The organism is Fibrobacter sp. (assembly GCF_045112255.1).
In the GTDB taxonomy this organism is placed as follows: Bacteria; Fibrobacterota; Fibrobacteria; order Fibrobacterales; family Fibrobacteraceae; genus Fibrobacter.
The window spans coordinates 1-57,671 of the sequence record NZ_JBGUHR010000120.1 but is presented as its reverse complement, the minus strand read 5'-3'; the positions used below and the strand labels follow the sequence as shown (position 1 = coordinate 57,671).

Below are 57,671 nucleotides of genomic sequence, written 5' to 3'. Positions count from 1 at the left end.
CGTAAACGGAGTCTGCGTACTGTCTACGAGATATTTGGTCTTTGTATTTGCGGGGTTGTAGGCGTTTGCTCCAGTGACATAGAAGTAGTAAGTTGTGCCCGCCTTTAGGTCCTTGAGGACAATGTCGTGCTTGACGGCAGAATTTTGGCTGGATACGGTCTTGTCATAGCTTCCTTCTGCTGTACCGTAAGAGATTGTGGCTGTACCGCGCTGGGTCAGTTTGACTGTTACAATGGCGGAGTCCATGCTTACGTGACGGATTTCAACATTGATGTCTGGGGCTACGCTCTTGTCAATTTTCCTGGAGGCGAGGCTAACCGTGCTTACAAGCGTTGCCGAAGCGTCGATGCAGATTTCTGACATTTCATAGTTTTCCCAGGAGAGCTTCTCCGGCTGGTTCATCTTTTTGTTCGGAGGAACTGCGCCGTAAAGGGCTCCGACAGGGACGTAATACTTGTAGTCGGCACCGGGAACATTCTTGCCTTCGGGGTTTGCTGCGCGGTGATGCGGATGTGCGTCATTCTTGTCGCCGACGCCCATGATAAAGGATATATCCCAAGGGTTTATGCCTAGTAAGTAGTTCAACTGGTTGATGCCGAACTGCTTTGCTTCTGCGGCTTTCCAGTTGGGAGTTCCCATCGTAGGGAGGCTTATACCTTTCTTTTCGATATCCGCTGCAACATCGGCATAGGCGAGAACTTCAAAGATGTCGCCAGCGCGGTAGCGGTTGTAAATCCATTCCTGGTCGGTATGCATCGTGTACCAAATTTTATCATAGGTAACGGAACTTTGTTTCCAGATATTTGGTACGTTCGGGAAATCAAATGTTGCGCTGACACCTTCATCATAGCGCATGTCGCCGAGGTTTGCGATCATGTTGGCAACGCAGTCTTCGATGGCGTTGAGCCATTCAGATTCCGTAAGACCGTATCTTGTCAAGGCTTCGTTTTTATCAGCGAGGATGAGCTTGTACAATGCGTAAAGGGCGTATGAATAGGTTGCTGCCCAGCTTGTGTTCTTTGTGTTTTTGAGGAATGCCTGGTCCGGAGATACGAACCATCCACCTTCGAAAAAGCCTGGACCTCCATTTGCGGAAATGACTTGCTTTGAGTACATGTTCTTGTTGCGGATCATGTCGTCGGCATAAGTTTTTTCGCCGGTTGCATACAGGAGGGCGACAGAGGCTAAAGCCATTTCATCGATAAATTCATCGTTTCCGTGATAAGCTGGAGACTGTTTTGCGATCGGGTTGGGTACACCTGTTGAATCTTTGTGGTGTACAATGGTTTTCCCTCCATCGTAGGTGGATTTCCCTTGGGCCAATGCTTTAGCGAAATCGTACATTTTTTTGGCGACCATAAGGCAACTGTCGGCGAAGGCATCGTATTGACCTCCGAACTCCTTGCCTTTGAACTTTCTGCTAAGGATTGCAAGGCCTGCGGCCGTTTCGCCACCGACGTTTGCGCCAACTTCGCCTAAACGGACGGGTCTAGCTTGGGGACCGCCGCGGTCTTTGGCGGCGTTCGAGTTTCCTATAGGTAAGAGATCCTGGTTCTGTGGGAGGCCCCACCAGCCATGGTCTGAGCCGCTTGATCCGATCGAAAGCGCCATGTCGTCGATGACACCTTTGGCTCTGACAAAAGAACGGAGCACAAAGTCGGCACCGTGCTTAGCTTCGCGGAGCATGTCCGGGACACCGTCTGTATTGATCGTTTCATTCTGGTTGAATGCGTAATGGTCTGTGTCTGTGGAGTCGTTAGCGGCTGCCATTAATGCCATGACCATGAAAGCGTACATCTGAGTGTGCGATTCCTTCAGGTGGTCTCCGCAGTCGTAGTAACCACCTTCAAGGGTCCCTGCAAGGGCTGCGTTATAAGGGCCTCTTACGTCAAGGGGGCCTTCTGTCACTGGGCCGCCACCATCTTTGGTATGGCTTGCCGGACGGTTACGGAACCAGGTTTCGGAGTGGCCGCTGCGGTTAATACCGTAGAACTTGAGGGCTGCATCCTTCACCATGGAATACACGTTTTCGGAAATAATGAAGGTACTCGAAATATCGTCACCGACCTTGATACGTAAACGCGTCTCGACGGGGACATTTTGAGGAATATTGCCGATCATGATTGTGCCGGAAGGACCGTGTGTAGTAACCTTATAGCGCTGTTGGTCACCTGTCGTTGCGTTTGTACCGGCAAGAATTGTCCATTCCGAGGAGGTTTTACTACCTGATGTTCTTAGTGTTCCAGTGATGGCTGGGCTAAAAGATTTGCCGTTGATATCGACGACTTCAAATGTGGTCTTGTCGCCCACGTAATAAAATTGGCGTTCAGGATCGCTTTCCAAGTAACCGGCCTGGTTCACTCGGATTGGCGAAATGCGGACATTCATTGCGTCGAAATACGCCTGATTTAGGGAATCGGGAACGATTGCATTCGGTTCGTATTCTGGCGGGGTCAGCTTTTTGGGTAATATCTGGTGTATTATGGCAACTGTTGTGTCAAAGTCCTTGAATACAGTGGAGTCCCAAGTTAAAGGGAATACAGGGCGAATCAGTTCGTAAGGAGTGGTTTGTGCCTGTTGCGCTGCTGCCATGGAGGTCGCTGCGCACAATGCTAGCAGATACTTCTTAATACTCACTTTGTCTCCTTTTCATAAGCAAAAAAGCGGGCAAAACAAGTCTTGCCCTCTAGTTATAATCTCTCAAAAGATAAAATAGATTATTTATGTAAAAATGTTTTGTGATATATTCCTTTTTTGTTCTCAAATTTTACTCTGAAATTCAATAATTTTTCAATTGCGTATTATACGGACAATTTTTATGGATATTTGTAGTAAAATGATACGAACAATAAGCATTTACAGGAATTTCTGTAAATGTAAATTTACAAACGAAATAAAAAGAGCCGCCAGAATGGTTAAATCCTGGCGGCTTCATCGTTCTTATTTCTTTCTCTTAAACCCGAGGGTCTTTGTCTTGCTGTCCGTCGCTTTTCCCATCTTTTCTCCGATTGTGGAGCAAGATGCCTTGTAGTCGTTGCTACTTGAGTCAAATGTGGCGGCGCAGAACGGTTCGGCCATAAAGTCAAACTTTGCGATATAGGCTCCGGTTCCAATCTTGTTGCCTTTCTTGGCTACCGGCGCTTCGTTGTCCTTTGCTGCCCATTCCACGTTCAGCTTGAGAACGCCGTTGTTGACCAGGTTTCTAACCGTTGCAAAGTTCTCTCTCGGAATGTCAAGCTTGTAGGTGTTCACATACTGCCCCAGGTTATCGTAGAGGTCTGTGACAACCTTCAGGTGGAAATCATACATCGACTGGCCGTCGTGGGTCAAGAAGCCTACAGATGGCATCGTAACCTCGATTTCGAAATTCGGACCCGAGCTGACGTATGCGGCGGAATCCACTTGACCGAGGAGCGTTCCGTCTGCGCTGATGAAGTTGCGCTTGCCGTTGATAATTGCGGATGTAACGAACGCCTCTTTCATGGTGCTTTCTGGACGGCCTGTGTATGCTCCAGCCTTCGGTGTTGCAACAGGCTTCGTGAGTGTTACCTCAAAGCGGATGTTGTCGTCACCTGTGATACGTACATAGGGGTTTGCGACCGTCGGAGCATTGTTGTTCTTGTCGATGTAAGCTGCACCGAGAATATCTGGAACAAGGCGGACTCGATCGCTGGCGTAGAAAACATTGTCCTTTTCGTTATAGGTAAAGATCTGCGTTTTGCCCGTGCCTTGAGGCTTTTCGGACGGGATGTATTCATCACGTTCTCGCTGGATGTACTTGCCCGTTTCGGTCATGTTGAGGTTTTCGGACATGTTGATGGTGAGCATTCCATTCTTGAGCATACGTGCTGACGCAATGACGGGAGCACATTTGTCGTACAACGTGTAGTCTGATTCGAAGAATCCGTTTGCGACACCCTTCATCGGGGAAACTATTCCGTTTCCGTCTTTTTCGCCGCTTGTAGAACCGTACGGATAGGCGTGTGTTGCCGGAATGTTGATTTCGACTATGCTATACGTGTTGACGGAATCCTTCGAATGGATAGAATCGATCATGACCTTGAACGGTGCCGAGACGGAGTCGCGGATGGTCCAGTAAGATTCCTTCGGCTTGATAACGCCGCCGGTTGTATCGGCTGTGGTAATGAAGCTGTGGGTAATGCCAGGATTGCCCCAGTTTACAACAATGCTGTCGAATACATCTTTGGGTTTAAGCTTTTTCTCGAACATCATAAAGACAACATCGGGGATGCCATCGCCTTGCAAGTCAATCATATCTGCATGATAGATTGGAACAGGGCGCGAGATAAGCGTTACAGGTACGGATGGCTTACAGCTGATGCTTATCGGGTTGAAGCTCTGGTCGGTAATCGAGAATCCGCCTGTCGCTCTTGCACTTGCCGTGGCGCCTACCCAAATGAGCGAATTGTCTGTATTACCACTGATCGTAAATGTCCAGCTCTTGCCGTTATTGGTGGTAGTCCCTTTCCCGATAACGGTCGGAATTCCTGTAGCGCCAGCGATGGTAAGCGGCCATTCGCTTTCGGATGAAAGGATCACCGGCTCCGAGAAAGCAATCATGATTGTGTCGAGACCGCTATTGTCGTCGTCCGATTTCTCGAGAATTGAAACGCTTTCGAGAGTCGGGAAAATGCCGTCCGCAATTTTTGCAGTTTCAGCATTTGCTGTACCGTGATCGGTAATGTAGACTGTGATCTTTCCGGACGGGCTTGGATTTTTAGGAACAAGGCTTGTGTCAATCGGGATGATGATCTCGTTCTGGTTTGCGTATTGTGTGGCGACAAGCTTAACTTTGGCAGAATCGGCCATGCCATCGATAAAGTAGCTGATACTTTCTAGCGTATATTCTTCAGTAAATTTATTTGAGAATGTAATCTTTAGCTGGTCTGCCTTATTGTCGCAGTCGGTGTCTTCGGCAAGGACTTTTTGTGGCGACGGAATCTTGGATTCTGCAAAGAATGTCTGCTTTGAAACATCGTCTTCGTCGTCGGGGTCGGTGTAAACCACTTGGATTGTATCGCCTGCGAAGAACGAAATTTCAGAAGTCTGGTTCCTGGTTTCCTTGGAATGATTGATGGCTTTAATCGGGCCGCCGACAAAGTGACCGGGGTTATTCGGGTCTGCATTCAAGGTGACCTTGAGCTGATCGTTTTTCTTGTTGTTGATAATCAAGACATCAACAGAATTTGCCTTGCTCTTGATCTTGTCCTTATCCAACAGGTCGATGTAGAATGTCGTACCTTCCGGATTAGCGGGGCTTACGATGGCGTTTCCTTGTGCATCCTTGATGACAAGCTGGGATGCTGTGGCGTCTCCTTTGGAGAAGTTGATGTAATAGGTTCTGTTCTCAAAAGCGCATCCGCCATTTTCTGTGCAGGCGTCGCAAGTGGGGTCCGGGCCGGCAAATATCGTTACATCAACCTTGTTCGAACCGATTCCCATCTTGACGGGGATGTCGAGATCCCACATGTCGGTCGGAATGTCGTACTTTGCGATAATATTTGTACCGGATTCGTCTAAAAGCCACTTGTCAAGGCTTTGCTGGTCAACGAATGCTTTACCGCTGATCTTGACACCATTTGCCCAAATCTTGGTGATGTAGCCATTTTCCGTTATATGGGCTTTACCTTTGACATGAACGGTGCTGTTACTTTGGTCTATATCGATATGGGTTCCATTCGAAACATTGAAAGGAGGATCCAAGGATACGGTCAATTCGTATTTCGCTTTCTTTGTTTCCATTTCTTTTTTGGACGGGCTGTATCCCCACACGAATTCATCCTTGCGGTAAATGGACACGTAAGGGTTGATGGGGGCTAGGTCATCGTCGCCAAAGTTCTTGGGAAGGCAGGGGATGCCTTCAAAGTCTGCGTAATCGCCGTTTTTCTTCGAGTGCGGCATCCAGCTCCAGTCACCAGGATTTTGTGACAGCCTGTCTTTTGCTTGGGATGTCCACGAGGTTCCGTCGTTGCAGTAGAATTTCTTTTTGGGCGTGTCGTTCATCAAGTCCAGGTGCGGTTCCCATTCGCTTCGTCTGTCGAACATGACGTCTATTCTTAATCTACTTGCAGACTTGATGATCGTCGAACCGAGCGGAATGGGGAAGTACCATTGCCATGTGCCGTCAGTCGGATCGTAGGTATCTTCAATTTTTTGGGGGAATGTCTGGCGGAACAGTCCATCCAGTTCTTTTTGAGTCTCTACGGAGCACGTGTCGTTGAAGGCTGCTTCGTTGTAGGCTTGGCAGATATCGCGTCTGATGCCGACGTCGTAATAGATTTCGTCTGTGGCGCGCATGTAGAGGCGTAATGTCAGGCTGTCGAACGGGCGTTCTTCGTTGTTGATAATATTGATTTCGAGGGCTGGCATCGGGTCCCAGACATATTGGGACATTCGGACTTCAAAGTTGTATTGCATTACGGGCGTTTTAAACTTTAACGGCTCGTTCTTTTCGTTGACGTTTGTATAAACGCCATTGCTTTCTACGGCGTAGTAGTAGGTTGTCCTTTCCTTGAGTCCGCCAATTTTCACATAGTGGAACTGCGTCGGGATGCCCGAAACGTCTGCGTTTCCATCTCCAGTGTTGAATGCGTATTCATTTAAGCTCGAATGAGGAACCGTGTCCCAGTAAACCTTCGAGTCATATTCGCCATTGGGCGTGTACCACATGATTTCGGCGGAGTCGGCGGTGACATTGCAAACGGCAACATTTTGAATGTTTGCGGGTTCATTCATGTTCTTCGTTGTAAACGTGAACGGAGTCGAAGTGCTATCGACTAGCCATTTTTTCGAAGTATTTCCGCTTCGCGGATTCTTTGCCATGGCGTAGAAGTAGTAAGTTGTTCCGGGCTTGAGATCGCGCAGCACGATTTGGTGCTGGTTGGTTGCGGTTTCGGAACTTGCTGTTATCGGATTCTTTAAGGTTTCCGTAGTGTCGTAAGTGATATAGGCGTAGCTGCCCAAGTCCAGTTTTACAAAGATAATGGCGGAATCCACGTCCACATGGCGGATTTCAACGGATATTGCAGGTGCCCTGTTCAAATCCTCAGACTTTGCAAGAAGGACCGCTGCCGGCAAGAAGTTGGATACGGCGTCAATACACGTGTTTTCTGTGAGCTTGTAATCGTCAAAATGGACCGTAAGGTCATCGTCTCCGGTTGGCGCATAAGCAGGGCCAAGACCTCCAACTGGCGGACGGTATTTGTACGAGGTGGTTACTCCCGCGACGTTTTTACCTTCGGGGTTTGAACCGCGATGGTGCGGGTGGGCGTGGTTCTTGTCGCCGACGCCATAAATCAAGGATACATCCCACGGGTTCATGCCGAGGTAGTAGTTCATGTGCGAAAGGGCAAGTTCAAGGATTTTGTCCGATTTCCAGTTCTGGATAGTTCCTGTTTGTGGCATCGTGACGTTTTCCAAGTCCTTTGTCACGTCGTAATAGGCCAAAAGTTCAAAGATGTTGGCTGCTTCGTATTTGGTCCACCAGTCGGATTTGACGGCGTTTGTCAATCCCCATATCGGGTCGTATGAAATTGTAGTGCCGACCCAGCCAGCTTGACCAGCGGGAAGTTCGATTCTCTCTGTGCCGCCCGTCATGACGCCTGCGAGGTTTGCCGCCATGGTAAAGGCGACGTCCTCGATGTAAATCATTCTCTGCTCGTTCGAAAGGCCATAAGCGTTAGCCTTTTCCTGTGTTTCCAAGATCAATTTGTAAAAGGCGTAAAGGCCGCTTGTGAACACGCTTGCCCAGTCGGAGGCCGCATTGGACTTCAGGTAAGAGGCTTCCTTGTGCGCGAACCATCCGCCATTGAACATGCCTGCCCCTTTTTTGTCGCTGTTTGCGAAATCCTTCTTGGTCTGGCCGCCTGCCAGAGACTTTTCTTCGACGGCGTCGTTCAGGTACGTTTTATCGGCTGTGGCGTAGAAAAGGCATACTGCGGCAAATCCCATTTCATCGTGATAGGTGGAGCCACCGCTATAAGCGGGCGTGTTTGTGAGTTTTTTCTTGGCCTTGCCGTATTCGTAAAGGGCCTTTGCAACAGTCAAGCTTTTTTGGGCAAATGTGGTATCGAATTTATTCCAAATCTTGGAAACTATAGCCATGCCTGCGGCGAAGTTTCCGGAGGCGGTACTTCCGAGTTCTGCATCGCTTGCTGGCTTGTCATCGCTTCTCAAAATACGAGATGTCGGGCCGCCTCTATCATGGAGTGTGTTGTCCTGGTGTTCTGGAGAACTCCACCATCCATGGTCTTTTCCGAAATCTCCAACGGAAACTGGCATTGCAGAGACTACGCCCTTCGCGGCATCGTATGCTTTAATGACATATTCAGCACCGAACTTGGCTTCTCTGATAATATCTGGGATGTTGTCTGTGTTCTGGGCTTCGCCTTGGTTGAAGGCGTAGTTGTCCTGGTCGCGGTCCTCGTAGGCAGCTGCGGTCATGGCAAGTTGTGCAAGGCTGTAGGCGATTGTCTGGCCTTCTTTAAGATGGTCTCCGCAGTCGTACCAGCCGCCGGTCATATCGACGTTTGCGAGGGAGCCGTCTTTCAGGTGGCTAGGTTTGTGGAACCATGATTCGGAATTGCCGCTACGGTTGACTCCGTAGAACTTGATTACGGCATCGCGAAGCATGGAGTAAACCCTGTCGCTGATGATAAATGTAGAGGAGTAATCGTTTCCGACTTTGATACGGAGTCTTTCGTTTTCGGGGAGGCCGTCGGGGAGATAGCCTCTCTTTAAAGCTCCTGTAGGTCCCGCCTTTTTTGCCGTGTAGCGGTTATCGCCACCGTATTCTATTTGGGCGTTGTTCGACGCCTTGATTGTTAAGGATGACGAAACAGAACTCTTGAGCGTTTCTGTGAAGCTTCCTTTGCCAACGACTTCGCCTTTAGCATTGACAACATCGAAGTTTGTCGCAGAACCGACGTATAGCACAGGCTTTTTTACGTCCTGTGGACGGTAACCGGCCTGGTTTACGCGTATGGGGGATATCTGGATGACCATAGCGTCGATGTACGCTTGGTTCAATGTATCCGGAGTAATGATTTCGTTTGGGGCGTAGTATTCCGGAGTGTTTTTGCTTGGTAAAGAAACACGTTTTGGGCCTGGAGTAAAGTTAGTCTTGAATATGGTGCTGTCCCAGGTCAACGGCCAAACCGGCCTGATTAAATCGTATGGTGTGGGAAGATTCTGCTGTGCTACGGTTAAGCCTACTGTAGCGCACAAAGCCAGCAGATATTTTTTTAGACTCATTTTGTCTCCTTTGGCATAAAACAAAAAACGGGCAAAATGAATTCTGCCCCCAAACAATCCTCTTGAAAGTGAAAATAAATTATTTACAAAAGAATCGTTAGAGAAATTTAATTTTTTATTCTCTATCTGTTCTCAGGTTGTTCCTCGTTCTTATAAAAAAAGACCGTCCTTGCGGGCGGTCTCCAAATTCTTGGAAAAGCGTTGAATGGCGCTTATTAGTCCCCAGTGAAGATGATCACGAGAACAGAAGCGATGAATGCTGCGGAAACAGCGATGAATTCCCACGGATTGTCCATGACGGCAGACTTTGCAGTGCCGCTTGTTTCCTGTGCGACTTTCTGTTCTTCTTCGGCCTTTGCCTGAGCTTCTGCTTCGGCGGCCTTCTTTTCTTCTTCTGCCTTAGCGAGAGCGGCGGAGTCGACCGGAGCTTCTTCTGCCTTAGCTTCGAGAACTTCTGTAGCTTCAGCGGCCTGGGCCTTAGCGGTGTCTACGACAGCCTGTGCGGAGTCGGCGGTTGCTGCTGCGGCCTGAGTTGCATCGGCTGCTTGTGCCTGAGCGGCTGCGGCAGCGTCTGTTGCCTGAGCCTGTGCTGCGCTAGCGGCGCTTTCGGCGGTCTGGGTGGCTGCGGTTGCCTGAGCCTGAGCTGTTGCTGCAGCATTTTCGGTGGCCTGTGCTGCTGCGGCTGTAGCTTCAGTAGCCTGAGCCTGAACGGCTGTAGTTGCTTCTGCAGCCTGCGTCTGTGCAGCGGCCGTGGCTTCTGCGGCCTTTGCTTCTACTGCTGCCGGAGCTTCGGCTGCTTTTTCTACCTTAGCGGCGACAGCCTTTTTGGCTGTTGCTGCCTTGCTAACCTTCTTTGCTGTAGGAGCAGCAAATACCATGGCTGCCGAAATCATCGTGGCAAGCAAAATCTTTTTCATCATTCAATCCTCTTAGAAAATGAAGTTATTTTGTTTTTGTTATCAAAAATAATACTTATTATGTGATTTTGGTCATAAGAAAAGCAAAAAAGTACAAAAAAATTGTGAAAAAGGGGGATGAACGGTCGGTTCTGGGGGATAAGTGGAACGAAATCGGGTGGCTTTTTCGGTGGAAAGAATTATTTTTACAGCCGAAAGTAACGAAATATGGTTTTTAGTAGTTGGTCATTGGTTATTAGATATAATTGCGCCTTTGGCGCCTAAATAAAACTAATGACTATTGACCAATGACTGTGGACCTGTCCTTTAACTATCAACTGCGCCTCTGGCGCCCAAACTACTATGGCATTTAAATACGAAGCTACCGTCCAGCACGGTGAAGATACTACCGAATACGTAAATCTCGGTAAAGATGGCGTTTCTGTCGTCGAATTCGAAGGCAAGAAAATCCTCAAGGTTTCCAAGGAAGCTTTGACGAAGATCGCCCAGGCTGCTTTCGAAGAAGTTGAATTCTGCCTCCGTCCGGCCCACACGGCCAAGGTCGCCAAGATTCTCCAGGATCCGGAAGCTTCGGATAACGACAAGTTTGTCGCTCTCACCATGCTCAAGAACGCTTGCGTTGCTGCCAAGGGCATCCTCCCGTTCTGCCAGGATACCGGTACGGCTATTTGCGTTGCCCACAAGGGCCAGCAGGTCTGGACGGGTTTCGACGATGCCGAAGCGATTTCGGAAGGTGTCTACAACGCCTACACCACCAAGAACCTCCGCTACAGCCAGATTGCTCCGCTCTCCATGTACGAAGAAAAGAACACGGGTTGCAACCTCCCGGCTCAGATCGACATCCACGCCGAAGAAGGTGCCGAAATGAAGTTCTTGTTCGTTGCTAAGGGCGGTGGTTCTGCCAACAAGACTTACTACTGGCCGATGACCAAGGCGCTCCTCAACCCGAAGTCCTTGGAAAAGTTCCTCGCCGAAAAGGTGAAGACACTCGGTACAGCCGCTTGCCCCCCGTACCACCTCGCCATCGTGATTGGCGGTACCTCTGCCGAAATGAACACGCACATGGTGAAGCTCGCTAGCTGCGGCTACCTCGACGATATTCCGACCAGCGGTTCCGAAGGCGGCCGTATTTTCCGCGACCTCGAAATGGAAGAAAAGGTTTTGCACATTTGCCAGAAGACGGGCATTGGCGCCCAGTTCGGCGGCAAGTACCTGGTGCACGACGTCCGCGTGATCCGCGCTCCGCGTCATGCTGCAAGCTGCCCGGTTTCTATCGGCGTGAGCTGCTCCGCTGACCGTAACATCAAGGCAAAGATTGACGAAAACGGCCTCTGGCTCGAAAAGATGGAACATCATCCGGAAAACTACATCCCGGCTGGCAACGCCGTTAACCTCGCTCCGGCAGTGGAAATCGATCTCGACCGTCCGATGAAGGAAGTGCTTGCCGACCTCACCAAGTATCCGGTGAAGACGCGTCTCAGCCTCAAGGGCACGATGATTGTCGCCCGCGACATGGCGCACGCCAAAATCGCCGAAATCTTCGACAAGCAGGAACGCGGCGAAGAACTCACGGACGAAGAAAAGACCGTGCTCAAGGTTGTGTCTGATCACCCGATTTACTACGCCGGCCCGGCCAAGACTCCGGCTGGCATGCCGACGGGTAGCTTTGGCCCGACGACGGCTAACCGCATGGACCCGTACGTGATGCGCTTCCAGAGCAAGGGCGCTTCGATGATCATGGTCGCGAAGGGCAACCGCTCTCAGGATGTCACCGACGCCTGCAAGAAGTACGGTGGATTCTTCCTCGGCTCTATCGGCGGTCCGGCAGCCATCCTCGCTGAACAGAACATTCTGTCCAACGATATCGTGGCCTTCCCGGAACTTGGCATGGAAGCCATCCGCAAGATCACCATCAAGGACTTCCCGGCATTCATCCTCGTGGATGACAAGGGCAACAACTTCTTTGAAGGCCTGATTTAGTCGCCCAGAGTGTCATCCTGAGCGAAGCCCTTTGGGCGAAGTCGAAGGATCTAATAGAAATACCCCGCAGGTTTGTGCTTGCGGGGCGTTTTGTATGTGCAAATTTGAGGCGTTTCTAGTCCTTGAACTCTATGCTTTCAATGGCATCAAAAAGTTCTGTCCTAACATTTGTGCCAAACGTTAAACTACGCATGAAGACGAGAACGATGTTTCCTTTTGGGGTTAATCTTGATGCGAGGCAGATGTCCTCTGGCGTTCCGTCGTCATGTGTTATTTTGTAGCATCTGTGTGTATACTTTTTCTCGGAATTGTAGTCTGTATCAACAAGGTTTTCTTTTGTGCAATCTTTGAAAAATCCATCGTAGGCTGTGAAAATTCTGGTCGTCTTTAACGAATCGCTTATATCGTTCTGGAAAACTTCTGGATTATTTTGAGCAGCTTTGCTGTATGAAGCGAGTATGAAACCCATTTCTAAATCTTCATTATTTAACGTAACGGAGGCGATTCCCTTAGTAGTGTCATGAACTGCGTTTTTGTAACTGAATGGAAGGTTGACGTTGAATGGGGTATCAATTTCGAGTTTCTCGGGCATTTCTGTTGCAATGAATGCGTTTGCTGTTGATACACGGACGTAGATGAGCATTTGCCCAAGAACGATGGGACGCATCCTTGTACCCGTCAGAATGGCGCAACCAGAAAGTACAAGTACCGCGAAAATGAGTGAAATAGACAAAATCTTTTTCATTGAATCACCTTTTTAGATTGTGCAGGAATAATAATAAATTTTATACGAATAAAAAGTAGACGTCTTTCGAAACCTGCTTGAATGAGCTTGGTTGAGTGAAATGTGCTATTTGGGGTATCCAAATGACACGTTAGCCGAATTTGTATATATTAAAAGTATGTTTAGGTTTTTGCGTATCTCGATACTGTTTTTGATGTGCTGCAGTTCAGTAGCGGTAGCTCAGCTTGTATCTGATACTGCGAAATTTCAAAACAATGAAAAAATTTGGGTTCTAAATCCAGATTCCATTACAGGTTTGCCTATCCCTGATTCCGCATTTTATATGTCTGCGAAATTACCCCAATGCATGGACTTGGGAAATGGGTGCTTCGGTGAAAATTTTGATTATGATAAAATAAAAGCAGGAATAGAATGGGATAAGTGCCGAAATGGAGATGAGGATTGCTATTTGACAAAAAATGTGAAGAATGCGGAACCCTTTGTTAAAGCGCTGGCGCAACCATTTATCTATAATCACGAAAAACGAGAACGTCAATCAGGCGGAAAATCGAAAAAGTAGTAATGTAACCGTTATTGAAAAGCAGACTTCCTTCGAAGCCTGCTTCTATTTTGTATTTGAAATTTTTTTTTTTGAATAGCTATTCTAAAATTGTAAATTTTTGTTTTTGAAATGGTGCGTTTGCACCTTGTTGTTTTTTTTGGCTTTTTGTGTGAAAAAAAAATATTTTGCGTAATTTATGTGAAATTAATTGTCTTTGTTTGAATTACTTTTTTGTAAAAAATATGTATAAAATATTGATTTTATTTTGAATGTCTTATATTTAAAGTACATGTTTGTGAAGGAGTAAAATATGAAAAAAGAAATTGCTTTATTAGTTGCTGCCAGTTGCATTGGCGCTAGTGCGGCTACGGTGAATTACGACCTTTTGGGTCGTAAGGGAAGTAAAATGAATTCCCCGATGGTCTATAAGAATATAGACTACAGCAAAATGAAGAAAAAAGAACAGCAGAATGTTGGTTCTTCTCTGGAAAATAAAACGCTAAAAAGGCTTGGAACGGGGCTGAATTCGAATTATCGTTCTATTGCGGGTGTTTATAATAATAAGGGGCTGGATTATTATATGGCGAGTTCCCAGAATCCGTATCCTTATTATTTGAAGTGGTGGAAAGCGAATGGTTCATATGAGGATGGCTGGTATAATAAATTAGCCGGAAATGGTGGCTATATGGACCAGTCAAATGCTGTTTTTAAGAGTTTCTCTCTTAAGTCGAACTATCCGCCTGCGTATAAATATGCTGGAATTTCCAATGTTTATGGGCATGGTTACAATATGACGTGGTTGCCACCTGCTTCTGGAATTTCTAATCCGGTCCAGTCTTCGCCATATGCATATTATCAGCAAATTCGTTACGAACCTTTTGGAACTGTCGAAATGACTAAGTCTAAAAGGAGCGATATCTCATGGTATGATGATAGCCGTCTGTATCCAGATGCGGATTGGGGCGATGTTGGTGTTTATATGGTTGTTGATGCTGAACCGGTTAGCTTGCGCCATCAACAGTATGATCGCTATGTCCTGATCAATCCGAATGAACAGTTTTCTCCGGATCCCGTAAATGAAATGTTGTCAGCAAGGTCCTATAGAATTATTAAGGATGCTACGAATTTTTCTGTGGTTTATGCAGGCAAGAATCGGCCTTCGGATCCGTCTTCTGATGCCAGGGGGCCTCAAATTTATGTAGGACTTCATAATCGGGGCGATGTTTTCTATGATAATGAAGATGCAATGAAATATTCTACTGCGGCTAGGGACCTTGATAATTACATATATAATAATAGAACGACCGAAATCGTCGCTGCAGGGGACTATATGGTTCGTCTTAATACGGGACATCTGGCTGCTGAAGCGCATGCTGCAAATGCCATTACTGTTGGTGCAGTAGATGCTTATAGTGGAGAGATTACGAGCTATAACTCGACAAAGTCGAAATATTGCACTTTTGGTATTGGCGGGTGCGATGGACTTTCTAATACCAATGAAGGGTCCAGAAAACCGGAAATATACAACTATTCTCACTTCTATTTCTTGGATGAATGGAGAGAGTATACGGATTTGTCTTCTGGAGTGCAGTACAGCTATGATCCTTTCTATGATGGCAATGAAATGTCGGCTGCTTATACGGCAAGTATGGTTGCTGAACTTCTGTCGGTCAATCCGTTCTATCGCTGGCACCCGGAAGTCGTAAAGGCTTTGTTGCTGACTTCGGGGGATGTCTCTGTGTCTCCTCCTTATCCTGAATACAATCCGGTAACATCGGAAATTCCGTCTTACCGTAGCTTGGTTTTCGATAAAAATCACAATTCCTACTTCCATGAATCTCGTTATTGGGTTGGCGAAACGCAGCGGCTGAAAACGCATGTTGAACCTTATAGCGAAAGAAAAGAAATTCGCTTTAAAGTCAAACGCCCAGCTGGCAAGACGAATTTTAAGGCTGCAATTGCATGGCTGAGCAGTGGTAATGATATTGCAAATCTTGGCAGGGTTCCTCAGGATTTTGATTTGTATGTGTATGAAAGTAATGACGGCAATGTGGATAATATAGATGTCTATAACTCCCATGCATCATCTATTAGTGGCATTGACGCTTACGAAAAAATCTCGTTTACATCGAATGCTAATTACCTGGTGTTCCGTATTCTTCTTTATCGTGATCTCGAAGATTCTGAAAATAATGGACAGATGGTCTTGGGTTTTGATGTAGCCGCTAAATAGTGACTGCTGAATAGGAAATGCTTGAGAAAGACTCGTCGGCATATGCGGACGAGCCTTTTTGTATGCAAAAACTATGTCTGATATGTAAATTTTTGATTTTGATATGGCTTGTTTGTGCCTTGTTGGTTTTTCTTGCTTTTTGTGCGAAAAATGTTATTTTGTGTAATTTATGTGAAATAATGCGCCTTTGTTTGAATTACTTTTTTGTAAAAAATGAGTATAAAATATTGATTTTGATTTGAATATCTTATATTTAAAGTACATATTTGTGAAGGAGTGAAATATGAAAAAGGAAATTGCTTTATTAGTTGCTGCCGGTTGCATTGGCGCTGGTGCAGCTACGGTGAATTACGACCTTTTGGGGCGTAAGGGAAGTAAAATGAATTCCCCGATGGTCTATAGAAATATAGATTACAGCAAAATGAAAAAACAAGAACAACAGAACATTGGTTCTTCTCTGGATGCTAATGTTTTGGCAAAAAAGGCATCAGGTCTTGTAAATAGAGCGTATTCTGCGGAAGGCCGCTTCTTTAACCGAGGCTGGACCGGAGCGGACGACTGCTATACGAACTATAGTAATACGAACTATCGATGCTTCTATAATTTTACTTCGCATTCTTACTATTATACGACGCTTTCTTCTCATCGAGGAAGCTTGTTTTATGCTTATGGCCCGTATAATGATATTGGCTATATATATCAGTCGAATGAGTTTTTTAAATACATCCCCGTTCCTGATGATTATATAAATCCAAACTTCTATACGGAAAACAATTTTTCTCGTGCCAATAATCAAGGGTATAGTTTCTCGTATAATAATTCTTTCAATTTCAATAATCCTGTACAGACATCTCCCTATGGAGATGGAAGTCAAATTCAGTACAAGAATTTCAAAGATGTTAGAGACGGAAGTTCTTATTCTGATAGACAGTATATATCGGTTTGGTATGGTGCACAGAATTCCGCTAATTACGGTAATGCTGCTTATACTAGCCAGCCGTATACTTGGGCGGTCGAATGGAAAAATGACTGGACAAATGTTGGCATCTATGTGCCTTTAAATGCAATGCCGGTCAAGATGGCTCAAAATGATCAGGTTAAATATGTAGAAGTTTCTCCGGTCAGTTATTGGCAAGTTCCAACAAATGAAATTGAAGCTTCGAAAACAATTAAAATATTAAAGAATTCTTCAAAGAAATCCGATATTTATGTGGGTTCTGCGGAATATCCGAGTTATCCGAGCAATATTCAAAAGGATAACATTTATATGGGCCTTCGTGCCCGTAAGCCCATGGCGGGCGGATTTATGCCTTCTGGATTGTATTACTCGGATGAAGCGCGTACGCTCGATAACTACATCTATACCAATCGTACTGTAGAAATTGTTGCTGCGGGTGAAGGAAGCGGATCCAACAGAAACTTTGCAAATATCGCCCACGCTGTAAATGCTATTACCGTTGGCGCTGTTGATCCTACAAGCGGTAATGCTACTGCATATACACCTAATGTTCGACCCAGATATTGCACTAGCGGAATCGGAAACTGCAATTCGAACAGTTCTTACAATACTGGAACTACAAAGCCGGAAATCAGCAATTATACTCATTTCTATTTTAATGAAGGTGGCGATAATTCGGATAAAGGCCGAAGGTATACGGCGTCTTGGGGTGCCGTTTCGACATATGATCCTTATTACGATGGTACGTCGATTTCTGCCGCATATACGGCAGGTATGGTTTCGGACCTTCTGGCTACAAATGCTTTCTACCGCAGGCATCCTGAAGTTGTTAAGGCCACATTGCTGACGTCGGCAAGTGTGACGGGCGTTCCGACCTATGCAACTTTGTTGCCGCCTCGTTCCTATACAGATGTAAACCATGCTTATCCGTATAAACATGAATCCCGTTTCTGGGTTGGCGATATCAATAAGATGAAAACTCATGAGGATCCTTATGGCAGAAAGGAAATCAGATTTAAGGTTAAAACTTCTGATTTTGAATCGAATAATTTTGTGGCTGCTATTTCCTGGTTGAGTAGTGGTGACGATATTGCAAATCTTGCTAAGATTCCTCAGGATTTTGACCTTAGGGCTTATGCAAATAATTCAGGCGATCTTAATGATCTTGGAACCTTCCTGGATTCTTCTTTAAGTTCCATTGATGCTTTTGAAAAGGTTTCCTTCTCGACAAGTGCAAACTATATTGTGTTTGTTATTACCTTGTATTCTGATGATGTGAATAGTGAAAATCATGGACAGGTTGTCTTAGGCTTTGACATGATGTCTCGCTAATTCAAGTTCATAAAAATTCTACAGTCTGGTTTGTAATGCCTCGCTAGCTTATTGTTGGCGGGGTTTAACTTATTGTAAATAATTTTATATGTTGTTATATATGGGAACTATTTTATTATTTTATAAATACCTATAAAATAATAAAGAGAGAGGGTGTAAATGAATAAAAAAATGGCTTTCATTGTGGCTCTAGGTTGTGCCTATGCCGGTGCTGCATCTACTGTAAATTATGACCTTCTTGGTCGCAAGGGGAGCAAGATGAATTCCCCGATGGTCTATAAGAATATAGACTACTCCAAGATGAAAAAGGAAAAACAGCAGGTCGGATCTTCACTGGAAGTGAAGTCCTTGGCGAAAAACGCGGGTCCAGGTTTTCAGAATAACGCGGATGCCATAATGGGTATTTTCAATAATAGAGGGTTGGAACATCAAAATAGCACTTACCCTTACTATATGAAACGGTACTTCCAGCAAGGTGCTCCTCTTGAAGGCTGGTATAGCACTTTGGGAGGGGAGTCTGGGTACATGAAGCAATCCAATCAGGTCTTTTTCCCAGTCCCGATGGAACGCAAGAATCCGGTTAACCTGCAATACGGTGTAAGAACGAATGTTCCATCAAGTGAATATTCCCTTTCGACAACGAATTATACCTTCAATAACAATTCGCAGCCATCTCCTTACAGCTATTCTCAGTATGGCAATACCGAGATGATTAACTATATGCCGTTTTCCGCTATTGAAAACTACGCCAAGAGGTATTCGATTTGGTGGTATGACAATCCGTCGTATACGCCGAATCCAGAAGAATGGGACGATGTGGGTATTTATATGTCCATAGACGCCCTTCCGGTCAAATTGGATCCGAATAAGTCTGTTCCGTATCTTAAGCTTGGGGCTGGAGAATTGTTCGAACCTACGCCTGAAACAGAAATGCTGTCATCAAGAACGTATGATGTTATAAAGACGACGGCGAAGAATTCTGTGATTTTTGTCGGTAGCGAGTTCCCTGTAATGCCGGAAGACCATCCGTTAAATCCGAATCATCGCAGTCCGTTGATTTATATGGGAATTCATAATCGCCAATATGGAAATGTCGATAACCAGATCGCGAAGCAATATTCGTTTGAATCGATGGTTGTTGATAATGGAGTATATAATAGGCGTTATGTTGAAATTGTTCCTGCCGGAAATTTTACAGTGAGAAATAATTCAGGGCATCTTGGGCTGGAAGCTCATGCAGCCAATGCCATTACGGTGGGTGCAGTCGATGCTGAGACTCGAAAAATCACGAGTTATAACTCGACTCACTCCTATTATTGTACTCTAGGTTTAGGACAATGCAATGATGGAAATAATTTGAGGATTGGTCCCCGTAAGCCTGAAATCTACAATTTTTCTCATTACTATTTTGATCATCAATCTAATAGCAACTATCCTCAAGAACAGAAACGAGTCTATACGAACAGATCTACTGGAATTGCCTATACCTATAAACCGTATTACGACGGTTCCGAAATGGCTGCTGCATATACGGCAGGGCAGATCGCGAACCTTTTGTCGGCAAATCCGTACTATCGCTGGCACCCGGAAATGGTGAAGGCCTTGATGCTTACTTCTGGGGATGTCTCCATAAACACTCCATATCCGAATGAAACTCCGGTAACGACAAAGATGCCTTCTTATTATAGCATGCTTACGGACCAAAATCACAATGAAGTTTTCCATGAATCCCGCTATTGGGTGGGCGAAATCAGTAAGCTGTACACGCATTATACAGACGATGGAAAGAAAGAAATTCGCTTCAGTGTCAAGCGTCCTACAGATAAGAGTAATTTTACCGCAGCGATTGCTTGGTTGAGCCATGGCTTTGATCTTGTTGATGCTGGTAGAGTTCCTCAGGATATTGACCTTTATGTGTATGAAAGCAATACTTCGAATGTGAATAATCTTTCTAATTTAAAAGCCTCATCAACTGATGGATATAATTCATATGAACGTAAATCGTTTACGTCAAATGCAAACTATCTTATTTTCCGCATTCTTGTTTATGCCGATTACACTTTGGATAGTTCAGAAAATAAAGGTAAAATTGTCCTTGGCTTCGATCTCGCTGGTATCTAGTTCCTGTGAAGCCTAAATGCTAAAAATGCCCCGATGGAAAAATCCGTCGGGGTGTTTTTGTTTGTTTAAAATGGTTAAATAACTTTGTCTGTGACTATGCGCCATTCGCCGGGCTTTAAGTTCCCTAGCGGAATGTTTCCGATTTGCACGCGGACAAGGCGGAGGGTCGGGAAGCCAACGGCTGCGGTCATGTGGCGCACTTGACGGTTCTTGCCTTCGATAAGCGTGAGTTTTACCCAGCTGGTGGGAATATTGGCGCGGTAGCGCACTGGCGGGTTGCGGGGCCAGAGCCAGTTGGGTTCTTCGGCGATTTCTGCCTTGCAGGGCTTAGTGTGGTATCCTTTGATGTCCACGCCTTTAGAAAGTTTTAGGATGGCTTCCTTGGTAATTTGTCCGTCAACTTGTGCGAGGTAGGTTCGCGGATGTTCGTATTTGGGGTCTAGAAGCTTTTTGATGAGCTTTCCGTTGTCGGTTAGGAGTAACGCACCTTCACTGTCGTGATCGAGCCTGCCTGCCGCATAGATGTCTGGCGGGAACCCGAATGAATTTAGGGCTAAATGTCCTGATTCTGGGGTGAATTGGCTTAATACGCCATAGGGCTTGTTGAAAATAATAACAGTTGACATGCCTCCTAATGATAAAAAATTTTATATTCAAAGCATGATTGATATTTACACTTTGGCGAAAAATCCGCTTGTATTCCAGAAGCCGAGAACGATTACTTCGGCTTATATTGACGTGTCAGGAAAGATGGGTCTTGCGCAGACAGTGCTCATGGTCCAGGACAATATTACGGAAAATTTTGGATCCATGAAAATGGACAATTTCGTGGTCAAGGAAAAGGGTGGCTTTTGGGTTGTTTATAAGGCCAAATTCAAATTCTTGAAACGTCCGTACTGGAAAGATAAAGTTGTCACGACATCCTTCCCGGCAGATAATCAGCTTATCCGCTTGAACGAAAATACGGCGATTACGACGATTGACGGTGAACCGATTATTTTTGCAAAACAGGAAATATGCTGCTTGAGCTTTGATCGTCATCGTCCGATGCGCCTTTCTGCGGTAGATTTTCCGACAGAAGGTTTTCCGGAAGCGTTCATGACGGATGATTTCGATCGCTTTAATGTGAAGCCTGAAGAATATCAGGAAGTTTATCAGCAGAAGGTCTTGCCGCAACATATCGATATGTCGCACCACATGAACAATATCGAATATGTAAAGCTCGCGTTGAACGTCTTTAGCGCGTCTGACTTGGAACTTTGCATTCCTTCGGAACTTGAAGTCCATTATCTGGGCGAATCTAAGGAAGGCCAGGTTTTAAAGGTGTTCCGTGCGGATCATAATGGCGCAACTTACATGCGCATTCTCGATGAAACGGACCGTCCTGTTTTCGAAATGAAACTCAGAATGATGTAGCCTACTCTAGAATGTTGAAGAATTCCGGACGATGAAAGTCCGGTTTTTCTGTTTCTATGGGAAATGCGCTGAGGTAATGGGGCGTGTTTGCTTTATCGGCGCATTTGTAGAGGTTTCCACAGAGTGGAGCTTCAAATGCTTTAATTCCGAAAATCTCGGCTGGAATTTCAACAGTCATAGTCCAGTAGACGCTGTCGTCCTGGATGCTTGGCGTGGTTCCTGAACGCTTGATCTTTGCGATAGTATCGAGCGAAAGCGTTTGTCTGTTCTCACGGCCAGTACCTCGGGCGGCAAGCACAAAGCCTCGGCTTGTCGTTTCGAAATTGAAATATTCAGCCGGGTTTGCCGGGTTCTGCAAGAAAATTTCCACGCAGGAATCTTCCCAGCTTCGACCGTTGTCTTCTTGAACGGCGGCGCGGTAGCAGTCTACGGGTTCTTCGACGGTGAATTTAACTGTGATTATGCGGGGAGTCCATGAAAAATCAGCGGTAACCATCGGGTGGATAATTCCCTGATTTGCAGTCCATTTCATATTCGGTTTTAAAAGCATGAAAACAAGTTAGCAAAAACAAATGGTGATTAAACATTGTTTAAACAGTGTTTAATCACTTTTTATTCTATTGAAAACGCTGAAATTGAATTAAAAACGCCATATGTAGCTTTTGGCATGGCTTTTGCAATATTGGGTGCGATTCCGCAAAGGTATGAATGTACCGATAGCGGCGAACCTTAAAAATAGGAGGCCGATATGGCTGAAAAGACAGAAAAGAAAACATCGAATATCCCTGCTATGTCCCCGGCATTTGATTGCCTTGCTGTGACTAACGTGCAGGTTTATCCGTTTAAGGAAGGCGCAAATCTTGGGCACATGAAGGGCGTTGCTACGATTGTGCTGAATGACCAGATTCAGATTCGCGGGCTTCGCGTGATGGATGGCGAAAACGGAATGTTTGTGGGGTATCCGATTGATACTTTCTATAAAGGGGAGGATTATCGCACCGTTTGCTTGCCTATAACTCGCCAGCTGAGAGAACATATTGAAAGCTGTGTGCTTGAAAAGTATCAGGCCGCAGTAGCATAAGGTAGGTGTAAATTGTTTCGCAGAATCCGTTCTTATTGCTTGTTTGGAATAAAGGCTGTTCCTGTCAGTGTGGAAGTCGATGCCGCTCAAGGACTGCCTGGGTTTACTCTTGTCGGACTCCCGGACAATGCGGTAAGGGAATCTCGAGAACGTGTTGTTTCTGCGATACGCTCTATCGGGAAAGTGGTGACTGGTTTTCGTACAACGGTGAACTTGTCGCCTGCGGATTTGCGAAAGGAGGGGAGTGCTTTAGACCTTCCGCTTGCGATTGGCTTGCTTGTTTCGACTGGGGAGATTGAAGTCCCTCAGCTGGATCGCTATGTCTTTGTGGGCGAACTTTCATTGGATGGTTTGTTGAAGCCTGTCCGTGGTGTGTTATCCATTGCAATGAATTTGTCTACAGAACATGACTGTATTCTTGTGATCCCGCATGGGAATGTTCAAGAAGCCTCGTTAGTGGAAGGTCTTCGTTATGTTTGTGCAAGTTCTTTAGGGGAGTGCGTTGAAATCCTAGAACGTAATTCTAGTCAGGATGTAAAAATTGCAAAAGGCATCTCTTCGTGTCATGTAAGTGTTAGTAATGAAATTCCCGATTTCAAGAATGTAGTGGGAATGGATGGCGTAAAGCGTGCTCTTGAAATTGCTGCGGCGGGAGCGCATAATTTCTTGTTGGTGGGATCGCCCGGTGCTGGTAAGACACTTTGTGCGAAATGCTTGCCGGGAATCCTCCCGGAGATGACTGAACAGGAAATTTTGGAAACGACGCGTATTCATTCTTGTGCACTCCGAGCAGGCGATTCTGATGCGTTCAAACCCGTGCTTACGCGCCCGTTTCGTTCACCGCATCATTCGGCATCGATGGTGTCGCTTGTGGGCGGCGGAACCCGGCTTTTGCCAGGGGAGGCCAGCTTGGCTCATAATGGAGTTTTGTTTCTGGATGAACTGCCTGAGTTTAACCGGAGCGTTTTGGAAGCTTTGCGCGAGCCTATGGAAGAAGGTGAAATCTCGGTTAGCCGTGCGAGTGGAACTGTTATATGGCCTGCGAGATTTATGATGGGAGCTGCGATGAATCCGTGTCCGTGCGGCTATTCTATGGACCCGAAGCGCGAGTGTACTTGCCTGCCTGAGGCTCGTAAACGCTACCGTGAAAAAATATCGGGACCGCTATTGGACCGTATCGATATACAGGTGAGCGTCCCTCCTGTTGATGCTGCGATGTTTGTTTTAAAAGGACGAGGGGAGTCGTCTGCTGATATTCGCAGACGCGTGTGTAAGGCGCGGGCTGTTCAGCGTGAACGCTTCCGCAATTTACCTTTTAAATCCAATGCTGAAATGTCGTCGGAGTATGCAAGAAAATTTGCAGAGATGACTCCTGCCGTAGAACATTTTGCTGTAAATGCTGCGGCCAAGATGGACTTGAGTGCGCGCGGTTACTTTAGGTTGTTAAAAGTTGCGCGAACGATTGCCGATTTGCGTGGCACCTCTGCTGTAGACATCATGGACCTCTCCGAAGCCTTGCGATATCGAGCCTTTAGAGGATCGTAACTTCAATTCTTAATTCCGAAGTCCTAACTCCTAATTAATTTAATGCTTGCTTCGGCGCCTAGACAGCCAGGAACGGCTTTAGGCTTTGCAACGGAGACTTCGACGGCTGTGGCTTTTGAATAATGCTCTAGAACGTATTCTGCGGTTTTTACGGCTAGCGTCTCGACAAGCTTGAAACAAGAAAGGCGGATGAACCCTTTTAGTTCTTCCGCCAGCTTTGCATAGTCGATAGATTCGTTTAAATCTTCTGTTTCTGCAGCTTTTGCGAAGTCCAACCAAAGAGTGAGGTTCAAGATGATTGGTTGTTCGTTTACGCGTTCGTAGGGGAGAACACCAACGATGCAATCAAATTGAACGTCTTTGAGCCGGATTCGCCCTTGTTCCATTACCATGCGAACAAAACGATAGCTGTGGTCAAGGAGATTGCCGATACGCCGAACCAGATGTTGCGGCCCATTGCGTAAGAATCTTTTGTATCCTTGTTGACTTTCATTCTGTTCTTGAGATCTGCATAAGTCCAGTTGGCTGCGGCGAATGCTGTCGGATCAGTTGTTTTCTTATAGTAGTCTACGCAGGCTTCTTGGTTTGTAACACCCTTGATCTTGCTGCATGCTATGGAGATCTTTTCTTCGGCAACATTGGCGACCTTTTCAAGATCCTTGTATGCGTCGTTAGCTTCGCTGGACTTCATTTGCTGGAGTACGCCAAGAACGGCGCTGCCTGCTGCAACTGCGGAGAGGGCGACTGCGCTCCAGAAGCGAACTTCGTCTGCAATACCGAAACGATCCTTAACGTCCTGTGCTGCGGCAGAGGCTGAATAATCGCGGGCGTCGGCACGGGAATTTGTGTTGTTCAGGTCGCCAGAAACGTCGTAGCTGCTGCCGTTCTTTGCTGCGATGATGTCTTCATCACAGGAAACATCAAATTCGTCGCATTCTTGCTTCGGTGCGGTGCTTGTTGCGGCGGGGGCTTCGTTTTTAAGGTCGATCTGAGTTCCATTTATAAATGCGACAGCGGATGTTGCACCTGGGATATAGACGAACTTGCCGTCGAAGTATACCTTTTCGGCATCGTCACCCGGCTTCATGCCGCGACGTTCATAAAGCTTAGCTTTGACGACATCGCTGTAGGAGGTGCCCGAGGGTACGCTCAATGCTGTCATGGAAGAAATGTCACCGACTTGGCCGATGTAAAGCTGATAGGCGTTAAGGCCAGATTCCTGAGCAAACTTCTGACGGAGGACGATTTTTCCAGAAGGAACAGATGCAGCTTCGTCAACAGAAGCTGTGCTCAGTTCGCCGTAAGAGGCGAAAACCTGGTTGTCAGACGAGACGGCATCTTTAGCCGTGAAATCAGCAATATCATAAACTCCAGCGAATGCTGCTGCAGCGGAAAGGCAGAGGGCCAATAAGAAAGAACGCTTCATCGTATCTACTCCGAATAATCCAATTTTTTTGGAAAAATATATAAAAAAAACACCAATAGTGAATTATATAATTTTTTTTCACGACTAGAATCGCGATTTAGGCGAATAAATTATTTGTGTGATGAAAATGTCAAGTTATAATATGAAATACCGTCTCGCTTGTAAAAATCTGGTTACGAAGTTCCGTTTTTTTCTAATGACCAATAGCTAACGACTAATAACGGTCGTTTGGATTTACTATATTTAAGCGCGTAAAATTTTAACCCTAAAAAAGAAGGTGCTATAATGGCAAAGCTTTCTATCGAAGATCTCGAACTCGCCGGCAAGCGCGTGTTCATCCGTGTTGACTTCAACGTTCCGCAGGACAAGGTGACTGGCGAAATCACCAACACCAAGCGTATCGAAGCCGCTCTCCCGACCATCCAGTACGCTCTCGACAAGGGTGCAGCCGTCGTGCTCGCTTCCCACCTCGGCCGTCCGAATGGCGAAAAGAACATGAAGTACACGCTCGCTCCGGTTGCCAAGAAGCTCGAAGAACTCATCAAGAAGCCGGTGAAGTTCCTCGCTGACTGCGTTGGTCCGGAAGTTGAAGCTGCCTGCGCTGCTATCAAGCCGGGTGAAATCATCCTCCTCGAAAACCTCCGCTTCCACATCGAAGAAGAAGGCAAGCGCAAGATCAAGAACGCCGATGGCACCGAAACTAAGGAAAAGGCCGACAAGGAAGCCGTGAAGGCCTTCCGCGCAAGCCTCACCAAGCTCGCTGACGTCTACGTGAACGACGCTTTCGGTACCGCACACCGCGACCACTCTTCCATGACGGGTGTCGAACTTCCGCAGCGTGCCGCTGGTTTCCTCATGAACAAGGAACTCAAGGCATTCGACCAGGTCCTCAACAATCCTCCGCGTCCGTTCCTCGCCATCCTCGGCGGTGCAAAGGTTGCTGACAAGATCCAGCTCATCAACAACCTCCTCGACAAGGCCGACAAGATCATCATCGGCGGTGGCATGGCTTTCACCTTCAAGAAGGTCCTCAACAACATCGAAATCGGTTCTTCTTTGTTTGACGAAGAAGGTGCCAAGCTCGTTCCGGATCTGATGGCCAAGGCTAAGGCTGCTGGCAAGGAAATCATCCTCCCGGTCGACTACATCGCTGCAGACAAGTTCGCTGCCGACGCTGCCACGAAGGCTGTTTCTGACGCCGAAGGCATTCCGGCTGGCTGGATGGGCCTCGATGTGGGCGCTGAATCCACCAAGCTCTTCGTGAACGCTATCAAGTCCGCAAAGACCATCGTTTGGAACGGTCCTGCAGGCGTATTCGAATTCGAAGCCTTCGAAAAGGCTACCAAGGCTATGGCTGACGCTATCGTCGAAGCTACCGCTGCTGGCGCAATCACCGTGATCGGTGGTGGCGATACCGCTACGGCTGCCAAGAAGTACGGCGCTGACAAGAAGGTGACCCACACCTCTACGGGTGGTGGCGCTTCCCTCGAACTCCTCGAAGGCAAGGTGCTTCCGGGCGTCGCTGTCTTGACTGATAAGTAACTGATTATGAGGCGAGTGAAGCGCGAACGCATGCGTTCGCATTTCCGAGCCTAGAATTTTGCGCTTGCGCAAAAAATTGGATTTTAAAGACTCTGCAACATAGTTTGCGGAGTTTTTTATATTAACTCGCATGAAAATTATTTTGTTGTGTATTGCGTTGTTGATTATGCCGAGTTTGGCGGATGAACTGGCTACTGTTACGCCTGTTGATTCAGCGGCGTATTATGACAGTTTAGCCAATTATAATTACCAAAGGTTTCGTGCTAACGAGTCTATGTCCGATGTGTTTTATTGGACGAGTGTTGGATTGTCTATTGCCACCCCGATTTTGGTGTTTGCCGCTAGAGGAGCTGCAGATTGTTATGGACCTGAAGGATGCCGAGGGGGGTATGTTGTTTTGGATGCTGCTGCGATTACCGCTGTGATTTTATTCTTGCCTTCTTGGATTACTTATGGCGGTTTCAGCATCGCGAAAATCAGGCGTCAGCGGGATTTCTATAATTACAATCGAAAAAAAGAGGAATTTTTAGAGCAACGAAAACTGAATGACGCTGAATTCGTCAGTTTGCAAGTAGGATTCGCTCCCTTGCTGAATCCTCTGGATGGGCGCTACGGCGCTGTTTTGGCGTTTTCGTTCTAGCTTTGATCGCCTTGCTTTGGCTCGGCGGTTTCGTCGTGTTCCTCGATTTTTGAGACTTTGGTGAACCAGTAGTCTTCGCTGTTGATGGAACTCATGTTGCCGATGAGCTGGTCTAGGTCGAGATTCTTGATGTCGTTGTTTTCGTTTGGCATAGTACGAATATATATTTTTATAGGAAAAGGTGATGCCGCCCTAGAACAAGTCCGGGGTGACAATCGTCCGGATAACTATGTGAAAAGGAGCTTTTATGTCGATTGCCGAAATTTCAAAGAAATTCCATGCGGATAAGCGCGGTAACTGTGCCATGGCTGTGGCTTATGGCTATGCACGAGCAACGGGCAAGTCTGAAGAAGAAGCGGTGAAGGCTGCCGAGATGTTCCGTGCTTTTGGCGGTGGCAAGGCTCCTGACGGCTTGTGCGGTGCGCTCTATGCTGCCAAGATGATGCAGCCGGACCATGCCGAATCAATCCAGGAATTCTTTAAGCGCGGCGCTCAGGGTTTTATCAGGTGCCAGGAAATTCGCCCGAACAAGATTATTCCGTGCAACCGCTGCGTGGAACTTGCCGGCGAGGCATTGGACTTTCTTGAAAAGTAATTATACCCGAACGTTCAGTAGGTCTTCTTCCCAGGCGTCTTTTAGCTTGCGAAGGGCTTCGAGGGACTTGTCGTCGGCGAGGCTTTCATCGCGGGTCTGCATGAGCTGCTTATAGCTTTCGGCAAGTTCTGTGGCGTGTGGATAATCTGGGGCGAGTTTTGCGAGTTCGCCTAGTATTGCTTCGTCGGAGTACAGGCGGGCGATTCCTTCGAGCGAGCGTTCGATATACTTTGATTTTTCGTTTTCTTGCTTGAACGCTTCTGCTTCTTTAAATTCGAGAGGCGTAATCTTGTCTATCCATGCCGTTTCTGCGATGTATAACTCGTTGTCTTCTGCGATCGCATCCTTGCGGCCAAATATTTCCAACTGCGACTTGAGGAACGGCCGATAGCTTTCTACATCGATATTTAACGAATTTTTTTCTGCAAAATCAGCGAGATTTCTGAGATTTGCCTCGGATGGATTGTTCAGGAGGCATTCTTTGAGTACTGCAAGCTGATCTTTGGGGGGAAGTCGTTTGAATGATTCGGATCTGGAGCTGTTTGCGCGGATTCTGAGCCGCAAAATGCGTAACAGCAAGAGCATCATGATGACAAAAAATACAATGGACCAATTCATGGGCGAAAAAATAGATAATCCAGCCAGAATCAGTCTCGAAAAAAGAATGAACATCTAGATATTATACAGGAGGTGTCAAAAAATCTCAAGATTTTATGTTTTTACATATATTTTGCATTATTACGCGACCTCATTCCTTTTGAATTGGTTTATATTTAGGTGGAATTGTTGTAACCTATTATTAGGTGGAGATTGGAATATTATGAAATTAAATAAATGGATTACCCTTAGCGCATTGTTTGGCTGCTCTGTAGCTTTTGCTCAAAACGCTCAGGATGTCCGTACGCTGGATATTATTATTCGTGATTTTCAACCGAATCATCCTGACTTCGAAAACTTCTCCGAAGAATCTGTTCAGCATTTGGATCAAATTTATAACTACCAGGTGGGTAACGCAGCCATGAAGTTCTTTGGCTACGATGATGACTGGTACATGAAGGCCGATCAATATCACAAAACCTGTGGTAACATGAATACGATTAACATGGGGTATGGCGCAAAGATTGGTACGGATGGTCTTCCGATGACTCCAAATATGTCTTTGCCAGGGTATTTGCAGGGAACTTCTGTTACGAATCAGACCTTGGAATACGGCGAGTGTTCTGATAAAAATAACGGTAATACACTGCGTGGTTACAAAAATGCACAACCTGGTGTAAGTGGTTACAAGTGTCCGAATGGCGGCACAAACTGGGCAAACCCGGTGATCTACACGCCTGGTATGGTATATCCTTATTTGGAGTTTACCATGGCGCCTGGAAGTGACAAAATTGATATGCTCTATGATGTGCATATCAAGAAACAGACGGAAGCCTGCGATAACCAGTTCTTTGATCAGTGGTTTACTGATGTTCCGACTATAAATAAGACTGTTTATGCGACCATGGATATTGGTAAGGATCCTCAAGGTTCCAAGTACTACATCTACGACTATAACTATAACAATGGTGGTTATTCTCCGCTTGATAGTATTGATCCTGTTTCAAGAGAAAGAGTCGGTGATAAGTCTTGTAATGCAAAAATTCAGCCCAATAAAGTATGCGAACAGTTTGGCGCACAGACTCTCTCTATTTTCTGTCCTCCATATGCTTATGAATGGGCCGATAAGCAGTACGACTACATGGGCCAAAATACAGCCCAGCTCTGTAAAGACTGGTTGCTTTTGGGTGGCCCGCGTTCTATAAATGCCGATGGTGCTGGACACAGCGCTGCTTATGTTGCTGCGGCAAGAAATGGTAAGCTCGGTATGCAGCATCTTCGCAATTACGCTTTTACCATGATGGGTTACGCAAGCTTCAAGTACAAGAATTCAAACCAGTTAAACGCAGCCGGACAGCTTGATCCTGAAGTGTTCGAATTTGCTGGTGACGATGATATGTGGATCTTTGTGGATGGCGTACTTGTTGTGGACTTGGGCGGTACCCACCTCTCTGCTCCTGGCAAGGTTAATATTTTCACATTGGCTGCAAATAATCATGGTTGCCATACGGGTGAACCTCTTTCGACTTATTCTAACTGCACGGGGGCGTCTGACGCTACGGGTTGGGCCGATGATACTTGGCATCATTTGCATTTCTTCTATGCAGACCGTCAGTCTGATGGCTCTAACATTTACATCCGTACGTCTCTTGCAGAACTTGCTCCGTCTCGCTATGGTCAGCCTACAGTGAATAATGTCGTTGTGAAGGTGGACGATAAGGGTGTTTCTCATAACAGCATGTACATGAACGTACCCCTTGCGGATTCCAGCTTAAATATGATCTTGGCAAATAAAGACGCCATACCTCCGATGGTTGTTATGCGTGATGTGACTGTTCTTGGTCCTGATGGAAAACCGTTAAAAACCCTTGCTGGAACTGATTCCGTAGTCACTATGGTTTACGGTTTCTATGTGACTTCCTTAACAGGACCGACTGATAAGGGGGCCGATGGTCAAATGTATCAGTTTGAAGGTAAGGTGATGGGTTTGGATGCGAATGGAAATGTGGTGGAAGTGCCTGGTGGTCTCCTGGGTGGCGACCGAATTGCATTCAATGTGCCGTGGAGCCAGGGCCTTGAAGACGACGGCAATAGCGGCTATCCTAAATATGTATGGGATCAGCTGATGCAGTGGTCTCACAAGACTACATATTATATTGCATCTGTGTCTGGCAAGCATGTTGAAGGATATGATGAACGTGAAAAGTGGGGCCAGATTTCTTATACCGCTCAGGCTATTGTGGCCGTGATTCCGGATGATCCTGCTTATGACCGTCCAGACTTTTCAAATGAAGCTCAGACGCTTTCGGATTTGGCCGATAGGAGTGAAGACGGAAAGCTTCCGACTGATATGACGGCTGACCTCGTGTTGACCCCGATCCCCGCTGTTGCTGGTGTTGACCCGATTAAGTGGGCTAAGGATAATGCGGATAAGCTTACTGGTTCACCCCGTCAGGGAAATACGGCTTATGCTCCGGGAACTTCTGTTGTGTACGGTGCTGGACAGGGAACCAATTCGACACTTTGCTATAGCAATGATGCTTCGACGATTCCGGGTAAAAAGAGCAATGAATCTTGCACCCAGTGGTCTTTCCCGACGACTCAGCCGTTCCATGTGAATATCCGTGTGTTTGACCACCTGGGCCACTTTGTGAATCAGTACAATAAGCGCGTAACACCAGATGATTTCAAGAAGGCTTTGGCTGGTAAATCTTCTGCTTATGATAAGATTGATACTGTTCCGGCAATTGGCTGCACGAACCAGATGTATGGTTCCGATCCTACGTCTGCTACGGGTGCAATGCTTGCAACAATCAAGATGTATCCGGTAACTGAAAAGGGTCGCTTGCTTGCTACGGGTCCGTATATTTATCAGATGACCGTCGTGATGGATCAGTTTGAATATTGCTATAAGAGCTATGGTAATAAGCTTACTGATATGACCATGCCGTTCATGCGTACTACGGAAACGATTAGACGCGGTTATCGCAGAACTCCGAAAAAGTAATATTAGTTCGTTGAAAGTTTAAAATACCCTGTGGTGAACGCCACGGGGTGTTTTTTTTCAATAGTCATTGGTCTTTGGTTATTAGAAAAAACGCGAGAATTGTTGTTGGGATTGCTCGCGGGGATCGTGATGGATTGATTAGAGAGGCTTTGCGATCAATGCGAAGGGTTCTGCATCGGTAATGCGGACGCGGAGCGTTTGACCCGCAGGGAATGTGCCTTGGAGGGCCACGGGGCGGTAAGCTGCATTGCGGGCAATGGTGGTTCCGGCGCGGTAGCCTTGCTTTTCTGTGATGACGGTGCATTCGTCGCCAATCCATTCGCGGTTGTTTTCGAGGGCGATTTGCTGGAACGCTTCGGCGAGAATCGCGGAACGCTCGTGCTTGACGGCGTCGGGAACTGCTTGACTGGATGCTTCGAGACGCGCGGCGACTGTGCCTGGGCGCGCAACAAAACGTGTAATGTTGCAGACGGTCGGGCGAGTTTCTTTCAAAAGCTTTAATGTGTCGTTGAAATCAGCGGCGGTTTCAACGGGATAGCCGACGATAAGGTCGGTGCTGAGTGTGAACTTGTTGAATCGCTCGGTAAAGGCGTGTGCGAGGGTGGCGTAGTCTCGTGCGGTGTGGCGGCGGTTCATTGCCTTGAGCACGTTTTCGCTGCCGCTCTGGACGGGAATGTGGATGAACTTGTAAATGCGATCATCTGTGAAGCAGTCCAGGAGCGCTTCTTGATAGCCAAGGACATGGCGCGGATTGCCCATGCCGAGGCGGATGCGGTAATTGCCGTTCACGTGCGTTAAGATTCTTTGCGTGAGTTCGGCGAGATTTGTGTTGATGTCAAAGCCGTAGCAGGCGCAGTCTTGGCCGGTGAGCTGAATTTCAAGGCAGCCGTCATCGACGAGCGCCTGGACTTGATCCACGATGGTTTGGGGCGCAAAGCTATGGAGGCGGCCTTTGACGAGGTGCGTGCTGCAAAAGGCGCAGGCGTCGAGGCAACCTTCTTCGATGTTCACGATGCCGACGAACGGCGATTCGCGAAGGACGTTGCGAGTTAATGTAGCCGAGGCTTCGAGTTCTTTCAGGCTTGTGAATTGTACATGCGGCACGGCGCGGAGGGCTTCTTCTCGGAAATCCTTGGGAGCGCAACCCGTGATGTATATGGGAACGCCAGGGTAGGTGCTGGCTGCTTTGCGCAGAAGCTTCATGGCGCCTGCATTGCCCTTGACCGTGCAAACGTTCAAATAGAAAGCTTCGGGCTTTTCAACGTGTGTGGCGGCGAGATTCGCGGAATTATCAAGATTCGCGGGCTTCTTGGATGAAGTGCTCGCGGCATTTTCTGGATTCTCGGCATTTATGGAATGCGCGGCATTCATGGTGAGCGCCGCTTTTGCTTCCGGGAACTCGAACGTGACTTCGGATTTCTGGGAGAGAATGCGCGCGATCTTTTCGCCGTCACCGAAATTTGCGGCACAGCCCTGGCTTAAAACGACTATCATCTCTTGAATTTTTCCAGCGTGATGCCGGGGTAATAGTGCGTTAAAATCTGGATGTAACTTTGGCCAGCCTGTGCGCGGGCGCGAGCGCCCATTTGGCAAAGCCCAACGCCATGTCCAAATCCTTTGCCCTTGAGAATCCAGTCATTACCGTTTTTATGGATGCGGAAAAAGCTGGAGGGGAGAATGGTGCCGCCGCGCTTGAATAGCCAGCGGATTTTGTCTGCTTTTGCAGTGAACGAGCCGTTGTTCGTTTCGATGACGAGCGTGTGGATGCGACCGCTCTTGAGCGTGTCTTGAATGTGCATCGACTTGATGCTCGAAAAACTCGGGACGTTTGCTTTCGCTTCTTTTGCGTTTATCTGGAATAAATCGCGAAGCTCGTCTTCGGTAAATTCACGAGTCCATTCTGAGTAGTTGGATTCGCGGCACCACGGCGTTCCGTCGGGGCGGAGGTCGGGCTTGTTCTTGAGATAGGGATGGTCCGGGCGGCCCCAGGTGGCAACGCCTTCAGTTTCGCCACCGCAAGTGGAATGGTAATAGGCGGTGATGAATTCTCCGTTGTACGTCATCACGACGCCTTCGGTTTCGCGGACGGCTTTGTCTGTAAGTTCTGTGGCGCTGTGGAGGCCTTTGTAGACTTGGTCGCGTGTGTCGGCGTAAACGTCAAAGCCTTGTGCAACGCGGCTTCCAAAGTGCTTGTACGCGTAGGTGCGAGCGGCAACGGCTTGAGCCTTGAGCGCTTCGAACTTGGATTCGTCGAGTTTGCCGATTTCGTAAGGAACAACACCACGCAAGTAATCTTCGATGTCGATGACGTTAATGGCGTTTAGCTTGTTGCCATTGGCGGAGACGATAAATTCACCATTGTAGCAAGCTTTGTTGAGACCTGCTTTGTCTGTTGCGATGGCGGTGCAATCGCTAGCGGAGGAACCCGTGGCCTTGAAGACGCGTCGGTCTGCGGTTTGCTGGCGTTTTGATTTTGTCTTGATTTTGAGTTTGCCTTTAGAGGCGGTGATGTGCAGTTCTTCGTTCTTTTGACGGACGAAGATATTTGGCGCACCTACAAAGACTCCCACCTGAATAGGGCGGTTGAGCTCTTTGGCGATTTTTTGAGGAACAATGGTCTGCTCGGATACGCTGTTTGCTTCGATCGGGCTATACTCAGAATTGCCGGCCGCAAGAGATGAGGTCGCCAAAGAGAGTGTCGTCAAAGCAACTGCTGAAAATATCCGGAGCAGGCCCATGGACCTTATTTCTTTTTGAGCTTCGCCTGGGTTTCTTTTGCCATCTTGCGGAGCTTGGACTGATTCATCGTGCGGTCTGACGTCGAGATCTTATCGACAAAGAGGTCGCCGTTGAGGTGGTCGCATTCGTGCTGGATGCAGCGGGCGAACAGACCTTCGCAGTTATGAATTTCCTGGGCTTCGCCATTGATGTCAAAGAAACGAACTGTCACGCGGTCCGGACGGACAACGTTGCAGAAGATTTCCGGGAGGGAGAGGCAGCCTTCGTCGTAATCGACGTTCTTGGCATCCGGTTCAGCTTCCCATTCGGGGTTGAACATGATGTACGGACGCGGTTCCTCTTCGTCTGGAATGGCGGTGTCAATGACCACGAGACGGATGTTCTTGCCAATCTGCGGAGCGGCAAGGCCGCAGCCCGGAGCATCGTACATGGTTTCGAGCATGTCTTTGGCGAGCTGGCGGAGTTCCGGCGTGATTTCGGTGATGGGTTCGCACTTTTTGCGAAGCACCGGGTCACCGTAAATTCTGATGGGGAGAATGGCCATGATTACTTCTTTTCTTCGACCTTAGCGGAAGTGTCGTTGTTGATGACGCGGAGGATGGCAGCCTTTTCGAATTCGATGGTGGAGGTGCCAGTGCGGAGCGTGATGATGTTTTCTTCCATGCTAGCGATGGTGCCGATGATGCCTGCGGCGGTCATGACCTTGTCGCCCTTCTTGAGCTGCTTGCGCATTTCGTCCATCTGCTTCATTTCCTTCTGCTTCGGGCGGATGAAGAAGAGCCACATCACCACAAAGAGGAGGATGAGCGGGAGGAAGCTGGCGAGAGCGCCCGGCTGTTCCGGCTGTGCTGCGTCCTGAGCGAAAGCGGCGATGGAGGAAAGAGTCACGAGAAGTGCAGAGAGTTTCATATTGAACCTTGTAGGGGTGAATGTTTTATTGCTACACAAAAATAGAAATTTAGACGAGAGACGATAAATGCGTAAGGCGAATATCGCGACAAAAAACTTGTTTTTTGACATGATTGAGCCTAGCATTTAGCACTTGTGTAAAGACGAGAGACGAGAGAAATGTCTCTTAAAAACATCTTTCGTCTGTAGGCGGGAACCGCCGTTCTTTCGTCTAACTACTTCCTACAGTCTATTGACTAATGACCAATGGCTATTGACCAGTAATTAATTTTTTATCGAGCAATGGATAAATACGGTTGAGTTCGAGCAGGTTTAGGAGCTTATCGAAGTTGGCGCAATATTTATTTTGGGAGAGTTCTTTGAGAAGCTGCTTTTGCAAAAGCGTTTCGAGGTTGCGCGGGGTGAGGCTCATCCCGTGCATGGTGCGCTTGGTCTGCTCAATCAAATCGCTTGTGTTTACGGCGACAAGACCGTCGGACTGGAGCTCGCCTTTGTCGCAGGCGGCTTTCACGAATGCAGTGAGGATTGCCTGGTCGGTAAGCGAAAGGATGTTCGGCGATGTACTCTTGTAAATGGCGCGATGGCGGAGCGTCTCGTAGAGAATCTTGATTAGCGGCTTGTTCTCGACAGATACGGATTCCGATTGCAAACGGACAAGCTTAAAGTCCTGTAAAATAATTAATAGTTTATATGTACCAAATGCGGAAAGCTTTGAAAATTGTGCAATTTCGTCTTGTAGTGCGACTAAACTAATATCTTTTGCGGGCACTCTCGAAAGCACGAACAACAGCGACGGGAAAGTTGTAATCAAGTCGCTCTTGCGCTTGTTCTCTTGCGCGATGTGGTTGCGCTGTGTGAGGAACGCGAGAATGGACTTGAGCCAAATCGGTTGCTTGGCCATTGCGTCGTGCAGGGCGCTTTGCGGGATGACCTCGATTTCACAGTCTTCTTCGGCGTGGACCGTGTATTCCATGGGCTCGCCAGCGATGAGGCTGAGTTCGCCAAACGTGGAACCGGGGCCGAAATTCAGGACCTGCGTGCCGTTTTGCTCATCCTTTGAAGTCGCGGTAAGCGCACCGCTTTTGACGATGTAAAATGAATGGGTGAGGTCCCCTTGCAAGCAAAGATTTTCGCCTTCTCTCAATATCATTTTACCGTCCCCTTGAGATTTGGCTCGTATTGCAATGTCAATAAATAGTAATTTACTTTATCTATATTAAGCGCGAAAAGATGGTTCTCTTTTTCGATGAACCATTCAAATTGCTGCATCTGGAGCCAGTCTGCAACGCTAACTTCAAGGTTGTGCGTTTTGAACAAATTTATCCATGCAGAACCGTCCATGGTCGTATTGGGTTCGAGAGTCGATAGCCAGACGAGGTTTCTCTTTTGCTGGAGCGTGAGCTTGAACGGGAGCCATGGAAGTTCAAGTTCTTGTGTCTTGAGGTAATCCGCGAAAATTTCGAGAAGGCGCGGGTCAGGGACGGTAAGCGTCAAACCGTTCGCTTGCGGGATGAGCATCTTGCGACGGATAAGCGTCTTTAGCGCTTCGTTTGCGGCTGGGAGCGGCGTCTTGGTAAGCCACGAGAATTCCTGCAACAGCAACTGCTTTTGCAAAATTTCGTCTTTGCTGTAGAATTTGCAGAAAGAGGCGAGGCTTTCGAGCGGATTTTCCGTCTTTGCGGCGCGGATGGATTCGTTGATGCGGCGCGTCTTGGCCGAAATTGCCTTGATGGCCGCCAAAAGCCAGACGGGGAGCGCTTTTAGCTCGGATTCCATGCACTCGTCATTGATGATGGTGATGGTGGAATCGGTGGTCGCCTGGAAAATGTAGCGTACGGGTTCGCGTTCAAGCAGGGCGCCTACGCCCACGAGATTACCGGGATGGATCTTGAAAACGACCTTGTTGTTCGCTTTGGGGTCGAGGGCGACAAGCTCACCTTCGTTCAAAAGGATGATTTTCTTGTCTTCGTCCTGAGGTGAGGATACAACAAAACCCGCCTTCACGCAGAGTCGCGTGGGCGGGATAAGTCTTGGTTGCGAATTCCCCGTAATCATCGGGAAATAACCGCCTTCGAAGTCCGGCTAATTAAGCCTGGCGTTCTTCGATACGTGCAGCCTTACCGCGGAGGTCGCGCATGTAGTAAATGCGAGCCTGGTGAACCTTACCGGAGCGTTCGACAACGATGGAGTCGATGCGCGGGGAGTTGACCGGGAAGATACGTTCGACAGCGACTGCACCGGACATCTTGCGGACCGTGATGGACTTGCCGATGCCAGAGTTCTTCTGCTGAATAACGACGCCCTTGAACGGCTGGATACGTTCCTTGGTACCTTCGATAACCTTGACGTTAACGGTAACGGTATCGCCAGCACGGAATTCCGGAAGGTCGGTCTTCAAATTTTCGTTTTGGATTGCTTCAATGTTCAGGGACATAATGTGTACCTCGTTATTATTTGTCGCCAAATGTAGTATTTATTTCAAGATTTTTAAAGATGTCGGGGCGTCTTTCTTGCGTTCTTTTTAACGATTCTTGACGTCTCCACTCTGAAATGTTCTTGTGATGACCGGAAAGTAGCACCTCAGGCACCTTTTTTCCTTCGAATTCTTCGGGGCGGGTGTAGACGGGCCAGCCCAAAACACCTTGCGCGAAGGAGTCCGTTTCGCCGGATTCCTTGTGGCCCAGAGCGCCGTCCAGCAGTCGCACTACGGCGTCCGTGACGAGCATCGCCGGAAGTTCGCCTCCGCTTACGACAAAGTCTCCGATGGAAATTTCCATGTCGACCTCGGTCTGGCGGATGCGGTCATCGATTCCCTTGTAGTGTCCGCAGACAAGAACAAGGTGGTTTTCTTGAGAGAGTTCTTTGGCAATCTTGTGTGTGAAGGGGACGCCATCTGCCGTGAGGTAGATGACCTTTCCGCCATCTTCCTTGACTCCCGTGCTGCGAATGGCCTTCGCAAGCGGTTCGGGACGGAGTACCATGCCCGGTTCGCCACCGTACGGAACGTCGTCCACCTGCCCGTAGGCGTTGATGGCGAAGTCTCGCAGATAGACTGTATTGAACTCAAACAAGCCTTTTGCCTGTGCGCGGCCCATGATTGAACTTTTCATCGGCGCGAACATTTCGGGGAAGATGGTGATGCAGTCGATCTTCATCGTTCCTCCGGGCAAACGGATTTTAAATAGTCGCTATCACAAACAATGAACTTTTCTTCGTCGTTGATTTCCTTGACGCAATCGTCAATCCAAGGGGCGAGGATGGACTTGCTGCTGAATTCGGATTGCACGGCAAGGTCGAACTTGATGAGGAACGCATCGACCGTCATCAGTTCTTGCACTTCGATGACTTCGCCGACGTCGCGGCCGTCTTCGGTGTGGACGCGGAAGCCTTCCAGGTCGTCAAGATAGTATTCGCCTTCGGGGAGCGGGAGACGTTCGGATTCGGGAATCATGACGTCGCCATTGACGAGCGGGGACAGTGCTTCTGGAGTGTCGAAACCCTTGAATTTCAAGAGCCAGAGGTTGTTTGCCTGCTTGGCATCTTCGAGGGTGAGTTCCAGAACTTCGCCATTCCTCTTTTGAACGCGCACGTCTTTGAGGCTCTTGCAGCGAGTCAGGTCGTGGGTCAGGGGCATCGCTTTGATGTAGCCTTTGACGCCATGCGCACGCATGAGCTGGCAGACGGTGATGAATTCTTCGGAATTGGGCATTCTTAGACGAAAGACGAGAGACTAGAGACGAGTGTTGTTTGTGCTTTGCTAAAGAAAAAAGTCCCGTGCGTGTGGCACGAGACTCTTTATTAAAGGCGTAATTAAGCCTGTGCTTCTTCAGCGGCCGGAGCTTCAGCAGCTTCCTTGGCAGCCTTTTCGGCTTCGAGGCGAGCCTGAGCCTTCGGGCTCAACTTGCGCTGCTTGGACTTGATTTCGCGAGCGACCGGAGCCTTGCCTTCGATGGAGCGGTTGGCCTTGAGGTCGTGGAACAAGTCAGAAATGCCAGTCTTCTTGAGGAGAGACTTGACCGTGTCAGACGGCTGTGCACCGACGGAGAGCCACTTGAGGACCTTTTCCTGTTCGAAGCGGATTTCCGGCTGCTTGAGGTTCGGGTTGAAGAAACCGACCTGTTCGATAAAGCTATCGTCGCGAGCCTTGCGGTTGTCGATGACGACGATGCGGTAGATCGGGTTGTGACGCTTGCCGAAGCGGGCGAGACGGATAACAGTTGCCATTTTATACCTCTTTATGGGGTTTTTCCCGAAATTTCGGGGTTTTAGTTCTTTTGATGCCAAATATAGCAAACTTGCTTTTGTGTGTAAAGGACGGCAATGAAAAAAAAATCCGTCCTTTTCTTATAAATTAATTTTATGAGTGGCACATAATTAGCAAAAAATGTCGAAATTCGTCTAAAAATGGCAATTTAAAAGAAAAATGCCCGCTTGGTAGCGGGCGCTTAATTATCTCTTTTTCTTTTTGTTTTTGTCTTTAGGCGGGGTGTAGTTCGAACCGATCGTACCGCCGTTGTTTTGGCGTTTGGCAAAATCGCCGACCTTCTTGAACATTTCCTTCATGCTTTCGTACTGCTTTAGGACTGCGTTCACGCGGGCAGCGTCCGTGCCGGAACCCTTTGCGATACGGGCCTTGCGGCTACCGTCGATAATCTGCGGTTTCTTGCGTTCCTTCGGCGTCATGGAGCTGAGCACTGCTTCCACATAGACGAGTTGCTTTTCGTCAATCTGGTCGAGCGGGAGCTTGTTGAGTCCCGGGATGAGGCTCAAAATGTCCTTGATGCGGCCGAGTTTCTTGATGGTGCGGAGTTGCTTCAAGAAGTCGTTCAAGTCGAACGTGTTGTTGAGAATCTTTTTCTTGAGGTCCTTGGCGTCCTTTTCGTCGATGACCTGCTGGGCCTTTTCGACGAGGCTGACCACGTCACCCATGCCGAGGATTCGGCTTGCCATGCGGTCCGGGTGGAAAAGGTCGATTTCGTTCAGCTTTTCGCCAACGCCGATAAAGCATATAGGTACGCCCGTCATCTTCTTGATGCTGAGGGCTGCACCGCCGCGGGTATCGCCATCCATCTTCGAGAGGCAGACGCCCGTGAAGTTCAGGCGGTTCCAGAACGTCTCGGCGACATTCACCGCTTCCTGACCGATCATCGCGTCGGCGACGAACAGAATTTCGTCCGGATGAACCGCGTCGCGGGCCTTTTCAAGTTCCTGCATCAACTCTTCGTCAATCTGCAAACGGCCTGCCGTATCGTAAATCACGAGGTCAAAACCGTTGTCCTTTGCGTACTGGTAGCCGTGCTTGATGATTTCGACCGGATTGCCCTGACCTTCGTCATAAACCGGAACGCCGATGGACTTGCCGAGCACCTGCAACTGCTTGATAGCGGCTGGACGGTAAACGTCAGCGGCAACGAGGAGCGGTTTGCGCTTCTTCTTGCTGCGCATCCAGAGAGCGATTTTGCCTGCGAAAGTCGTCTTACCCGAACCCTGCAGACCAACCATCATGATGCCCACCGGAGATGGTGCAGAAAGGTTGATTTCCTTAGTTTCGCCACCCATGACGGACACAAGTTCGTCGTGGATAATCTTCACAATCTGCTGACCCGGGGTCACGGAATTGAGCACCTCGGCGCCCATGGACTTTTCCTTGACGGACTTCACAAAGTCGCGGGTCACGTTGAAGTTCACGTCGGCAGCGAGGAACGCGCGACGCACTTCGCGCAGCGATTCCGCCACATTTTCTTCGGTAAGTTTGCCCTGCCCACGCAGGTTCTTGAGGGTATTTTCTAGAGAATCAGTCAGCTGTGAAAACATAGTGGGTCAAAGATAGTAATTAGACGAGAGACGAGAGACGAAAGACGAGAGAAATGTGAGTGAAAAACGCTTGTAGCCGTGTCATTCTGAGCGGAGCCTGTAAGGCGAGAATCGCTAATAGCAAAAAAACAGGCCGCGTGAACGACCTGCTTTTCTTGTATCGCAATTTTATAGCTTTTGGCCTGGATTCCAGTAGTCGGTGGGTTGTTCGACGCCGCATTCTTTTGCAATGTAGACGGGTTCGAGGCCCTTCTTCTTTTGGTCGGTGTAGTTCTTGAGAGCTTTGATGGCGATTGGCGAGAGAATCAAGATGACAGGAATGTTCACGAGGACCATGAGGCCTTGGCAAAGGTCTGCGCTGTCCCAGGCGAACGATGCGCTGGAGGTGGCGCCTAAGAAGACGATGGCGGTCGCGATGGTCTTGAATACGTTGCGGATTTTCTTTGTGGGGCGCCTGTTCAAGATGAAGCGGAGGCAGCCTTCGGTGTAGTAGTAGTTGCCGATGAGCGTGGTGTAGCCAAAAAGGCACATGGAGAATGTGATGAAAATGGCGCCGTTGCTGCCGAGAACGGAGGCGAGAGACTTTTGTACGTAAATGATTCCCGAAACATCCTTGCTGGGCTCGATGTTGGTCGAGAGGCACATGAGGGCTGTGGCAGAGCAGATGAGGAGCGTGTCGATGAATACGGAGAGCGATTGTACGAGGCCTTGCTTGACGGGGTGCGAGACGCTTGCGCTTGCACTTGCGTTCGGGGCGGAACCCATACCGGCTTCGTTGGAGTAGAGGCCGCGCTTGATGCCGTACATGATGCAGCTTCCGGCGAAGCCGCCGAATCCTGCGTCAAACGAGAATGCGTTCTTGAAGATCGTGCTGAACATGGCGGGAACGTTTGATATGTTGTATATAATGATGCCGAAGGCGACGATGACGTAGATGGTTCCCATGAAGGGGACGAGGTAACTTGTGATGGTGGAAATTTTCTTCGCGCCTTCCCAGATGCAAAGAGCAAAGAGGGCGGCTAAAATAAAACCGATGATGAATGGTGTCGATGATTTGTCGTAGAATTTGAATCCAGAGAGGGAGTCTTGAATATTGTACGAGGCGAGCAGGTTGTAGCCCACAATGTAGGTGAGGAGCACGAATCCCGAGAAGAGAACGCCGAGCCAGCGCTTGCCGAGCGCAGTCTGGATGTAATAGGACGGTCCGCCGTAGGAGTGTCCTGTGACGTCGTCGTGTCGCTTGTAAATTTGGGCGAGGGTGGATTCTACGAATGCGGATGCTGCACCGAGGATGGCGATGACCCACATCCAAAAAATGGCTCCCGGTCCTCCGAGGCAAATGGCCGAAGAAACGCCGACGATGTTTCCTGTGCCGACGCGGGAGGCGGTCGAGACCATCAATGCCGCAAAGGACGAAATCCCGTGCTTGTGCAACGGCTTTTCGCGAGTGACGCGGAATGTTTCAATCAGATAGCGGACTTGCGGGAATCCCAAGCGAACCGAAAGAAATACCCCGGCTACAATCAAAAACAGCGGGACAATGTAGAAGTCATAAAGGGCGGTGTTCAGCGCCGAAACAATGGGTTGTAAGGGATTGAACATAGAATTCTCCTATTGGATAAATAGTAGAAAAATTTTTAAATTTGCCTGCCATGCAACCGTTAAGTAAGCGCACTGAAACTTTTACCGATTCCGTTATCCGCCGAATGACCCGCATCGCAAATGCTTGCGGGGCTATTAACTTGTCGCAGGGGTTCCCTGATTTTGACCCGCCGGAATTGCTCACGAGGCGACTTTCGGAGGTGGCTTTGACGGGTCCGCACCAGTATGCGATTACGTTTGGCGCGCAGAATTTCCGCGAGGCGCTGAGCGATAAGCAGTTCCATTTTAGCGGGCTGCGCTACGATCCGCAAAAAGAGATTGTGATTACTTGCGGCAGTACCGAAGCGATGATGGCATCGATGATGTCGGTCTGCAATCCGGGCGATAAGGTGGTGCTATTCTCGCCGTTCTACGAGAACTATTCTGCGGATACGATTTTGTGCGGGGCGACTCCGGTTTATGTGCCGCTTTCGCCGGTGGACTTGAGCTTTGATGCGAATGTGCTTGAAAGTGCGATGGCGCAGCCGGGCGTGAAGGCGCTTGTGCTTTGCAATCCGGCGAACCCGAGCGGTAAGGTCTTTTCGCACGAAGAACTTTCGATTATTGCAACGCTCGCCATCAAGTACGATTTGTATGTGATTACGGACGAAGTTTACGAGCATATCGTTTACGCTCCGCATCGTCATACTTATATTGCGACGCTCCCGGGAATGTTCGAACGCACGATTGAATGTAGCAGCTTGAGCAAGACTTACTCGATTACGGGTTGGCGCTTGGGCTATGTGCTTGCGGCGGAACCGGTTATGGAACGCATCAAGAAGGTTCATGACTTTTTGACGGTGGGTGCTGCGGCTCCATTGATGGAAGCGGCTGTGACGGCGCTTCGTTTTGACGACTCGTATTATACGGGCTTGCAGGCGCATTACACGCACATGAAGGATGTGTTTACGAGCGGCTTGCGCAATCTCGGGTTGCATTTTACCGAACCGCAAGGGGCTTACTTTGTGCTCGTCGATATTACAGAATTCGGATACGGTTGCCGCAGTGTTAGCGGAGTGCGCGAATCTTGTAGTGGTGTGAAATGCGCAGCTGGCACGTTGCCTGATGAACAATTCTGCATTGATATGGCGCAGAAGGTGGGCGTTGCTGCCGTTCCGGGTTCCAGCTTCTTCCGTGAACCGGTGGATCATCTTGTTCGCTTGCATTTTGCGAAGAAAGACGAAACGCTTTACGAAGCGCTCAACCGCTTGGAAAATTTGAAAAAGCTGAAACGATAGTTTGTATGATTTAATTTGTAATTAAAGGCGTGGCGAGATGCTGCGCCTTTTCTAGTTATAAAAAAATTGTATCATCAGTAATGAAATAATAGTATTGGACAAAAGTCTTTACAGAATCTATCATTGTGCGTACTAAAAACAACTCAACAATGGAGGATTCAATGAATATCTTTAAAAACCGTACGAAACTTTCGACTATTATTTTAGCTTCTGTTCTTTCTCTTTCTGCATGTTCTGATGACGATTCAAATTCTGTTGCCGCATCCTCCGAAGATCATGAAAACCATTCTACGGAAGAACATTCTGGTTCTACAGACGAACATTCCCATCATGCAACGGAATCTGGTGACCATAAATCGGCATCTAGCGGCTTGACGCTTGGCGATGAAAATATTAAGGATGGCATCATCTTTTTGCAGGATACGACGATTGATGGCGTGTTGACTGTGAACACTTCAACGCCGGGCGCAACCGTTCTGAAGAATGTCAAGATTACGGGAAATTTGCTGATCAAGCGCGCTGGCCGCGTGGATTTTTCGGGAAGTGCCGATGTGGTTCATGTCGGTAGCAGCAATACGGATGTCTATGCCTTTGAAGATGTCGCTCAAGTGAATGGTCACCATTTTATGGGCAAGAATAATACCTTCACGACCAAGAGATTTTCGGATTACCAGGAAGTTGATTGGACCGAAAAAGCGGCGCATCTTTCTACAGGAATTCATTTGTCTTACACGGTCACGGGTGGCGAAAAGGGAACTCCGGTTGTCTTGATTCATGGGCTTGCCGATGGGCGTGTTTCCTGGTCGCAGGTGGCTCCTCAGCTTGCCAAGAAGGGCTATCGCGTTTATGTTCCTGAATTGCGTGGCAACGGAAAGACGGACAAGCCTATTGAAGAATCTGCATATTCCATCAAGGATTTGGCAAAGGATATTGCGGCCTTTATTGATAAACTTGAACTGAAGAAACCGCATGTCGTCGGGCATTCTTTTGGCTCGTTTGTGGCTCAGGAATTGTCTATTTCGTATGCGGATAAAATCGGTTCCATCACATTGATTGGTTCGGCCGCTTCTGTGGAAAAGAATAACGCTACGATTGATTGGCTCTTGAACGGAACGGACGATAAATCATTTGATGGCGTTTACGCTTACGATTCAACGCAAAAGCTTCCTGATTCATTCTATGAAAAGTGGGGCAATAGCACGAATCTGGATAAGGATTTCCAGACCGCTCTCTTGGAACATTTGCACCAAGTTCCGTATTATGCTTGGAAATTCCTTGTCAAGAGCTTTGTTGCGGTTGACAATGCAAAACGTCTTTCTTCGATTTCGTCGAATGTGCAAATCATTTGGGGTTCTAAAGATGCTTTGTTCAACGAAAAGTCTCAGAAAACATTGCAGGATGGCCTCACGAAAGCTAAAAAGGTTGTGTTCCACGAAGTTGAAGGTGCTGACCACAACACGCATTGGGGCTCTGCTGCCGACGTAGAAACTGTGACGAGCTATATTGACGGCTTTATCAAGGATCAAAAGTAATTTAGTATGAATAAACGAATTGTCTTTTGCCTTTTGCTGCTGCTCGGGACTGCGTTCTCTCAGATTCGCCCAAAGCTAGACCTTTCTGGGATGGTGATGGTTCATGCTTATGCCGACTGGAATACGGATGAGTCGAAGGTTACGCACCGTTTTGAATCAATGTTGGATTTGAATTTTGACCTCCGTTTTAACGATCGCTGGTCTGCATGGCTTGAACTCGAAGCGATGGGAATGGCGATGAACGGAATGGCTGACATGGAAGGGATGGATATGGGCGATGATTCGTCGATGGATCCCGTGAATCCTGCTGTAGTCTTTAATGGGGCGTATATTCAATATGCTCGTTCGGAACGCACGTTCTTTCGCATTGGTGACCTGAAATTTTTTGAGGGTATTTTCAAGAACTATTATGATTTCGGGGACCCGCGCGATGACGCTGCCGGCATTTCGCAAAAGACGATTCGTGGTTTAGAATTTCAGTGGAATGGATTGCAATTTGATGTTGGCTTTGGTACGGCAAGCAATGATCAAAGTTGTCTTTATCATTTTATGTTTGGCGAGTACATGGGAATGGATTGCAAGGATGGTTATACGTATGAAGTTCATGCCGCATACGACCTAGAAATTGCAGATCAAGTTTTCCGTCCTTATTTTGATTACAAAAGTTATCAGCGTAAGGACTACAATGAACTTTATGCTGGCTTGGATGTGTCGCTATCTTTGGGATATTTTGCCTTTCACGGATTGTACGGATTTCATTCGGTGTTCCTAGCGAGTGACGATGCTGTTTCTAACCATGTCTTGTTAGCAGAACCGTCATTAGATATTTCGAGATTCTGCATTGTGGGTTCCTTGTTCTATGCGTTTATTGACGACCCGGTGCGTACAAGCTTAGAAATCACGACTCGACCGGAATACTTCTTTGTTGCGCTGGAACCGAGCGTTGCTGTGAATGAATATTGGAGCGTTGGTCTTCCTGTGGAATTACACACGAACAGCTTGGATAAAAAGGATAATTTGGGTTCTGCGCGCGTTGGTGGACGATTCTACTTCAATGTTCCTGATTATAAAATCGATATTATCTCGATGGTGTTGGTGGATATCCCGTATGGCGATGATTGGCCGTCTGAAGAAAATAAAAATGATCCTTCCTTTATATTTGGCGTAGAAGCAATGTTTGACTTCTAGGGGTTCATGTGAAAAAGATTGTATTACTTTGTATTTTACTGAGTTCCTTGGCTATGGCGCGATTTGATTGCTGCGCCCGCAAACGTGCAACAATCAAAAAAGAGGAAACGTCTTTGACGTTTTCGGTGGGTGTGGTCCGTGAAGATGATGAAGCGTTGTTAAAAAAAGCTTCGACATCGCTTGCCAAGGAATCTATCACTTTGCAGGTGAAAAAGTGGGATACCCAGGAACATGCCAACGAGGCGCTTGCCAAGGGCTTTGTGGATGGCTTGTATATCGACAGCCTTTGGTTTAACGCGGATTCGGATAAGAAAGAAGTTCTTTTGAGGCTGAAAAAAGAAATAGGAAAATGAAAATCGGCTAGCCGAGGTCTTTGATTTTTCTATCTTTGCCAAGCTATGGTTGATGCTATTTTAAATAGGTTCTATAAACCTTCGAAATTCAAGAAGAACGGGGATGTGAAGGATGTGCTCGTGGTGGCGCTCCCGATGCTTTTGTCGATGTCGTTTGATACGTTCATGACGTTCATCGACCGCTTGTTCCTCTCGAAGCTTGGCCCTGCCGAAATGAATGCGGCGCTTGGGGCGGGTGCGGTGCAGCTTGCGCTCACGATGTTTTTTACGGGCGCGATTAGCTATACGACGGCAATGGTGGCGCAGCGTCTGGGGGGCAAGAAACGCTGGGATTGCGCTCGCGTGTTCATGCAGTCGGTGTACCTGTCGCTGATTTCCGTGCCGCTTTTGTACCTCACGATTCCGCTGGGGCATTTTGCTTTTGGACTGGAGCATTTGCCGGCGGACCAGCTCGAATACCAGAAGACTTATTTTAACATCTTGATGTTCGGCGGTGTGATTAACTTGTTGCGTAATGCGGCGCCGTGCTTCTTTAGCGGTATTGGCGAAACCAAGGTCGTGATGAAGGCTGCGTTTGTCGGCATGCTTGTGAACGTGGCATGCAATTTCGTGTTGATTTACGGATGCGGCCCTGTGCCTGCGATGGGGGTCGCAGGTGCTGCTTATGGTACGCTTATTGGCAATGTAGTTTCTACGGTGATTCTGTTTGCGAAGTTCTTTAGCAAAAGTTGCCATCGCCGGTTCCGTACGCGTTTTGCGTTTGCGTTTAGCTGGCCGTTGACGCGTGAACTTCTGAAAAAGGGAATTCCGTCTGGTGTCGAAATGTTCCTGAACATGGCGGCGTTCCAGTCGTTGATTTTGATGTTCCATGCGCTTGGACCTGAGTCGGCGACGGCTTCATCGATCATGTTCAACTGGGACTTGGTGGCGTATGTGCCGCTGATGGGGCTGGAAGTCGCTTCAACGAGCTTGGTGGGGCGTTATGTGGGCGCGAAAGATGGGGCTGCGGCGACGCGCTCGACTTATTCCGGGCTTAAGCTTGGCTGGGGCTATTCCTTGGTGATGGGCGTTTTCTTCATCTTCTTGCCGGGAGTGCTGACGGACATTTTTAAGCCGGATGTCGTGGAGGCCACAGAAAGTGCGCTTGCGATTTTTAATGCGGCTCGTCCGATGAGCATGTTCATGTTGCGGATTGCGACGTTCTACATCTTTGTCGAAGTCCTGCTCGTGATTTATGCGGGCGCTCTCCGCGGTGCGGGCGATACGGTCTGGGTGATGCTTGCTTGCGGAATTATGAACTGGTTTGTGGCGATTGCCTTGTACATCGTGGCTTACGTCTTCCATCTGCCGGCCCATTACGCTTGGATTGCCGTTGTTGCTGTTTATAGCACGGCTCCGGTAATTTTCTGGCGTCGCTGGAAGAGCGGAAAATGGCGTAAGCATGTGATGAACGCCCGGTAACATGCAAAAATTGTAGATTCTAGGCTTTTTTACAACTTTTAACTAGGTTAATCGAAGTGCCGTAGGTATATTTATATTGCCTGCGGCCTTTTTTTTGTTTTGCTTTTTGGTGGTGGCAATTTTTTGCAAAAGCCGTGGGTGAGGATTGGAATTGGATATGAAGAAAAAACACGTCATTGCGAGCGTAGCGAAGCAATCTATTCTTTTATTTTTGGCAACTATCGCGTTTGCTGCCCCGCCGTCTAATTTTAGCGGCTGGGAACTCGTTTTTGAAGACAATTTTGACGGCACATCTTTGGATAAAAAGAAGTGGAACCCGACTTATAACTGGGGACCGACGCACAACCACCGCGCTTATTGCGCCGAAGAAAATGTGATTGTATCCGATGGTACGCTCAAGCTCAAGGGTGAAAAGAAAAAGCATCCCAAGGCTACGGGTGACCGCTCCAAGGCGAAGTTCAACAATAAGGAAATTCCAGTCGATTACACTTCGGGTGCAATTGACACGAAGGGTAAATTCGAGGTCAAGTACGGCTATATCGAAGGGCGTTTTAAGGCCCCGTGGCAAAAGGGAACTTGGCCTGCGTTCTGGACTTTGCAAGACGGCTGGCCTCCAGAAATTGACATTTTGGAAATCCCCGCATCGCGCAAGCAGCACCATTACTATCTGCATTACACCGACCCGAGTTGGTACAGCAGTCATGGTTCGGCGTGGGATCACGAAGCCTCTTTTGGCGGTCATAAGGACGACAATGTGGACCGCTCGGCGGACTTCCACACGTATGCGGTGGAATGGGACGAATCGACGCTTAGTTTTTATTTTGACGACAAAAAGTTTGCAAGTTACAACCGCCCGACCGAAATCAAGCAGCTTTCGGCGCAGTACATCATCGTGAATTTGGCGATTGGCGGCTGGGCGGGCGACGATATCGAAATCACCTCGGACAAGCCTGCGTATTTTGAGGCGGACTGGGTGCGTGTATGGCAAGCGAAACCCGCAAAGCCAGATACCGTGCGCATCATGTCCATGAATTTTGGCACATGCATGACGAGGACCGCCGAGGACAAACTTGCGCTGGGTGATTGCAGTGGCGATAATGCGATTGCAACGATGACACCGCTTTCATCGACGACTTACCGCATCAACTTTGGCGATATCTCGCTCGATACGCCGAATGAATCAACTGAGGCTGGCATAACGATGAGCCTTTACAAGTGGAACGGTGGCGCTCACCAGAAAGTGGCTATGGAAAAGCAATCGGGTTACGAAGGCAATGTAGTCCGCATGAAAATGCAACACAGCAACATGTACCTCCGTGCAACGACGGATGGCGAACGTGTGGTACAGAGCTGGGCCGATGACTGGGAATGGAACCAGATGTGGCGCTTGCTCAAGCTTAATGAAAAAATCCCGTCGAAGGATTCGACGATTGGTTTGCGTGAAGTCTCGCGAACTCCAGCTTCGTCCTACGGTGCTAATGTTTTCCGCAAGAACGGGATGCTTTACGTGCAGTTCGGCGATCGTAACGGGGGCGTACCTAACAATAATGGCACGAAGCTTGAGCCTCGTGCCTACGATTTCAAGGGTCGAATGATCAAGTAATTTACTCTTTTCTCTTATACCCGCTGAGCCCGAGCAAAATCAGGGCCGGCGTGTAGAAGTACCATACAAAGTTGTTAGCGACTGTTGCCACGATTTCTTGAACGCTGTGGTCTTCGCCGGTCGCAAGTGAAATGCCTACGCACACATCGCAGCAGACGAATAGAATCATGCCGCGCTTGATGTTCCTGGCGTTTTTAGCAGGGAAGTATCCCTTCTTTGGAACTTGGAGGGCGACGGCGAGCGAACAGAACAGGAATGAAGCGTAAGTGGCGATAATTGGAACGGTTGGTCCGTCGAAAATGCGGAATAGGTGAAGCGCGTTCGTGATGAACATGACCGTAAACGGAATAATTAAAATCCACGGTGAGCTTTTGTCTGTATCGCTAGTGCGTGTGTGGCGGTAAATGAAAAGCGCCTGCACGACCATAAAGAAGCAAATGCCAAGTAACGTGTAGTCGCTACGGTGCTCTAACACGTGCGCGTAATTATGCATGATTTTTAAGCAAAAGTCTGCACACAGAGCCATGGCGAAACCTGCTTGCAAAAAGTTACGGTCGCGCTTGCACAGGCAATTCCCGCCAATGAAAAATACGACAATTGTCATGATGGCAGTAACCGCGAACTTCGCGATGTTTTGATAATTACTGCTTTCAACGAGGCACTGCTCGACAGCGCCGCAGTTGTAAAATACAAGCCAGTCTCTCACGAAGAAAGTAATCATGAGAATCCCGACGATAATAATAAGCGAAGTTATAAGAGTTTTCTTGTTCATAACGTATAATATAATCAATTTTATCTTAATTCAACTTCTTCAAAACGATATTTTTGCTTGATGTCTGGGTATTTCTCGTGATCGACTTCGCTTAAAAACATAGACTTCTCGCGGAGCCAAACAGTGTTGTCGCCGTAAAGAGCGCGGTAGATGACGTATTCTTCTTCGGTCTCGGAATGCTTTGCGATTCCTTCGACAATGTAGTAGCGGTTTTTGAAGTGCTTGTAAATGCCGTGTATTTTAAGTTCTCTGTTTTCCATAAATTTTATCCCTAGTATTCAATTTTTTCAAGTTTTTGAAACTTGTTACAGTTTATGAAACCTCTTTTACATCATACGTAAAATTTTGAAATGCGAAAAAATTATTTGTTTTTTAATTTACCTTATTTCGTACGGATTCGCAAGAGCTTTTGTTATATTTTGACATGTAAAAGCGCAAGAAATCTTGCATCAGGAGGCGTAAAATGATTTCTTTGAATGACTATCTGTTTTCTGGAAATACGGTGCTGAAAATTTTGCACCAATATTCAAATGATCTCAGAAACAGTGCTAAGGAAACGCATAATAGCATCGATCTTGCGCATTCGAATTTTCTGATCCAGATTATTGAACTTTTGGAGCACAACGACTTCTTGACTTCGCAATCTCAACGGATCAAAGAATTCTACAAGTACATGACGAGGGAATATCCTTTCTTGGCGTTTACGTTCAAGGGACGCATCAAGTCCTTGATTCGTGCTGAAGAAAAATTCAATGGGTATATCCTTGAATTTGTTTACAACTATTACAAGAAAAATGGATCATTCCCGTCTGAAGCAGAAATTAAAAGCACACTGAATTTTCGTGATTTGATTGCTTATCGAATCGTTATTTCGATGCCCGCTTGCCACATCAAGAAGGGCGAAGATCGCGCTGAAGTTGAACGGAAATACCTCTACGAAATCGCGAATGTGATGCCGGAATTTTTGGAAGAGCGTGGATTTACGCCAGAAATTTCAAGGCATAAGGATGGCGGTCATTGCGACTTGCTGAAAGATGCTGTCCAGCCGTATTACCATGATTCGGTGGCGACTCCGCGAAGCTCCGGTTACCAGTCGTTGCACATAACGATGTATGATAATCTAGCCCGTTGCTATACGGAAGTGCAACTTAGGACAAAGGATATGGATGATTTTGCTGAAATCGGTGATGCGAACCATTTTGGCTATGAAAAAACGCAAGAAACAAGACGTTCTAAGCACGATCAAATTCCAAGCGGCGAATGCGTATACTTTGATGATGCTTATGAGCGCCTGACAAAATTGCAGGAACTTGAGCTATCGAAATTGGATGTGAACATGTTCAAGGCTATCAACAATCAATTAATCAATGATGGCTGCGGACTTTTCAGAGGACGCCAAATATTGCCGTTCGAACACCTGTCGAGATTCCAAAACGACTTGATCGATTAAGGATACTTCGCGCCGGGAATGTCCTTGAGGATTTCTTTCCAGAAATCGCGGAATTCTTTGTCGGTGACGGTTCCGCCTGCTGTGAGCAATCGGTAGTGTTCGCCTTGCCAAACATAATCGACGGGGGAGGCGCCAAAACCGTTGCGTTGGTAAAATTCACGGCGGCGGTTCCTACGCTCAAGTTCCTCCGCGTTTTTGGAATCTTCTTCAACTTCGATATCGACGACTATGCGTGAGTCCGGATGCTTTTCGCGGATGGCCTGCAAAATTTGTGAGCCGTACCCGCGAGAGCGCAGTTCTGGCACAACTGCGAAATAGACGATGTTCGTGATGTCGCCGTATGTGATGGAATTCGAAAATCCGCAGAACTTTGGGGTCACGGCGTTCTCGCCTTCATTCTTTTCGAAAAACGCCCAAAATTCCCGCTTGATTTTGTCGTCGAGCAATTGCTTTATCGGAATACGTTCGTTTGCCGGGAACGCCGATTCGTACAACTCCCGAACTTGCGGAAGATACGGGGATTTCTTTGTGACATCGAAAAACTGGAGCATTTGTGGAAAGAATATAGTATATATTTACCCTTATGAAATCTTTTGAAAATAAAGTGGTCGTAGTGACGGGTGGTGCGCACGGGATAGGTGCTTCCATCGTGAGTGAATTCGAGAAAGAGGGGGCGAAGGTCGCGTATATTGACATTCGTGAGAATCCTTGCTTTGTCGGGGACTTGTCAAAAAAAGACGTCCTCGAAAAGTTTGCGCAGTTTGTCCTCGAAAAATATGGGCACGTAGATGTGCTAGTGAATAACGCGCTCCCGCTGATGAAGGGGGTTGACGAATGTAGTTACGAAGAATTCAGCTATGCGCTAGCCGTCGGCGTGACGGCTCCGTTCTACCTTGCAAAACTTTTCTCGCCGTATTTTGCAAAGGGCGCAAGCATTATAAACATTTCGTCGTCTCGCGACCGTATGAGTCAGCCGCAGACGGAAAGCTATACGGCGGCGAAGGGCGGAATTGCCGCCCTGACTCATGCGCTTGCCATGAGTTTTGCGGGCCGCGTCCGCGTGAATTCAATTTCACCGGGCTGGATCGATACGGATTTCAAAATTTATGAAGGCCCCGATGCTTCGCAACAGCCTGCGGGCCGCGTCGGCAATCCGCTTGACATCGCGAACATGGTGCTTTACCTCGCGAGCGATAAGGCTGGCTTTATTACCGGCGAAAACATTTGCATTGACGGTGGCATGACCCGCCAAATGATTTACCACAATGATTGTGGCTGGAATTTCAAGGAGAAAGTATGAATAAATTTATTCCATTTATCGTGGCGTGTGCTATTGCGTTTGTCGGTTGCGACGAATCAAAAATTTCTACGGAAAATAAGGTCACGGCGAATACGCCATCTGTCGAGGGAACGGAATCTCGGACGCTCGCGAACGGGGCTACGGTCACTTGGATCCAGGATAACGAGGGTAAAAAGTTTATGCCTCGCGAACTGTTCAGCGATGCGAGCGATACTCTTTATGAAAGCTTGAGTATGCTTGCGGGACTTCCGGCTTCTGTGAGCACTTTCTTGGTGAAAACGGATGGCAAGTATATTTTGTTTGATACAGGTCTTGGCGCGTGGGGCGGGCAGCTTTTAAAGCGTCTTGCGGCATTGAACGTGAATCCGGATTCTATCGGGCTTGTTTACTTGACGCATTTTCACGCAGATCACATTGCGGGACTTGTGAAAAATGGCAGTGCCGGGAAAATGGAAAAGGTTTTCAAGAACGCAGCCGTTTATGCCGGCAAGGTGGAATATGATGCTTGGATGAACGATATTCCAAAAAGTGATTTGCAAAAGAACATCATGGCTCTTTACAAGGATAGCCTTCATTTGTTTGCGTTCGGTGACAGCCTCCCGCATGGAGTGCTTGCAATGGATGCCGTTGGCCACACGCCGGGACATACTGCCTTCCAAATTTCAAACTTACTCGTGATTGGTGACTTGATGCATGGCTATGCTTTGCAAAAGGACCATCCCGAAATCAATTCTAATTACGACATGGACAAAGCAAAATCTGCCGAGAGCCGCAAACGCATTATGCAATACGCTCGCGAAAACAAACTCCTGATGGCCGGAATGCACTTGCCGCCTCCGGGATTCGCGGAGTAGTTTTTTCTGCGGAATTTTAATTACCAGAACAGGTTTTTGTAGCTAGTTCCGAGTGCGTCGGCGAGGCGGTGAGCCATCTTGCGACCGATGGGTTCCTTGCCTCGTTCCATCGCAGATACTTGTTGCTTGGTAATACCTGCTTTGTCTGCCAGCTGTTGCTGCGTATAGCCGAAGGTTGTTCGCAAAAGTTTCAAGCTTTCTGCAGGAGTGGATCTGGCTTCCGTTTCCTTGAACCAGTCGGTGTCCATAATGTTTATGGATTCTTCGTTGTTATCGCACTTGATTTCCTCTACATTTGGAAAAGCTGACTTTAAGAATATAACGAGATAGTCGGGGATGTTTTTCCCTTCGAATGTAAAAACAGTCCCGTTTTTTGCCTTGCTAGTAAGGCGCATTTTCACGGCTTCCAACATAGGTAACCTCCAGTTCAATTCCTTTAATCGTTTCAATCCAGCATGCCGCCCAGTGGTATGATAGGTGACAATGATGCGTATTTGAGTTCGCTAGTTTTCTGTAGTTTGGCCAATTTGGTAAGACTGGCCCTTTCTCGTGCAAGTCTCTTACCAATTTGGCGAAGAGAACTTGCTCTTTTTGTGGCATAAGCCTTACGGCTTTTAGGATTTTGGGTTTTGTTATTACATCCATAATATATGAAAATTCTTTTCTCCTGTCAAGAAAATTTCTTTACTTCTATAATGAAAAAACACCAAGAAAAAACTTGGAGTTTTAATCTACAATCGAAAAATGTGAAAAAGGTGAAATCCCTAAATTTTGCAAACAACCGTTTGCGAAATGCTTTATTTTGTCGCCTAAGGTTGTCGAATGCTGACGCTAATGAGCGTTGTGATTGGATTTTTCAAATACAATTTTGCTGAAAGTCTTGTAGTGGTCGGTGGTGTAATAAATGTTACAGCCGCTGCTGTAAACTAGGCGGTTTGTGCCGCGATTGTCTCCAAAGTAATCGACATCGGCTTCGTAGTAATATGCCGTTGGAAGTCTTCCTTCGCGGTTGTCAAAGTAGTCTCCGCCGATCATTACGCCGAGTGTCGTATGCGGATTGAAATTCCATTTCACAAAAGTTTTGCCGGTCTTTTGTTCGTAAAGCTTTATACCCTCGCTCTTGGTGACGTAATAGGATGGCAGACGGTCATTGTCGCAAATGTATTTTGCGACGTGGAGCCTTGATGTGTATTCCTTTTCGGCCGGATTTTCTTTGAGCAGGCAGACTTTTTTCTTGCGGGGAGCATTATCGGGGGTTGTGTAAACGACGTATATGTCGAATGCAAATGCCAAAGCGATGCATATTGCGGCTATTATTGCAATCTTGGATTTTTTCGCCTTACGATTTTCTCTGTGAGTTGGGTTGGATGCTGCTTGCTCTTCTCGTGAGGTGACGCCTTCAAGAAAACCCTTTTCGATTTTTGCGCCTTTCTCGGTTTTGCCGAAGCTACAAATGATGATGGTATCACCGACTTTCGGCGGTCTTGCGGGATGCCCTAAAGCTGAAATATGGACAAAGTACTTTGTTCCGTTTGCGGTGGCAAAACCGAATCCTTTTTCTTCGTTCCATTGCGTGATTGTAGCTTTGTTTGTGATGGGCATGGTGAAACCTTTGGGCGTTGATAATTACTTTTTAAATGTAAAAAAAGAAGTTGATTTCGATCAACTTCTTCTGCATTTCCTATGTTCTGTTGTCATTCTTTCTTTATTTTAGATGAAATGATTTATATTTGTGGGGTGTATTTAATTAAAGGGTTTTATGTTTTTTTGATATTGTTATGGGCAGAAAAAATATTGCAATTTCTTGTTTGATGATGTTGTTCCTTGCGGCGTGTGGTGAAAATGGCGACAAATCCGTTAGTCTGGATGATGAACCTGTAAGCGCGGAAAATAGTAGCTCGTCGAGCTCGGTAAAATCTTCTAGCTCAAATGCGACGTCTAGCAGTGTAATGTCTGCGATGCCCTGCAAAACAGATAGTGCGGACACTTGTGAATATGGTTCTTTGACTGATCAGCGTGATGGTCGAACGTACAAGATTGTAAAAATTGGTGATCAGTGGTGGATGGCGGAAAATCTGGATTATGAATCAGCAGATAGCTACTGTTACAAAGATACTGCATCTAATTGTGTTAAATATGGTCGTCTTTATACTTGGGCTGCAGCCATAGACAGTGTTGGGCTTTTTGGTAAAAATGGCAAAGGATGCGGCGATGGCATTAAATGTACTCCAGCAGAACCGGTGAGAGGCGTTTGTCCAAGCGGCTGGCATTTGCCTAGCTATGGTGAATGGTTCGCCTTGTGCTCTGCTGTGGGGGATTATCCTGGTCGGGATCTCAAATCATCTACGGGTTGGTATGGAACTGATGTTTATGGTTTTTCTGTATTGCCTGCTGGAATTAGTTTTAGCGAAGGCTCTTTTGGCGGTGAGGGGAGTGCTGCGTATTTCTGGAGTTCTACAGAAGCCGGTAGCGGATTTTCGTACAGTATGCAACTTAATTCCAATGATGTTAGAGTGTTTCTGGATGTCGAATACAAATTCGAAAGGTTTTCAATACGTTGCGTAAAGGACTAAATGTAATCCATATGGGATCATAATGAGGACTTTAATGCTTTATATATACTTTGCTTGAGCTTGAAGACGTTCCCTCCATTGTTCTGGTCAAAAAAGCTCTTTTTCTTGATTCTATTTCCTAATTCCGAAATCCTAATTCCGAATTTACTATATTCTACCGCGGAACATTTTACTTAACAGAGGTTCAAAAAAAATGAATTATTTCAACTCTATCCCTATGCGTCGCCAACTCGAAGAAATTGGCCACTGCCGTTTCATGGAACATTCTGAATTCAGCCGTGGTGTTGAAGCCCTC

The 57,671-nt window shown here is 47.4% G+C and carries 49 protein-coding genes (1 of these 49 running past the window's edge); 22 read left to right on the top strand and 27 right to left on the bottom strand.

Features of this window, described 5'->3' with window-relative positions; genetic code table 11:
- From ACJMM9_RS15625 to ACJMM9_RS15615, 3 genes are all read right to left on the bottom strand, one after another.
- A protein-coding gene (locus ACJMM9_RS15625; RefSeq protein ID WP_405328994.1) for a glycoside hydrolase family 9 protein crosses the window boundary here: on the bottom strand, positions 1-2,637 show its 5' end (the start). The gene continues 3,792 nt to the left of window position 1, outside the view; 2,637 of the gene's 6,429 nt are visible here — the first part of the coding sequence; its start codon is at positions 2,635-2,637; the stop codon falls past the left edge of the window.
- A gap of 303 nt (positions 2,638-2,940) precedes the next feature.
- On the bottom strand, positions 2,941-9,273 hold the full coding sequence (locus tag ACJMM9_RS15620; RefSeq protein ID WP_405328992.1) for a glycoside hydrolase family 9 protein: 6,333 nt from the start codon (positions 9,271-9,273) through the stop codon (positions 2,941-2,943).
- Between the two features lie 215 nt (positions 9,274-9,488).
- The gene (locus tag ACJMM9_RS15615) at positions 9,489-10,193 is read right to left on the bottom strand and encodes a hypothetical protein (protein ID WP_405328989.1); all 705 of its coding nucleotides are present in this window, start codon (positions 10,191-10,193) and stop codon (positions 9,489-9,491) included.
- Positions 10,194-10,532: 339 nt separating this feature from the next.
- Between ACJMM9_RS15615 and ACJMM9_RS15610 the strand changes: the two genes are divergently transcribed.
- A complete protein-coding gene (locus ACJMM9_RS15610) occupies positions 10,533-12,170 on the top strand; it encodes a fumarate hydratase (protein ID WP_405328986.1) in 1,638 nt (545 codons plus the stop codon).
- Between the two features lie 115 nt (positions 12,171-12,285).
- On the opposite strand, the gene ACJMM9_RS15605 is transcribed toward ACJMM9_RS15610, so the two are convergent.
- Positions 12,286-12,915: a hypothetical protein gene (locus ACJMM9_RS15605; protein ID WP_405328984.1), complete on the bottom strand. Its 630-nt coding sequence runs from the start codon at positions 12,913-12,915 to the stop codon at positions 12,286-12,288.
- Between the two features lie 91 nt (positions 12,916-13,006).
- Here ACJMM9_RS15605 and ACJMM9_RS15600 point away from each other — a divergent pair, with 91 nt between their 5' ends.
- The 4 genes from ACJMM9_RS15600 (at position 13,007) to ACJMM9_RS15585 (ending at position 20,100) form a co-directional block, all read left to right on the top strand.
- Entirely contained in the window at positions 13,007-13,474 is a 468-nt protein-coding gene (locus tag ACJMM9_RS15600; protein ID WP_405328981.1) for a hypothetical protein, read from the top strand.
- Between the two features lie 292 nt (positions 13,475-13,766).
- Positions 13,767-15,689 carry a S8 family serine peptidase gene (locus ACJMM9_RS15595; protein ID WP_405328978.1) on the top strand — a complete coding sequence of 641 codons (1,923 nt, stop codon included), beginning with the start codon at positions 13,767-13,769 and terminating at the stop codon, positions 15,687-15,689.
- 283 nt (positions 15,690-15,972) lie between these two features.
- Positions 15,973-17,979: a hypothetical protein gene (locus ACJMM9_RS15590; protein WP_405328975.1), complete on the top strand. Its 2,007-nt coding sequence runs from the start codon at positions 15,973-15,975 to the stop codon at positions 17,977-17,979.
- A gap of 159 nt (positions 17,980-18,138) precedes the next feature.
- Positions 18,139-20,100, top strand: a complete 1,962-nt coding sequence (locus ACJMM9_RS15585; protein WP_405328972.1) for a S8 family serine peptidase — start codon at positions 18,139-18,141, stop codon at positions 20,098-20,100.
- 74 nt (positions 20,101-20,174) lie between these two features.
- On the opposite strand, the gene ACJMM9_RS15580 is transcribed toward ACJMM9_RS15585, so the two are convergent.
- Complete coding sequence (locus ACJMM9_RS15580) at positions 20,175-20,726, bottom strand: pseudouridine synthase (RefSeq protein WP_405328970.1); 552 nt, start codon at positions 20,724-20,726, stop codon at positions 20,175-20,177.
- Between the two features lie 34 nt (positions 20,727-20,760).
- Between ACJMM9_RS15580 and ACJMM9_RS15575 the strand changes: the two genes are divergently transcribed.
- Positions 20,761-21,516: an acyl-[acyl-carrier-protein] thioesterase gene (locus ACJMM9_RS15575; RefSeq protein ID WP_405328967.1), complete on the top strand. Its 756-nt coding sequence runs from the start codon at positions 20,761-20,763 to the stop codon at positions 21,514-21,516.
- Position 21,517: 1 nt separating this feature from the next.
- Here ACJMM9_RS15575 and ACJMM9_RS15570 read toward each other — a convergent pair whose 3' ends face one another.
- Entirely contained in the window at positions 21,518-22,048 is a 531-nt protein-coding gene (locus ACJMM9_RS15570; RefSeq protein ID WP_405328964.1) for a carbohydrate-binding family 9-like protein, read from the bottom strand.
- A 216-nt stretch (positions 22,049-22,264) separates the two neighbouring features.
- Here ACJMM9_RS15570 and ACJMM9_RS15565 point away from each other — a divergent pair, with 216 nt between their 5' ends.
- Both ACJMM9_RS15565 and ACJMM9_RS15560 read left to right on the top strand, forming a co-directional pair.
- Positions 22,265-22,597: a SpoVG family protein gene (locus ACJMM9_RS15565; protein WP_303733070.1), complete on the top strand. Its 333-nt coding sequence runs from the start codon at positions 22,265-22,267 to the stop codon at positions 22,595-22,597.
- A 12-nt stretch (positions 22,598-22,609) separates the two neighbouring features.
- On the top strand, positions 22,610-24,142 hold the full coding sequence (locus ACJMM9_RS15560) for a YifB family Mg chelatase-like AAA ATPase (RefSeq protein WP_405328962.1): 1,533 nt from the start codon (positions 22,610-22,612) through the stop codon (positions 24,140-24,142).
- Positions 24,143-24,165: 23 nt separating this feature from the next.
- Here the strand turns inward: ACJMM9_RS15560 and folB are convergent, their stop codons facing one another.
- Together folB and ACJMM9_RS15550 are read right to left on the bottom strand one after the other, a co-directional pair.
- The gene (gene folB / locus ACJMM9_RS15555) at positions 24,166-24,528 is read right to left on the bottom strand and encodes a dihydroneopterin aldolase (RefSeq protein ID WP_405328959.1); all 363 of its coding nucleotides are present in this window, start codon (positions 24,526-24,528) and stop codon (positions 24,166-24,168) included.
- Positions 24,528-25,568 carry a hypothetical protein gene (locus ACJMM9_RS15550; RefSeq protein WP_405328956.1) on the bottom strand — a complete coding sequence of 347 codons (1,041 nt, stop codon included), beginning with the start codon at positions 25,566-25,568 and terminating at the stop codon, positions 24,528-24,530. The genes folB and ACJMM9_RS15550 overlap by 1 nt, the downstream gene beginning before the upstream one ends.
- 285 nt (positions 25,569-25,853) lie before the next feature.
- Between ACJMM9_RS15550 and pgk the strand changes: the two genes are divergently transcribed.
- On the top strand, positions 25,854-27,110 hold the full coding sequence (gene pgk, locus ACJMM9_RS15545; RefSeq protein ID WP_283428372.1) for a phosphoglycerate kinase: 1,257 nt from the start codon (positions 25,854-25,856) through the stop codon (positions 27,108-27,110).
- A gap of 130 nt (positions 27,111-27,240) precedes the next feature.
- Entirely contained in the window at positions 27,241-27,750 is a 510-nt protein-coding gene (locus tag ACJMM9_RS15540) for a hypothetical protein (protein WP_405328953.1), read from the top strand.
- On the opposite strand, the gene ACJMM9_RS15535 is transcribed toward ACJMM9_RS15540, so the two are convergent.
- A complete protein-coding gene (locus tag ACJMM9_RS15535) occupies positions 27,747-27,902 on the bottom strand; it encodes a hypothetical protein (RefSeq protein ID WP_405328950.1) in 156 nt (51 codons plus the stop codon). The genes ACJMM9_RS15540 and ACJMM9_RS15535 overlap by 4 nt on opposite strands.
- A 95-nt stretch (positions 27,903-27,997) precedes the next feature.
- Between ACJMM9_RS15535 and ACJMM9_RS15530 the strand changes: the two genes are divergently transcribed.
- The gene (locus ACJMM9_RS15530) at positions 27,998-28,345 is read left to right on the top strand and encodes a hypothetical protein (protein ID WP_405328947.1); all 348 of its coding nucleotides are present in this window, start codon (positions 27,998-28,000) and stop codon (positions 28,343-28,345) included.
- Here the strand turns inward: ACJMM9_RS15530 and ACJMM9_RS15525 are convergent, their stop codons facing one another.
- Entirely contained in the window at positions 28,346-28,963 is a 618-nt protein-coding gene (locus tag ACJMM9_RS15525) for a hypothetical protein (protein ID WP_405328945.1), read from the bottom strand. It abuts the gene before it with no gap.
- 202 nt (positions 28,964-29,165) lie between these two features.
- On the opposite strand from ACJMM9_RS15525, the gene ACJMM9_RS15520 reads away from it, so the two are divergent.
- On the top strand, positions 29,166-31,949 hold the full coding sequence (locus ACJMM9_RS15520; RefSeq protein WP_405328943.1) for a fibro-slime domain-containing protein: 2,784 nt from the start codon (positions 29,166-29,168) through the stop codon (positions 31,947-31,949).
- Between the two features lie 138 nt (positions 31,950-32,087).
- Here ACJMM9_RS15520 and ACJMM9_RS15515 read toward each other — a convergent pair whose 3' ends face one another.
- The 12 genes from ACJMM9_RS15515 to ACJMM9_RS15460 all read right to left on the bottom strand — a co-directional run bounded on the left by ACJMM9_RS15515 (position 32,088) and on the right by ACJMM9_RS15460 (position 43,013).
- The gene (locus ACJMM9_RS15515; protein WP_405328940.1) at positions 32,088-33,443 is read right to left on the bottom strand and encodes a MiaB/RimO family radical SAM methylthiotransferase; all 1,356 of its coding nucleotides are present in this window, start codon (positions 33,441-33,443) and stop codon (positions 32,088-32,090) included.
- The gene (locus ACJMM9_RS15510; RefSeq protein ID WP_405328938.1) at positions 33,440-34,639 is read right to left on the bottom strand and encodes a SpoIID/LytB domain-containing protein; all 1,200 of its coding nucleotides are present in this window, start codon (positions 34,637-34,639) and stop codon (positions 33,440-33,442) included. The genes ACJMM9_RS15515 and ACJMM9_RS15510 overlap by 4 nt, the downstream gene beginning before the upstream one ends.
- Before the next feature lie 53 nt (positions 34,640-34,692).
- Positions 34,693-35,232: a peptide deformylase gene (def, locus tag ACJMM9_RS15505; RefSeq protein ID WP_014547023.1), complete on the bottom strand. Its 540-nt coding sequence runs from the start codon at positions 35,230-35,232 to the stop codon at positions 34,693-34,695.
- Between the two features lie 2 nt (positions 35,233-35,234).
- Positions 35,235-35,597 (bottom strand): preprotein translocase subunit YajC, encoded by a 363-nt coding sequence (gene yajC / locus ACJMM9_RS15500; protein ID WP_088639352.1) that lies wholly within the window; start codon positions 35,595-35,597, stop codon positions 35,235-35,237.
- A 250-nt stretch (positions 35,598-35,847) separates the two neighbouring features.
- Positions 35,848-36,747 (bottom strand): Crp/Fnr family transcriptional regulator, encoded by a 900-nt coding sequence (locus ACJMM9_RS15495; protein WP_405328934.1) that lies wholly within the window; start codon positions 36,745-36,747, stop codon positions 35,848-35,850.
- Positions 36,744-37,652, bottom strand: a complete 909-nt coding sequence (locus tag ACJMM9_RS15490) for a Crp/Fnr family transcriptional regulator (RefSeq protein WP_405328932.1) — start codon at positions 37,650-37,652, stop codon at positions 36,744-36,746. The genes ACJMM9_RS15495 and ACJMM9_RS15490 overlap by 4 nt, the downstream gene beginning before the upstream one ends.
- Before the next feature lie 31 nt (positions 37,653-37,683).
- Positions 37,684-38,031 carry a 50S ribosomal protein L19 gene (gene rplS / locus ACJMM9_RS15485; RefSeq protein WP_073424632.1) on the bottom strand — a complete coding sequence of 116 codons (348 nt, stop codon included), beginning with the start codon at positions 38,029-38,031 and terminating at the stop codon, positions 37,684-37,686.
- 16 nt (positions 38,032-38,047) lie between these two features.
- Positions 38,048-38,752: a tRNA (guanosine(37)-N1)-methyltransferase TrmD gene (gene trmD, locus ACJMM9_RS15480; protein ID WP_014547027.1), complete on the bottom strand. Its 705-nt coding sequence runs from the start codon at positions 38,750-38,752 to the stop codon at positions 38,048-38,050.
- Positions 38,749-39,306 (bottom strand): ribosome maturation factor RimM, encoded by a 558-nt coding sequence (gene rimM / locus ACJMM9_RS15475; RefSeq protein ID WP_405328928.1) that lies wholly within the window; start codon positions 39,304-39,306, stop codon positions 38,749-38,751. The genes trmD and rimM overlap by 4 nt, the downstream gene beginning before the upstream one ends.
- A gap of 101 nt (positions 39,307-39,407) precedes the next feature.
- The gene (gene rpsP / locus ACJMM9_RS15470) at positions 39,408-39,821 is read right to left on the bottom strand and encodes a 30S ribosomal protein S16 (RefSeq protein ID WP_014547029.1); all 414 of its coding nucleotides are present in this window, start codon (positions 39,819-39,821) and stop codon (positions 39,408-39,410) included.
- A gap of 225 nt (positions 39,822-40,046) precedes the next feature.
- A complete protein-coding gene (ffh, locus tag ACJMM9_RS15465; RefSeq protein ID WP_405328925.1) occupies positions 40,047-41,411 on the bottom strand; it encodes a signal recognition particle protein in 1,365 nt (454 codons plus the stop codon).
- A 168-nt stretch (positions 41,412-41,579) separates the two neighbouring features.
- Positions 41,580-43,013: an alanine/glycine:cation symporter family protein gene (locus ACJMM9_RS15460; RefSeq protein ID WP_405328922.1), complete on the bottom strand. Its 1,434-nt coding sequence runs from the start codon at positions 43,011-43,013 to the stop codon at positions 41,580-41,582.
- Positions 43,014-43,063: 50 nt separating this feature from the next.
- On the opposite strand from ACJMM9_RS15460, the gene ACJMM9_RS15455 reads away from it, so the two are divergent.
- The 6 genes from ACJMM9_RS15455 to ACJMM9_RS15430 all read left to right on the top strand — a co-directional run bounded on the left by ACJMM9_RS15455 (position 43,064) and on the right by ACJMM9_RS15430 (position 50,427).
- Positions 43,064-44,290 (top strand): pyridoxal phosphate-dependent aminotransferase, encoded by a 1,227-nt coding sequence (locus ACJMM9_RS15455; protein WP_405328919.1) that lies wholly within the window; start codon positions 43,064-43,066, stop codon positions 44,288-44,290.
- Positions 44,291-44,451: 161 nt separating this feature from the next.
- Entirely contained in the window at positions 44,452-45,822 is a 1,371-nt protein-coding gene (locus tag ACJMM9_RS15450; protein WP_405328916.1) for an alpha/beta fold hydrolase, read from the top strand.
- A 6-nt stretch (positions 45,823-45,828) separates the two neighbouring features.
- A complete protein-coding gene (locus ACJMM9_RS15445; protein WP_405328913.1) occupies positions 45,829-47,010 on the top strand; it encodes a hypothetical protein in 1,182 nt (393 codons plus the stop codon).
- Positions 47,011-47,018: 8 nt separating this feature from the next.
- Complete coding sequence (locus ACJMM9_RS15440) at positions 47,019-47,363, top strand: hypothetical protein (protein WP_405328910.1); 345 nt, start codon at positions 47,019-47,021, stop codon at positions 47,361-47,363.
- Positions 47,364-47,408: 45 nt separating this feature from the next.
- Complete coding sequence (locus tag ACJMM9_RS15435) at positions 47,409-48,824, top strand: MATE family efflux transporter (RefSeq protein WP_405328907.1); 1,416 nt, start codon at positions 47,409-47,411, stop codon at positions 48,822-48,824.
- A gap of 157 nt (positions 48,825-48,981) precedes the next feature.
- Positions 48,982-50,427, top strand: coding sequence for a family 16 glycosylhydrolase (locus ACJMM9_RS15430; protein WP_405328904.1), 1,446 nt, complete (start codon positions 48,982-48,984; stop codon positions 50,425-50,427).
- Between the two features lies 1 nt (position 50,428).
- Here ACJMM9_RS15430 and ACJMM9_RS15425 read toward each other — a convergent pair whose 3' ends face one another.
- Positions 50,429-51,199: a lysoplasmalogenase family protein gene (locus tag ACJMM9_RS15425; RefSeq protein ID WP_405328901.1), complete on the bottom strand. Its 771-nt coding sequence runs from the start codon at positions 51,197-51,199 to the stop codon at positions 50,429-50,431.
- A 20-nt stretch (positions 51,200-51,219) separates the two neighbouring features.
- A complete protein-coding gene (locus ACJMM9_RS15420; RefSeq protein WP_405328898.1) occupies positions 51,220-51,459 on the bottom strand; it encodes a DUF1653 domain-containing protein in 240 nt (79 codons plus the stop codon).
- Between the two features lie 203 nt (positions 51,460-51,662).
- Here ACJMM9_RS15420 and ACJMM9_RS15415 point away from each other — a divergent pair, with 203 nt between their 5' ends.
- Entirely contained in the window at positions 51,663-52,649 is a 987-nt protein-coding gene (locus ACJMM9_RS15415; RefSeq protein WP_405328895.1) for a guanosine polyphosphate pyrophosphohydrolase, read from the top strand.
- On the opposite strand, the gene ACJMM9_RS15410 is transcribed toward ACJMM9_RS15415, so the two are convergent.
- Complete coding sequence (locus ACJMM9_RS15410; protein ID WP_405328893.1) at positions 52,646-53,200, bottom strand: GNAT family N-acetyltransferase; 555 nt, start codon at positions 53,198-53,200, stop codon at positions 52,646-52,648. The genes ACJMM9_RS15415 and ACJMM9_RS15410 overlap by 4 nt on opposite strands.
- Before the next feature lie 32 nt (positions 53,201-53,232).
- On the opposite strand from ACJMM9_RS15410, the gene ACJMM9_RS15405 reads away from it, so the two are divergent.
- Complete coding sequence (locus ACJMM9_RS15405) at positions 53,233-53,949, top strand: SDR family oxidoreductase (protein WP_405328890.1); 717 nt, start codon at positions 53,233-53,235, stop codon at positions 53,947-53,949.
- A complete protein-coding gene (locus ACJMM9_RS15400) occupies positions 53,946-54,803 on the top strand; it encodes an MBL fold metallo-hydrolase (protein ID WP_405328887.1) in 858 nt (285 codons plus the stop codon). The genes ACJMM9_RS15405 and ACJMM9_RS15400 overlap by 4 nt, the downstream gene beginning before the upstream one ends.
- Before the next feature lie 20 nt (positions 54,804-54,823).
- Here ACJMM9_RS15400 and ACJMM9_RS15395 read toward each other — a convergent pair whose 3' ends face one another.
- Together ACJMM9_RS15395 and ACJMM9_RS15390 are read right to left on the bottom strand one after the other, a co-directional pair.
- Entirely contained in the window at positions 54,824-55,216 is a 393-nt protein-coding gene (locus ACJMM9_RS15395) for a helix-turn-helix transcriptional regulator (protein WP_405328884.1), read from the bottom strand.
- A 418-nt stretch (positions 55,217-55,634) separates the two neighbouring features.
- Positions 55,635-56,405 (bottom strand): ribonuclease domain-containing protein, encoded by a 771-nt coding sequence (locus ACJMM9_RS15390; protein ID WP_405328882.1) that lies wholly within the window; start codon positions 56,403-56,405, stop codon positions 55,635-55,637.
- A 176-nt stretch (positions 56,406-56,581) separates the two neighbouring features.
- Here ACJMM9_RS15390 and ACJMM9_RS15385 point away from each other — a divergent pair, with 176 nt between their 5' ends.
- Positions 56,582-57,376, top strand: a complete 795-nt coding sequence (locus ACJMM9_RS15385; protein WP_405328879.1) for a fibrobacter succinogenes major paralogous domain-containing protein — start codon at positions 56,582-56,584, stop codon at positions 57,374-57,376.
- Positions 57,377-57,671 lie beyond the last annotated feature (295 nt).

Coding starts and splice junctions, on each gene's coding strand:
- ACJMM9_RS15620 (WP_405328992.1), bottom strand. CDS start 9,273: ATGAGTCTAAAAAAATATCTGCTGGCTTTGTGCGCTACAGTAGGCTTA.
- ACJMM9_RS15615 (WP_405328989.1), bottom strand. CDS start 10,193: ATGATGAAAAAGATTTTGCTTGCCACGATGATTTCGGCAGCCATGGTA.
- ACJMM9_RS15610 (WP_405328986.1), top strand. CDS start 10,533: ATGGCATTTAAATACGAAGCTACCGTCCAGCACGGTGAAGATACTACC.
- ACJMM9_RS15605 (WP_405328984.1), bottom strand. CDS start 12,915: ATGAAAAAGATTTTGTCTATTTCACTCATTTTCGCGGTACTTGTACTT.
- ACJMM9_RS15595 (WP_405328978.1), top strand. CDS start 13,767: ATGAAAAAAGAAATTGCTTTATTAGTTGCTGCCAGTTGCATTGGCGCT.
- ACJMM9_RS15590 (WP_405328975.1), top strand. CDS start 15,973: ATGAAAAAGGAAATTGCTTTATTAGTTGCTGCCGGTTGCATTGGCGCT.
- ACJMM9_RS15585 (WP_405328972.1), top strand. CDS start 18,139: ATGAATAAAAAAATGGCTTTCATTGTGGCTCTAGGTTGTGCCTATGCC.
- ACJMM9_RS15580 (WP_405328970.1), bottom strand. CDS start 20,726: ATGTCAACTGTTATTATTTTCAACAAGCCCTATGGCGTATTAAGCCAA.
- ACJMM9_RS15575 (WP_405328967.1), top strand. CDS start 20,761: ATGATTGATATTTACACTTTGGCGAAAAATCCGCTTGTATTCCAGAAG.
- ACJMM9_RS15570 (WP_405328964.1), bottom strand. CDS start 22,048: ATGAAATGGACTGCAAATCAGGGAATTATCCACCCGATGGTTACCGCT.
- ACJMM9_RS15565 (WP_303733070.1), top strand. CDS start 22,265: ATGGCTGAAAAGACAGAAAAGAAAACATCGAATATCCCTGCTATGTCC.
- folB (WP_405328959.1), bottom strand. CDS start 24,528: ATGGAACAAGGGCGAATCCGGCTCAAAGACGTTCAATTTGATTGCATC.
- ACJMM9_RS15550 (WP_405328956.1), bottom strand. CDS start 25,568: ATGAAGCGTTCTTTCTTATTGGCCCTCTGCCTTTCCGCTGCAGCAGCA.
- pgk (WP_283428372.1), top strand. CDS start 25,854: ATGGCAAAGCTTTCTATCGAAGATCTCGAACTCGCCGGCAAGCGCGTG.
- ACJMM9_RS15540 (WP_405328953.1), top strand. CDS start 27,241: ATGAAAATTATTTTGTTGTGTATTGCGTTGTTGATTATGCCGAGTTTG.
- ACJMM9_RS15535 (WP_405328950.1), bottom strand. CDS start 27,902: ATGCCAAACGAAAACAACGACATCAAGAATCTCGACCTAGACCAGCTC.
- ACJMM9_RS15530 (WP_405328947.1), top strand. CDS start 27,998: ATGTCGATTGCCGAAATTTCAAAGAAATTCCATGCGGATAAGCGCGGT.
- ACJMM9_RS15525 (WP_405328945.1), bottom strand. CDS start 28,963: ATGAATTGGTCCATTGTATTTTTTGTCATCATGATGCTCTTGCTGTTA.
- ACJMM9_RS15520 (WP_405328943.1), top strand. CDS start 29,166: ATGAAATTAAATAAATGGATTACCCTTAGCGCATTGTTTGGCTGCTCT.
- ACJMM9_RS15515 (WP_405328940.1), bottom strand. CDS start 33,443: ATGATAGTCGTTTTAAGCCAGGGCTGTGCCGCAAATTTCGGTGACGGC.
- def (WP_014547023.1), bottom strand. CDS start 35,232: ATGGCCATTCTCCCCATCAGAATTTACGGTGACCCGGTGCTTCGCAAA.
- yajC (WP_088639352.1), bottom strand. CDS start 35,597: ATGAAACTCTCTGCACTTCTCGTGACTCTTTCCTCCATCGCCGCTTTC.
- ACJMM9_RS15495 (WP_405328934.1), bottom strand. CDS start 36,747: ATGATATTGAGAGAAGGCGAAAATCTTTGCTTGCAAGGGGACCTCACC.
- ACJMM9_RS15490 (WP_405328932.1), bottom strand. CDS start 37,652: ATGATTACGGGGAATTCGCAACCAAGACTTATCCCGCCCACGCGACTC.
- rplS (WP_073424632.1), bottom strand. CDS start 38,031: ATGTCCCTGAACATTGAAGCAATCCAAAACGAAAATTTGAAGACCGAC.
- trmD (WP_014547027.1), bottom strand. CDS start 38,752: ATGAAGATCGACTGCATCACCATCTTCCCCGAAATGTTCGCGCCGATG.
- rimM (WP_405328928.1), bottom strand. CDS start 39,306: ATGCCCAATTCCGAAGAATTCATCACCGTCTGCCAGCTCATGCGTGCG.
- rpsP (WP_014547029.1), bottom strand. CDS start 39,821: ATGGCAACTGTTATCCGTCTCGCCCGCTTCGGCAAGCGTCACAACCCG.
- ffh (WP_405328925.1), bottom strand. CDS start 41,411: ATGTTTTCACAGCTGACTGATTCTCTAGAAAATACCCTCAAGAACCTG.
- ACJMM9_RS15460 (WP_405328922.1), bottom strand. CDS start 43,013: ATGTTCAATCCCTTACAACCCATTGTTTCGGCGCTGAACACCGCCCTT.
- ACJMM9_RS15455 (WP_405328919.1), top strand. CDS start 43,064: ATGCAACCGTTAAGTAAGCGCACTGAAACTTTTACCGATTCCGTTATC.
- ACJMM9_RS15450 (WP_405328916.1), top strand. CDS start 44,452: ATGAATATCTTTAAAAACCGTACGAAACTTTCGACTATTATTTTAGCT.
- ACJMM9_RS15445 (WP_405328913.1), top strand. CDS start 45,829: ATGAATAAACGAATTGTCTTTTGCCTTTTGCTGCTGCTCGGGACTGCG.
- ACJMM9_RS15435 (WP_405328907.1), top strand. CDS start 47,409: ATGGTTGATGCTATTTTAAATAGGTTCTATAAACCTTCGAAATTCAAG.
- ACJMM9_RS15430 (WP_405328904.1), top strand. CDS start 48,982: ATGAAGAAAAAACACGTCATTGCGAGCGTAGCGAAGCAATCTATTCTT.
- ACJMM9_RS15425 (WP_405328901.1), bottom strand. CDS start 51,199: ATGAACAAGAAAACTCTTATAACTTCGCTTATTATTATCGTCGGGATT.
- ACJMM9_RS15420 (WP_405328898.1), bottom strand. CDS start 51,459: ATGGAAAACAGAGAACTTAAAATACACGGCATTTACAAGCACTTCAAA.
- ACJMM9_RS15415 (WP_405328895.1), top strand. CDS start 51,663: ATGATTTCTTTGAATGACTATCTGTTTTCTGGAAATACGGTGCTGAAA.
- ACJMM9_RS15410 (WP_405328893.1), bottom strand. CDS start 53,200: ATGCTCCAGTTTTTCGATGTCACAAAGAAATCCCCGTATCTTCCGCAA.
- ACJMM9_RS15405 (WP_405328890.1), top strand. CDS start 53,233: ATGAAATCTTTTGAAAATAAAGTGGTCGTAGTGACGGGTGGTGCGCAC.
- ACJMM9_RS15400 (WP_405328887.1), top strand. CDS start 53,946: ATGAATAAATTTATTCCATTTATCGTGGCGTGTGCTATTGCGTTTGTC.
- ACJMM9_RS15395 (WP_405328884.1), bottom strand. CDS start 55,216: ATGTTGGAAGCCGTGAAAATGCGCCTTACTAGCAAGGCAAAAAACGGG.
- ACJMM9_RS15390 (WP_405328882.1), bottom strand. CDS start 56,405: ATGCCCATCACAAACAAAGCTACAATCACGCAATGGAACGAAGAAAAA.
- ACJMM9_RS15385 (WP_405328879.1), top strand. CDS start 56,582: ATGGGCAGAAAAAATATTGCAATTTCTTGTTTGATGATGTTGTTCCTT.